Source organism: Pseudomonas marginalis (assembly GCF_001645105.1).
Taxonomy (GTDB): domain Bacteria; phylum Pseudomonadota; class Gammaproteobacteria; order Pseudomonadales; family Pseudomonadaceae; genus Aquipseudomonas; species Aquipseudomonas petroselini.
Genome location: NZ_LKEG01000048.1, coordinates 1 through 50,772 on the forward strand (window position 1 = coordinate 1; position 50,772 = coordinate 50,772).

The following is a 50,772-nucleotide window of genomic DNA, read 5'->3' on the forward strand; positions in this document are numbered from 1 at the left end:
CATCTTTCGGTACCCCTGAATGAAATTTCAGGGGATTTTACTAAAGACCTTGAAAGGGATGGCCGTAAGGGCGGAACCCATAGCAGCCGTGACATAAATAACGGATATGTACTCGTGCTGATCCCGCATCCTGGTCAGCTATCAGGCCGCCGACGGGAGCAAGCTCCCTCGCCACAGGGCCAGCGTCGTACCCGGAATGAGTCGACTGACACAACGCCATCGGGAGCAAACCCCCGTCCCACATTGGCTATGTATTGCCTGGAATCACATACATTCCTGCGCCGCCTGCTCCAACCGCGACGGCTTGATCGCCGACGCCAGCGGCTTGCGCTCATACAGGAACACCTTGCCGCCCTCCTGGGACTTATAGACTTCCAGCACATCATCGGCAGCAATCTTGCTGGTCAACACCACCTTGGCGTGGCGCGAGTTCTGCGTCACGGTCGAGCTGATCCCATGTTTTTCCAGCTTGGGCAGCACGCACTGCACATAGGCTTCAGGCCCCTTGCTGGTTTGCAGGGTCAGGGTCGGGGCGTTGGGAGCGGACACACAACCAGCCAGCAACAAGGAAGCAAAGGCCAAGGCCGGGGCGAAAAAAGAGCGCATGAAAAATTCCTGACAATAAAAATAAAGGTTCACATCAAGCCGCCCACTATCCAGCGCGAAGCAGCGCCTTGAGCGACACATCGAACTGCTTCAAGGCATCGAGCTGCACATCCCGCTGCTGCTCGATCTGTGCGGCAATTTCCGGTGCAGCCTTGTCGTGTACCCACACCGACGGCACCTGCTTACGCACCGAGCCTTCGGCCTTGGCGATGTATTGCAGGTTCGCGTCGTAGAACCGCGCAATAAACCGCGCCTCGACCTGGTCGTTACGCGGGGTCAGCAGTTGGTTATGGGTGTCGAGCATCACCACCACATCGGGGTGAGCCTGCACCAAGGCATCCAGGCTGTCGTAGACCGTCACCGACAAAAAAGTGCCTTGCAGCGAACTCATCAACCAGTCGATGGCCAGTTCCGGGTCGGAGCTGTTGACGAACGCCTGGCGGATGCGTGCGTCGAGGGCATCCTTGGCGCCATTCAAGGCCATGTCGTGGTAGCGTTCAAGGTAGCTGAGGTTGTCGCGGGTGTTATCGCTCAACAACACACCCACCGACTGCGCGTGCTGCAGGGATTCTACGCTAGCACTGAGGGGGAGCAAATGGCCCGAACGCAGATCATCGGCAATTGCCGCGTTGTTGATCGCGACCGTGCCAAGCATCAACATCATTAACACAAGCTGAATAAACGTCCTCATCGCGCATTTCCTTGAACAGCGTTTCGATGGGGTGATTTTTCCGCTTTTCCTGCAAAAACAGAACTTGCGATCCGTGATGGTGACTATTATCTGAACCGATAGTGCACCCATAAAACCTATAAGGACCACGCTATGAAGCCTCACCAGAAAACCTTCGACCGCATCCGCGAAGCCGTCCTACCGGAGTTTCGCGAGCGCGTCGCCGATTACCTGGTCGACTATGAAGACGTGCTGCAGGATGAGGCCGCTGGCGCTGATCAAATCAACGCCAGCGCCCAGCAATTACGCGGCTACCTGCGTGGCCTGAACACCACGCGGGTGCTGGGCATGGCCGACTGGGAGGACCTGGACCGCCGCGTCGTGCACATCACTGAACAGGCTACAGCGCAGGGCGTTGTTGATTGACCCACGCCTGTACCGACGGCCGCTGCCACTGACGCTGCGCGTACTCCACCAGCTCGGCAGGCACGCGGTCGCCGTTGAGGATCAGGCGATTGAGCATCACCGCCAGGTCCACGTCCGCGATGGACCACTCACCGAACAGGTAAGGCGGATTATTCGCCAGCAGCGCTTGCGCCGCACTGATCAACTTGGCGGCCGCCGCTTCAGCCTCGGCGCTCAGTGGAGGCATCTTCTGCCCGTAGAACACCACCAGGGTCGAGCGCTCCTGCCGAATCGGCAACAAGTCGCTGCGCAGCCACGCCTGCACCTGGCGCGCCCTCGCCCGCTGCTTGGGGTCGGCCGGGTACACCGGGGTCTCGGGATAAACCTGTTCCAGGTACTCGGTGATTGCTGAAGACTCGGAGAGCGCAAAGTCGCTTTCTACCAACGTGGGGACGCGCTGAGTCAGGGACAGGTGGGCGAAATCGGCCGCGTGCTGTTGCGCGGCATCCAGGTCCAGGGTGAGCGTGTCGAACGCCAGGCCTTTTTCCCGCAGGGCGACAAACACCGACATGGCGTAGGGGCTGGTGTACAGATGATCAACATACAGACGCAACGGACGCTGGCTCATGACGAATCTCCTTGAAGGGAGCACCACGCTACGAGATGTGCCGCCAGAAAGACAATGCGCTGTTTTTATGGGGGCATTCCTCGGCGGAATACCGGGCTAGCCCGCAAACCCGCCCTTGTTCAGGAAAACGCGCTCTTCGTCTGAGGTCGCCCGAGCCAGCACCTCATTACGATGGGGAAAACGCCCGAACCGCTGGATGATCTCGGCATGTTCCTTGGCCCAATGGTAGGTAGTGGCGCCCAGTGGCTGGTTGAGAACCAGAGAGCGCTGCTGATCCGCCGGGTCTTCCGAATGTTCGAAGGGCAGGTAGCAGAATGCACCCAATGCGAACCAGCGTTTAGGGCCGGCGTTTTTCCAGAAGTCGATGACGGAGTGCGGGGTGTCATTGCTCATTGTCGCTACCTACTCTCAATCAAATGCCTCGACGGTAGCAGAAATCCGGTTCAATTGTGGTGAGCGGGCTTGCCCCGCTCACCACAACAAGCCCGCCAGCCAGAGACAAGCGTGGTTACCGATCAGAAGTCCACTGTTGCCGAGAGCTTTACGGTGCGCGGCTCGCCCTGGGTCAGGTAGTTATTGGCCGTCGACGCCGACGCCCAATAGGCCTTGTTCGCCACGTTCTCGACGTTGGCGCGCAGGGTGATGTACTTGTCGTCGGCCTTGAAGCCATACCGGGCGCCGAGGTCGACGCGGGTCCAGGCCGGGATGCTCAGGGTGTTGGTGGCGTTGACGTATTCGCCCCCGGTGCGCAGCATCCGCGCGTTGACGGCGGCGCCCTGGAGGCCGGGAATGTCCCAGTCGGCGCCCACATTGTATTGGAAGCGCGGCACGCCGGCAGCGCGGTTACCGTCGCTGAGGCCGTTGGAGGTGTTCTTCAATTCGGTGTTCATCCAGGTCGCGCCGGCGAGCAGGCGCAGGCCGTCAACCGGTTCGCCGAAAACGTTCAGCTCCACGCCTTTGTTGATCTGCTCACCGTCGACACTGAAGGTGTCCAGGCTATTGCCGGGCAGGCGCGACGTGGAGCTGTTCGGCTGCTCGATGCGGTACACGCCCAAGGTGGCGCCAACGCTGTCCCAATCCAGCTTCACCCCGGCTTCCGTCTGTTTGCTGCGGTTAGGCGCAAAGACCTCGCCGGGGTTGGTGACGTTGCTCAATGGCGCCGTCGGGCCCTGGGCCAGCCCTTCGATGCGGTTGGCATAGAACGACACATGCTCCCACGGTTTGACCACCAGGCCGTACACCGGCGTGGTGATGCTTTCGGCATAGTTGGCGTTGCGCGCTCCCGTGGTGGTGTTCCATGCATCCACCTCGAGGGTCTGGCGCCGAACGCCCAGGGTCAGCAGCACGCGATCATCGATAAAGCCCAGGGTGTCGGACACCGCTGCGCTCTTGATGCGGTTCTTGCCGACGACACGCGGGTCATGGATATCGCTGCCGAAGTAAGTAACGCTCGGACGCGGAATCTGGGTCGGGTTGTACAGATTGCCCGGTCGGCGGTTGGCCTGCAGGATCGCCTCGAAGGCCGAACGCTGCTCGCCCCAGATCCCCGACAAACCGACGTTCATCTGATGGCTCACCGGGCCAGTGTTGAAATGCCCGTTCAACCCGGCCATGGCGCTCTTGTTGTCTTCATCGTGAGGCGAGTACAAAAAGCCCACACGCCCGCTGCCATCATTGCCCACGTACAGCGACGAATACTGGCCATTCTCCCGCGTGTGCTTGGCGCCGCCGCCCACATAGGCGGTCCAGCTTTCATTCAAATCGTATTCGGCATTGAACATGCCGTAGGTGTCTTCCAGCTCCGACCAGCTCCAGTCCTGGGCGTAATTGTGCTTGGCCGACGGCGCCTTCGGCACTTGGGTGCCGTTGGGGTAGACCACCGAGCGACCGTTGTTGATGCGCTCTTTCTGGTAGCCGAAGTCGGTGGACACCCGCAGGCGATCGTCACGGTAATCCAGGGCGACGGCCACCAGTTGCGAGCTTTTGAATTCATCCTCAATGGCCGTGTCGCCGCCATGCCTGGCCAGGTTGACCCGCGCGCCGAAGCGGTTGTCTTCGCCAAACCGCTGGCCCAGGTCGAGGTGGCCGCCGCGCTGGCCATCGGTGGTGGTGTCGAGGGTCACGCTGCGGGTGGGCGCGTCTTCGGCGCGCTTGGGCACCAGGTTGACGCTGCCGCCGATGCCGCTGCCCGCCGGGGACACGCCATTGACGAACGCGTTGGGGCCTTTGAACAACTCCACCCGCTCCAACGCTTCCGTGGTGACGATCTGCCGGGGCAGCACACCGTACAGGCCGTTGAAGGCAATGTCATCGGTGCTCAGCGGCAGGCCGCGAATAGTGAACACCTGGGAAAAGTTGCCGAAGCCGGAAGACTGGCGCACCGACGCGTCATTGAGCAGCACATCGCCCACCGTGCGCGCCTGTTGGTCGGCGATGGTCTTGGCGGTGTAGCTGACCACGCTGAACGGCACGTCATTGATCGAACGAGTGCCCAACACCCCCAGGCGCGCCGAGCGTGCGACCTGACCGCCGGCATAGGTGTCCGCCTGCGCCCCGCCCTCCCCACTGATGGTGGTCGCACCCAGCTGCAACACATCGCCCGTGGCTTCGGGCACCACGGTGTAGCCGTGGGTGCCGGTGCTTTGCAGGGTATAACCGCTGCCTTGCAACAACTGCATGAAGCCCGCTTGCGCAGTGAAACGCCCCTGCAAACCGGCGCTTTGCTGGTCATTGAGCAGCGTGGAATCAAACGACAACGGCACCCCGGACAACGCCGCGAACTGCGCCAGTACGTTGCCCAACGGCCCCGGCGCAAGGGTGTAGCTGCGCACCGCACTGGTCGACGCCGCGTCGGCGGCCACGGCACTGTGCAACGGTGCGATGGCTGCCAGGGCAACGGCCAGGCTCAAGGCCTTCAAGGGGCGGATGGGGTGCGGTGTGAAGGTCATGGGGATTCCTGTCGGCGCGCTGCAAAGTTGAGGGTTCTCCCCTACACCGGGCGACAACGAAAAAGGTATCAGCGAAGGTCGACAATAATTTCAGCGAGGCTCGACGGTCACCCAGTAACCGGTCAGGTTGCTGACCTTGACCGGCAGCGTTTCCTGCAACAGACGCAGGCTGGCGTCGGTGTCTCGCAAGGGGAACGCCCCGGAGACGGTCAGCCCGGCCACGCTGTCGTGGCAGCGCAACACGCCGTGACGGTAGCGTCCCAGCTCATCGAGCAAGTCCGCCAAGCGCATCTGCTGGGCCAGCAGCATGCCGTTTTCCCAGGTGGTTGCGCTGATTTCCAGCGGCTGCACCGCTGCCACGCCGTCGCTGCCGAATGCGCTTTGCTCGCCGGCCTTGAGGATCAGCCCATGGCGGGCATGCTCCGGGAGCATTTCCACCGCGCCTTCAAGCACCGCCACGCGGCTGCTCTGCTCTGCCACTCGAACGCTGAAATGCGTGCCCAGGGCGCGGGCGGTGCCGTGGCGGGTTTGCACGATAAACGCGCGATGGCGGGGTGCGGGGTCCTTGGCGGTGGTGATCATCACTTCGCCTTGCAGCAACTCGATTCGTCGCACCTGATCGGTAAAGGCGATGTTCAACGAGCTGGCGGTGTTGATCAGCAGGCGCGTGCCGTCGGGCAAAGTGAGTTTGCGTTGCTCGCCGATGGCGGTGTGTTGGTCGGCGGTCCACGGCTGCCACGGCTTTTGCCGATAAGCCAGCCAGGTCGCCGGCCCCGCCAGCAGCAACAGCCCGAGGGCCTGGCGACGGCCGAGCGATTGCTTACGGCCGATGCGCTTGAGGGTGTCGCCGGCAATCGCGCCCGGCACACTGTTGAAGTCGCCCAGGATCGCCTCCGCCCGTTGCCAGGCCTGGGCGTGCTGGGCGCTGCGGCCTTGCCATTGGGCGATGGCGCGGCGGTCTTCGTCGGTGGCGCTGCCGGACTGCAACTGCACCATCCAGTCGGCGGCTTCGCCAAGGATCAGCGGGTCGATGGACGGGTTCATGCCACGCTCAGGCATGCCAGGAACGCATCGCGCATGTAGCGTTTGACCGAGACCAGCGACACCTTCAGTTCCTCGGCGATCTGCGCGTACGTCAGGCCATCGATCTGCGACATCAGGAAGGCCTGGCGGGTCTTGTCCGGCAAATCGCGCAGCATGGCTTCGATGCGGTACAGCGCCTCAAGAATCAGCCAGCGGGTTTCCGGCGACGGCACCTCCTGCTCCGGCAGGTGGGCAATGGTTTCCAGATAAGCGCGCTCGACTTCCTGGCGGCGCCAGCTGTCGATCATCAAGCCCTTGGCGATGTGGGTGAGCAACGCACGCGGCTCGCTGCCGAAACCCGCACTGTGCTGCCGGGTGAGCAGCCGCATGAAGGTGTCGTGGGCCAGGTCGGCCGCATCGCTGGCGTTGCCCAACTTGCGGTCGAGCCAGCGGTATAACCATCCGTGGTGTTCGCAGTACAGCGCCTCGACAGGCAGATTGAGCGAAGACGACATGCAGATCACCGGGGACCAGAGAGTAATTAAGAATTGATCGCATTCTAATCTGCGCAACGAAACGCGGCAACGCGCAAATTAATGTTATAGGATAACGCCCCTTTTCCGTCCCGCCCTGTGATCACGCCCATGACCGACGCTGTTCCCCTGCGCAAACGCCTGCTTTCCATCGACGCCCTGCGCGGCCTGGTGATCCTGTTCATGCTGCTGGACCACGTGCGCGAAACCTTCCTGCTGCACCGCCAGGTCAGCGACCCGATGATCATCGATACCACCGAGCCGGTGCTGTTTGTCAGCCGCACCCTCGCCCACCTGTGCGCGCCGGTGTTTGTGCTGCTCACGGGGTTGTCGGCGTGGCTCTACGGCCAGAAATACCAGGGCCGCCGCGATGTGTCGGCATTCCTGTTCAAGCGCGGGTTGTTCCTGGTGGTGCTGGAATTTACCTTGGTCAACTTCGCCTGGACCTTCCAACTGCCGCCCAGCGTGATCTATATGCAGGTGATCTGGGCGATTGGCGTAAGCATGCTCGCGCTGGCCGCGCTGGTGTGGTTGCCGCGCCCGCTGTTGATCGGGTTGGCTTTGGTGATCATTGGCGGGCATAACCTGTTGGATGGCGTGCACTTCGAGCCGGGTTCGGCCTTGCAGATTCCGTGGACGATCCTGCATGAGCGCAGTTGGATTGAGGTCGGCGATTCGCTGCGACTGCGCACTACCTACCCGGTGCTGCCGTGGATTGGCGTGATTGCGCTGGGTTACGGCCTGGGCCCGTGGTTTGCCAATGGCACGCAGCCGGTGCTGCGCCAACGCTATTTGTTGCTCGGCGGTGTGGGGGCGTTGGTGGGATTCGTGCTGTTGCGGACGGCCAACGGGTATGGCGAGAAGCCTTGGCAGGCGTATGACAGTGGCGTGCAGACGCTGATGAGCTTTTTCAACGTCACCAAGTACCCGCCTTCGCTGTTGTTCCTGGCGCTGACGTTGGGGATCGGTTTGTTGCTGTTGCTGGCGTTTGAACGCGCGGGACAAAAACGTTGGATTGGCATCTTGGCCACGTTCGGCGCGGCGCCGATGTTCTTCTACCTGCTGCACTTGTATGTGTTGAAAGTCCTTTACGTCGCCTGCGTGGCGCTGTTTGGCCTCAATCACGGCAACTACTTCGGCTTCGACAGTATGGGCGGCATCTGGCTGGTGGCGCTGCTGTTACCGCTGGCACTCTATCCACCGGTGCGCTGGTTTGCGGCGCTCAAGGCACGCCGCCGCGACCTGGCCTGGCTCAAATACCTCTGACCCGGCACCGTCCAACTGTGGGAGGGGGCGTGCCCTCTCCCACCGTTCTAGAAGGCGTTAAGCCAGTTCAGCCCGCAGTTGACGCGCTGCCGTCACCATGTGAATCAACGCCGCTTCCGTCTCCGGCCAGCCACGGGTCTTCAACCCGCAATCCGGGTTCACCCACAACCGCTCAGCCGGAATCCGCTTGGCCGCCTTGCGCAGCAGGTTGGCCATCTCCGAGGCATCCGGCACACGTGGCGAGTGGATATCGTAGACGCCCGGGCCGATGTCGTTCGGGTACGCAAAGGCTTCGAACGCGTCCAGCAACTCCATGTCCGAGCGTGAGGTCTCGATGGTGATCACGTCGGCGTCCATTGCCGCGATCGACTCGATCACGTCGTTGAACTCGCTGTAGCACATGTGGGTGTGGATCTGGGTTTCATCGCGTACGCCCGAGGCGCACAGGCGGAACACTTCGGTGGCCCAGTCCAGGTAGTGCTGCCACTGTGCCTGGCGCAACGGCAGGCCTTCACGGAACGCAGCTTCGTCGATCTGCACGATCTTGATGCCGGCGGCTTCCAGGTCCACCACTTCGTCACGAATCGCCAGGGCCAGTTGGCGGGCCTGCACTTCACGGCTCACGTCTTCGCGAGGGAACGACCACATCAGCATGGTCACGGGACCGGTGAGCATGCCCTTCACGACCTTGCTGGTCAGGCCTTGGGCGTAACGGATCCACTCCACGGTCATCGCGTTCGGGCGGCTCAGGTCACCGAAAATCACCGCCGGTTTCACGCAGCGCGAACCGTAGCTCTGCACCCAACCGAAGCGGGTGAACGCGTAGCCGTCCAACTGCTCGGCGAAGTATTCGACCATGTCGTTTCGTTCCGCTTCCCCGTGTACCAGCACGTCCAGGCCGAGGTTTTCCTGCACTTCAACCGCGTGCTTGATCTCGCTGTGCATCGCTTCGACGTACTCGGCTTCGCTCAACTTGCCGGCCTTATACGACTGGCGCGCCAGACGGATCGACGCAGTCTGCGGGAACGAACCGATGGTGGTGGTCGGGAACAGCGGCAGGTTGAGGCCGGCACGTTGCTGCTCGATACGCTGGGCAAACAGCGATTGGCGCTGGCTGTCCTTGGCGGTGATCGCCGCCACACGGGCCTGCACGGCCGGCTTGTGGATACGCGGTGAAGCAGCGCGCGCAGCCTGCACGGCGCGGCTTTCGGCCAGGGCAGCGAGTACGTTGGGCGCCTCGGGCGCGCTGACTGCTTGGGCCAATACCGCCACTTCGGCGCACTTCTGTACGGCAAATGCCAGCCAGCGCTTGAGCTCGGCATCCAGTTTATCTTCACGGCCCAGGTCGACCGGGCTGTGCAGCAAGGAGCAGGACGGCGCCACCCACAGGCGATCCCCTAGTTTTTCATGCGCATGCTGCAAGGTGGCCAGGGCCTTTTCCAGGTCGCAGCGCCAGACGTTACGGCCGTTGACCACGCCCAGAGACAGCACCTTATAAGCCGGCAAGCGGTCGAGAATGGTCGGGTACTGGTCCGGGGCACGCACCAAGTCGATGTGCAGACCATCGACCGGCAGGTTGGCGGCCAGACCGAGGTTTTCTTCAAGGCCGCCAAAGTAGGTGGCCACCAGCTTTTTCAGCGGGTCGCGCTGGATCAGGTTGTAGGCGCGCTCAAACGCGTTTTTCCACGCTTGCGGCAGATCGAGCACCAGGATGGGCTCGTCGATCTGCACCCATTCCACCCCCAGATCAGCCAGGCGCTGGAAGATCTGGCCATACAACGGCAGCAGGCGCTCCAACAGGTCAAGCTTGTCGAAGTCGCCGCCCTTGGCCTTGCCCAACCACAGGTAAGTCAATGGACCGATGACGACGGGCTTGACGTTGTGACCCAGTTCGCGGGCTTCCTGCACTTCTTCGAACAGTTGCTCCCAACCCAGGTGGAACTGCTGGTCAGCGCTGAATTCAGGCACCAGGTAGTGGTAGTTGGTGTCGAACCACTTGGTCATTTCCTGGGCGTGGGCGCCGCCGCAGCAGCTGTCGCTGACGCCACGGGCCATGCCGAACAGGGTGTGGAGGGTGGCTTTGCCATCGGCTGGGCGGAAACGCTCGGGGATCACGCCGAACATCAGCGAGTGCGCCAGTACCTGGTCGTACCAGGCGAAATCACCGGCGGGCAGCAGTTCAATGCCGGCCTGTTTTTGCAGGTCCCAATGGGTCTTGCGCAGGTCACGGCCAACGGCACGCAGGCCGGCTTCATCCAGCTCGCCCTTCCAGAACGCTTCCTGCGCTTTTTTCAGTTCACGGTCGCGTCCAATACGCGGGAATCCGAGGGAATGAGCGACTGCCATGACTTACAACTCCAATGTCGATATTGATGGCAGCCATTGTCGGCAGGCACTAATCATGAGGCAAACTCATTTAATTTAAGATGATCACAAGATCTATTCATGTTTACAGCCAGGGATACGCCATCGTTCGCTGGCCGCACCCCATCCAATACGCATACCATGGGTCAAAACACTCAACCGAATGAGCCCTCATGATCAAAGCCAGCCTGCGCAGTCACCTGACCCTCTGGTTCGCCGGCTTATCATTACTCACGTTGTTGAGCGTGGGCTTCTATGTGGGCCATATCGCCACTGAACAGGTGAAGCAGGCCAGCGGCAATACGCTGTTGAGCACCGCCCGTTCCACGGCGGCGCTGCTGGCCGTGCAACTGCGCGAGCGGCAACTGGAGGTGTCGTTGCTGAGCAAGGCCCCGCTGTTTCGCCAGGGCAACCTGGACGCGCCGGATATCCTCACGCTGATGGAACTGCGCACCCAATCGCGCGCCGAGTATGCGTGGATGGGGGTGGCCGACGCCGAGGGCAAGGTGCACCAGGCGGTCAACGGGTTGCTGGTCAATCAGTCGGTGCAGCAACGGCCGTGGTTCCAGGCGGGGATGCGCGGCGAGTACGCCGGCGATCCCCATGAAGCCGTGCTGCTGGCCAAGCTGTTGCCGGGGGCCACGAATGGCGAGCCATTGCGCTTTATCGATTTCGCCGCGCCGATCCGCAACGCACAAGGTGAAACCATCGGCGTACTGGGCGCCCATGCGCATTGGCGGTGGGTCACGCAAATCGTCGACTCCGCCGTGATGCAGAAGGACGCCCTGCCCGACCTTGAAGCCCTGATTGTCGACTTCGACGGCAAAGTGCTCTACCCGCAAGTGCTGGCCGGTGAGCCGATGCCGCAGGCCAACCTGGGCAAACCGTCCGGCTGGTCCACCGGCAACGGCTACGTCACCGCCTCGGTGGCGGTACCCAGCCCGTCGAATGCTAAAGTGAGCTGGTACATCGTGGTGCGCCAACCCCTGGATGTCGCGCTGCAACCGGCGCGCGTGCTGCTGTACAAGCTGTTGCTGCTGGGCGTGATCGCAGCCTTGGTGTTCGGGCTCGTCGCCTATTACTTGGCGTCCACCCTCAGCCGTCCGATCGAACGCCTGGTGCGGTCCGCCAAACAGGTGCAAGACAATCAACCCGGCGCAGCTTTCCCCCAGGAACACCCCGTGCTGGAAATCGCCCAATTGGGCCGTTCGCTCACCGGCATGACCCAGTCCCTGCTGTCCAAGGAACGTCAGTTGCAGGACGCCAATGCCTCCCTGGAAGCCACCGTCGCGCAACGCACCGCCGACCTGACCCAAGCCAATGCCGAGCTGCTCAAGCTCGCCACCCACGATGCATTGACCGGCGTCTACAACCGTCGCCGCTTCGATGAAAAACTCGCCGAAAACAGCCTGCTGTTCCAACGCACCGGCCGCACCTTCGCCCTGCTGCTGATCGACGCCGACTACTTCAAGCGCGTCAACGACAGCTACGGCCACGCCATCGGCGACGACGTGCTGTGCCAATTGGCCGCCCTGATTAAAAACACCACCCGCGCCACCGACTTCGTCGCGCGCTACGGTGGTGAGGAGTTCGCGGTGCTGCTGCCCGAAGTCGAAGAACCCGACAGCCCCGACGTGGTCGCCGAGAAAATCCGCGTAGCCGTGGAGGCGGCGGTGTTCCCAACCGTCGGCCATGTGACCGTGAGTATCGGCGTAGGGGTGGCCGAGCCGTCGGACCGCGACACCTCGGCGCTGCTCAAGCGGGCGGATATGCAATTGTATGAGGCTAAAGCGGCGGGCAGGAATCGCGTGGCCTGACACTGCTGTGAAGAGACCGCTTGCTGTGGCGAGGGAGCTTGCTCCCGCTGGAGTGCGAAGCGCTCCCGCTTTTTCAGGTCTGCTGCGCAGCCCAACGGGAGCCAGCTCCCTCGCCACAGGGTTAGGGTTGAAGTGCCGTTACAGCAACGGAATCGAATAACTCACAAACACCCGATTCTGATCCTGGTCGCGCGCCACTTCACTGCGCGACACGCCGTTGCGCCAGCCAAACCCGACGTTCTTGAACGTGCCGCTCTGCACCACGTAATCCAGTGAGATATCGCGCTCCCACTCGCTGGCATCGTTGCCGCTGGCGGTGAGGATGTGGTCACCCTTCAAGTACATCAGCGAGGCCTTCAAGCCGGGCACGCCCAGTGACGCGAAGTCGTAGGCGTACTGCGCAAACGCCGTACGCTCGCCCGCCTGGATAAAGGTCTGCACGGTGCGGTCGGTGTAGAGGTACAGGCTGGCGCCGCCCTCCCCTTTGTTCACCAGGCCACCCTGGTTGAGTTGGGCGAAGTTACTGTCATCCGAGACTTGCTGGTAACCGGCGGTAATCGCGTGCGGCCCCAGGGAGTAGATGAACGCGGCGCTCCAGGTGTTGTTGTCGATTTCACCGTTGCCGTTTTTGGTAAACCCACTGATTTTGTAGCCTTCGGCACGGCCGGCGGCGCTGCTGTTTTTGCCATCGGAGGTGGTCTTGAAGTAGCGCAGGTCGGTTTTCAATGAGCCGTAATCACCGAGCGGCAGTACATGGATCAACCCAGCGAAGTGCTGCTGGTAATAATCCTCGAGGTTGGCGTAGTAGTACTGGACCATCAGGTCCTTGGTCACTTGGTAATCGGCGCCTGCATAGTTGAACGTGTTGCTTTCCTGGGTACCGCCCGCTGCCGCCAGGCCGCTGCGATCACTGGAGCCGCGGCCGGTGGTGTGTTGCAGTTGGCCGCCGGTCAGGGTCAGGTTATCGATGTCTTTGCTGGTGATTTGCCCGCCTTCGAAAGACTGTGGCAACAGGCGACCGTCGTTGCTCACCAGGATCGGCAGGTTCGGACGCAGGTAGCCGTAGCGCAGTTCGCTCTTGGCGAAACGCGCCTTGGCCGTTGCGCCGCCACGGGCCCAGTTGTCGACGGCCTTGCCGTCGTCGTTGGGGATCATCGAGCTGCCCACATGGCGGCCGGCGCCGCTGTCGAGGGTCACGCCGAGCATGCCGATGGCGTCCAGGCCGAACCCCACGGTGCCATCGGTAAAGCCCGATTGATAGTTGAGGATAAACGCCTGGCCCCACTCTTCGGTCTTCGAAGGAGCGGCGGCGCCGTCACGGTTGTCGTTGTTGAAGTAGAAGTTACGCATGCTCAAGTTGGCTTTGCTGTCCCCCAAAAAATCAGCCGAAGCCAAGGGGCTCAAGGCAATGCCCAGGCCGCCGGTCAATACGCTTAACACATTCAAAGTGGCTTTCATCACAACCTCAGTCAATTAACCCATGAGCGTCATAAAACGGATACGGCCCCGGGTAGTCCCCGAATACGCCGTTGTGGCTGATCAAACCTTGTTGCGCCTCCCAGCGATGCAACAAATAGCCCGCCGGCTCCAGGTTGAAATGCGCGGGCGCCGCTTCTTGCAAATCCAGCACGATCTGGTGAGAAGTGCCGGGGCACACACAACTCACACTGCCGCCGAAACGCCGCTGCATCGGCCGGTGCAGGTGCCCGCACAACAGGCGCTCCACTTGCGGATGGCGCGCAACGACCTGCTCGAGGGCGGCGGCGTTGATGAAAGGTTCACGGTCCATATGGCCGATGCCGCTGATAAACGGCGGGTGATGCAGGATCAACAGCGTTGGCGCCTGCGGGCGCAGCGCCAACTGCTCGTCGAGCCACTGCAGTTGGCTGTCGAGTAACTGGCCGCCGTGACCTCCCGGGATGGTCGAGTCGAGGCCGATCAGGCGCAGCGGGTGGTCGTCTACCACCCAGTCCAATGGGCCATCCGCCGACAAAGGCAAATACGCGTGATCACGGAACGCCTCCAGCAGCGGACCGCGTGTGTCGTGGTTGCCGGGCACCAGGTAGCAGGGCATCTGCAGGCGGGCGAGTTCAGGGTGCAGCACGGCGTATTCATCGGCGCGGCCGAAATCCACCAGGTCACCGCTGATCACCACGATATCGGGGCGCGGGTGACTGGCGTTCAGGTGGTCGACGGCACGGCGCAGCGCGCCCAGGGTGTCGACAACGCCATAGGTGAGGCGTTGGCCGGCTTTAAGGTGCAGGTCGCTGATCTGCGCGACGAGGAACGGACGATTCACAATAGATTCTCAAGCATTCAGGGTGAACAACATGTGCGGCGCAATCGCCAAGGCAATCGGCGCGCCGACGGTGTAGAGCTGGTTGTCGCTGCTGTCGACCAGCAGCGGTTGCGGGCCGCCCACGTCCACGAGCAGGCGGCTTTGCGCGCCCTGAAAAAACTGCGCCAGCAGATGGCCGTGCAGGTGCCCTTCTCCTTCCATCACCCGCAAGTGTTCAGGGCGGCAGTAGATCGTGCTGGGCAGGTCCGCTCCGTGCCACGGCAACTCGCCGCCGCAGACTTTCAAGCCATGCGCTGAAGACTCGATCACCGCGAAGGCATTGAGGTTGCCGACAAACCCCGCGACGAAGGCGTTGGCCGGTTTCTGGTAGATGTCCCGTGGGCTGGCCAGTTGGGCGACACGCCCGTGTTCCATCACCAGGATGCGGTCGCCCAGGGCCATGGCTTCACCCTGGTCGTGGGTGACGAACACCGAGGTGATGCCGAGCCCGCGCAGCAGTTCGTTCAGTTCGCTGCGCAGCCGTTCGCGCAATTGCGCATCGAGGGCCGCCAGCGGTTCATCCAGCAATAACACCTTGGGGCGCGGCGCCAAGGCACGGGCCAGGGCCACACGCTGACGCTGGCCGCCGGAGAGCTCGTGGATGCTGCGCTTGCCGTGATGCTGCAAGCCCACCAGTTCCAGCAATTCGTCGCAGCGCTTGTTGCGTTCAGGCACCGACATGCCGCGAATCTTCAAGCCGTAAACTATATTCCCCGCCACATCCAGGTTGGGAAACAGCGCGTAGTTCTGGAACACCATGCCCACGTCGCGGCGTTCGATCGGCAGGCGGGTCACGTCCTGATCGCCAAAAAACACCTGGCCCACATCCGGGCGTTCCAGGCCGGCGATCAGGCGCAAGGTCGTGGTTTTGCCACAGCCTGACGGGCCAAGGATCGCCAGGGTTTCGCCGCCTTCGACGGTCAGGTTCAAGTCATGCACGGCCACGGTGCCGTCGGCGAACGCCTTGCGACAGCCTTGCAGGCGGATAGTGATAGCGGTCATCGACGCTCTCCACGGGACAAACGGGCACTGATGGCCTGCAGCGCGATCAGCAGCGGCACGATCATCAGCAAAAAGATAAGGGTGTAGGCGCTGGCGATTTCCAGGCGCGCCGAGGCGTAGCTGTCGGCCAGGCCCACGGGCAAGGTCTTGGTCATCGGCGTATGGAGCATCCAGGTCAGGTTGAACTCACCCAGGGACAAGGTGACCACCATCAGCACACCGGCCAGGATCCCCGCCCGGCAGTTGGGCACCACCACGCTGAAGAAACGCTTGATCGGACCGGCGCCCAGGCTGGCCGCCGCCTCCTCCAGCACCGGCAATTGCTGGCGCTGCATCACCGCCATCACCGGGCGTACCAGGAACGGCAAGGTGAACAACACGTGGCCGACCAGAATGAACACCCAGCTGCTACGGAAGCCGCCGAACTGGCCGTAGGTGAGCAGCAAGGCCAGCGCACTGGCCAGTCCGGGCATGGCCACCGGCAGCACCATCAGTTCTTCAAAGGCGCGGCTGAAGCGGTTGTTCATACGCACCAATGCGTAGGCCGCCGGTACGCCAATCACGCAGACGCACACGGCACAGGCCAGCGCCAGTTGCAGCGACAGCCACACGGTGGGCGAATAGGCCTGCCACACCTGGATCAACCAATCGAAGGTCAAGCCGCTGGACAGGCCCACAAAGAAATTGCGCGTCAGCCCGGCCAGCAGCGACATGAGCACCGGCACCAACATGAAGGCACACACCAGCAGTGTAAACAGCAGTTGCATCACAAACAGCGATGAGCGTTTCACAGCACAGTCCCCGCGTTTTTCACCAGGCGGCGCGTGAGCAGCAACACGGCCCAGGTCACCGCGCCGAGCACCACCGACAGCGCGGCAGCCACGGCAAAGTTGGCGTAGTTGGTAAACACGTTGTAGATCGCCACCGGGGTGACATTCAGCCGCGTGCCCAAGGTAAAGGCGGTGCCAAAGGCGCCCATGGACGTGGCAAAACAGATCGCCCCGCACGACGCCAGCGCCGGCGCCAGGCCCGGCACAATCACATCGCACACCACCCGCCAATGCCCGGCGCCCAGCGAATGCGCGGCTTCTTCCAGGCTGCGGTCGAGGCTTTCGCAGGCGGCCATCACCGTGAGGATCACCCGTGGAATCGAGAAATACAGGTACCCCACGAACAACCCCGCCAGCGAGTAGGCAAAGATCCAGCGCTCACCCGCCAGTTGCAGGCCCAGGGCGGCAAACAGGCCCTGGCGCCCCGCCAGCAGAATCACCAGGAAGCCCACTACCACGCCGGGAAACGCCAGCGGAAACGTCAGCAATGCCACCAGCGCCGAGCGCCCGAAGAACTGCTGGCGGGCGAGAAACACGCCGCTGATGCCGCCGATCACCAACGCAACCAGCGTCACCACCACCGCCAGCACCAGGGTTTGCCCAAGGCTGCCCAGGTACTGCGCACTGCTGAGCACCTGCCAGTAACCACTGCCGTTGCTGTCACGGCTTTCGGCACCGAGCAGCACCAAGTGCGCGAGCGGCAACAGCCAGAACGCGAGCAGCACCGCAAACGCCGGGGCCAGTGCCCAGGCGGCATGTCTTGCCGATGCTGCCACTTACTTGACCTCGTTCAGGTAACGGGCGGCGAAGGCTTCCTGCACAGCGGCCATTTTTTCGTAGTCCACCACCCCGGCGCGCGCGTAATCGCTGTCGGACAGGAACTGCGCGGCGACGTCGGCCGGCATTTTCATCGGGCGCACAGGGCGCAGGTACGCCTTGGCCCACAGTGCCTGGCCTTCGTCCGACAGCACGAAGTCGAGGACTTTTTCGGCATTGGCGCGGTGCGGCGCGTTGGCGACCAGGCTCATCACGTAAGGCACGCTGATGCTGCCTTCCTTGGGGATCACGAAGGCGACGTTGGCCTTGTCTTTGTAGCGCGCGCGGTAGGCGTTGAAGTCGTAGTCCACCAGGATCGGCAACTCACCGGACAGCACCCGTGCATACGCGGTTTGCTTGGGCACGATGGGCGCGTTCTTCGCCAGTTTCTGGAAGTAGTCGATGGCCGGGGCAAAGTTGTCGAGGTCGCCGCCCATGGCGCGGTTGATCGCCACTGCCGACACGTAGCCGACGAAGGCGCTGGACGGGTCGAGGTAACCGACCATGCCTTTGTACTCTGGCTTGAGCAGGTCGGCCCAGCTTTGCGGCACCGGCAAACCACCGAGTGCATCAACGTTGACCATGATGCCCAAGGTGCCGGAATGGATCGCGAACCAGTGGCCGGCAGGGTCTTTGAGGCCCGCCGGAATCTGCTCCCAGGCCTTGGGTTTGTAGGTGTCGACCACCTGGGCTTTTTGTGCCTGCAGACCGAAGGTCACGCCGTAGTAAACGACGTCGGCGACCGGTGCGGCTTTCTCCGCCACCAACTGCGCCAGGGACTGGCCGGAGTTCTTGTTGTCCAGCGGCACCTGCACGCCGGTGCTGGCGGCGATGGCCTTGAGCTGAGTGCCCCAGTCGGCCCAGTCCGGCGGGCAGTTGTAGCAAATCGCGGTGTCGGCGGCCTGGGCCAGGCTGGCCGTACCGCACAGCAGCAGGGCTGCCAGGGTTTTACTGAGTGCGCGCATCAAGGGTCTCCTCATGGGGTTGGGTACTGTCGCCTGGTCGAATGTGGCAAGGCAGGCAATGGGAAATCGGGGCGTTGCCGGCGATCTGCGCCAGCAACTGGTCAATCACGGTGCTGGCGAGCAGCGCAATGGGCTGCACCACGCTGCACAGGGTCGGGTGCATCTGGGTGCCGAGGCTGATGCCGTCGAACCCCATCACCGAGAGTTGTTCGGGTACGTTCCAGGCGTTGCGGCGCAACTCAGCGATCAGGCTGATTGCCAGGAAATCGTTGGAGCACACCAAAGCGGTGGGGGCTTCGGCCCCGTGGAGGAAAGGTTCGATAGCAGCGAATTCGGCCTGGGTGTGGGCCGGCATTTCGATCACCGGGCGGCTCTTGAGGCCGTATTCCTTCATCGCATCGCAGTAACCGGCGTAACGCAGGCGGGCACGGTCCGATTGCAAAGCGGGGCCAGCGACCATGCTGATGCGCCGGTGTCCGGCGTCCAGCAGATACCGTGTTGCCATGGCCATGCCGGCGCGGTTGTCGACCGACACGGCGCTGTAGTTGGGGTTGCTAGGTTGGTGGTAGGCCAGCACGAACGGCGTCTGTTCGGTGTTCAGGCTGCTGAGCACGCTATTGCTCTCGGCATCGGTGACCGTCAGCACCAGGCCGTCGACGCGCTGGCGCAGCAGCTCTTCCACCACAATGCACTCGCGTTCACTGCTGTAGTCGGTGGTTGCCAGCAACAGGCTGTAGCCGCGCGACCGTGCAGCGCGCTCCATGGCCTGGAACTGCTCGGCAAACACCGGGTTGAGCAGGTTAGGCACCACCACGCCGATCAATTGGGTGGTTTGCAGGCGCAATTGGCGGCCCAGCAGGTTCGGCCGGAAGCCCAACTCACGGGCGGCGGCGAACACCTGCTCGCGGGTGGTCGGGCGCACTTGGTCGGGGGAGGCAAAGGTGCGGGCGGCGGTGGCGCGGGATACGCCAGCCAGGCGCGCAACGTCTTTCAGGTCAGTCATTGTCACTCGCTTGAGATCGATCTCATTGGCGAGGACAGTAGCGGGGGAATGTGGCAGTTCGGTGCCGAGAACATGACGATTTGATGTCAGCCAAGGACTGCTGCCATGCACCTGTGGTGAGCGGGCTTGCCCCGCGCTGGGTGGCGAAGCCACCCCAATAAGGACGCCGCGGAGCTCCAGAAAAATCGTGGTGCCTGGATTTAGGGCGGCTTCGCCCCCCAGCGCGGGGCAAGCCCGCTCACTACAAAAAAACGGTGTCGGCCCCTGAACAGTCATACTCCGGCGCTACGCTCGTAAACCAAGGGCAGCAAAATCCGCCCACTAACCTTTCGATTCGATCCAAGTGCGGGCACAATGCGTGTCCTTTTTTGGCAGGCACCGCCGCAGGCTCTCAAAAATGATCAAAACGCCGTACTACCTCATCGATAAACAGAAGCTTCTGGTCAACATGCAGAAGATTGCTTACGTGCGCGAGCAGTCCGGCGCCAAGGCCCTGCTGGCGCTCAAGTGCTTTGCCACCTGGTCGGTGTTCGACCTGATGCAGCAATACATGGACGGCACCACCTCGTCGTCGCTGTATGAGCTCAAGCTCGGCCGCCAGAAGTTCGAAGGCGAGGCGCACGCCTACAGCGTCGCCTGGGCCGACGATGAAATCGAAGAGATGCTGGATAACTGCGACAAGATCATCTTCAACTCCATCAGCCAGCTGCAGCGCTTTGCCGAGCGCTCCGAAGGCAAGACCCGCGGCCTGCGCGTCAACCCGCAGGTGAGCAGTTCCGACTACTTGCTGGCCGACCCGGCGCGTCCGTTCAGCCGTCTGGGCGAATGGGACCCGGTGAAGATCGAAGGCGTGATCGAGCAGATCTCCGGCTTCATGTTCCACAACAACTGCGAGAACGGCGATTTCAGCCTGTTCGACAACATGCTCGGCACCATCGAAGAACGCTTCGGCGCGCTGCTGCACAAGGTCGAGTGGGTCAGCCTCGGCGGTGGCATCCACTTCACCGGTGAAGACTATGCCGTGGACGCGTTCTGCGCGCGCTTGAAGGCGTTCTCCGAAAAGTACGGCGTGCAGGTCTACTTGGAACCCGGCGAAGCGGCGATCACCAACAGCGCCTCCCTGGAAGTCACCGTGCTCGACACCCTCTACAACGGCAAGAACCTCGCCGTGGTCGACAGTTCCATCGAAGCCCACCTGCTGGACCTGCTGATCTATCGCCTCAACGCCAAGCTGGCGCCAAGCGATGGCGAACACACCGTCATGGTGTGCGGCAAATCCTGCCTGGCCGGGGACATCTTCGGCGAGTATCAATTTGATCGTCCGCTGGCCATCGGCGATCGGCTGTCGTTCATCGACACCGCAGGCTACACCATGGTCAAGAAAAACTGGTTCAACGGCCTGAAAATGCCGTCCATCGTAGTGAAACAACTCGACGGTACAGTCGAAGTGGTTCGTGAATTTGGTTACGACGACTACCTGTCCAGCCTTTCGTAAGCTGGCGGATAAAGGAGAGATAAAGCAATTGAAAAAGAACGTTCTTATCATTGGTGCAGGAGGTGTCGCCAAGGTGGTGGCCCACAAGTGCGCGCAGCACAACGACGAACTCGGTCGTATTGCTATCGCGTCGCGCAACATCTCCAAATGCCAGGCCATCATCGACAGCGTCAAGGCCAAGGGTAGCCTCAAGGTTCCCGCCGATATCCAAGCCTTCGCGCTGAACGCCCTGGACGTGGAAGCGACCAAGGCCCTGATCCGCGAGACCGAATCGCAGATCGTCATCAACGTCGGCTCCGCGTTCCTCAACATGTCGGTCCTGCGGGCCTGCATCGACACGGGCGTTGCGTACCTCGACACCGCCATCCACGAAGAGCCGGGCAAGGTCTGCGAGACCCCGCCGTGGTACGGCAACTACGAGTGGAACCACCTGGAAGAGTGCAAACAGAAGAACATCACCGCCATCCTTGGCGTGGGCTTCGACCCGGGTGTCGTCAACGCGTATGCCGCGCTGGCGCAGCAACAGCATTTCGACCGCATTGATTCGATCGACATCCTCGACGTCAATGCCGGCTCCCATGGCAAATACTTCGCCACCAACTTCGACCCGGAAATCAACTTCCGCGAGTTCACCGGACAGGTGTGGAGCTGGCAGAACAGCCAGTGGACCAGCAACACCATGTTCGAAGTCAAACGCACCGACGACCTGCCGGTCGTCGGTTCGCAGAACCTTTACCTCACCGGCCACGATGAAGTGCACTCGCTGTCGAAAAACCTCGACGTGCCCAACGTGCGTTTCTGGATGAGCTTCGGCGAACACTACATCAACGTGTTTACCGTGCTGAAGAACCTCGGCCTGCTCTCCGAAAAGCCGGTCACCACCGCCGAAGGCCTGGAAGTCGTGCCGCTGAAACTGGTCAAGGCCGTACTGCCCGACCCGTCTTCGCTCGCGCCGGGCTACACCGGCAAGACCTGCATCGGCGACCTGGTCAAAGGCACCAAGAACGGCCAACCCCACGAGATGTTCATCTACAACGTGGCGTGCCATGAAGAAGCCTTTGCCGAGACCGACAGCCAAGGCATCTCCTACACCGCAGGCGTTCCACCCGTAGCCGCTGCGCTGCTGGTAGCGCGCGGTGAGTGGGATGTGAAGCACATGGCCAACGTCGAGGAATTGCCCGCTGAGCCGTTCCTGAAAGCGCTGGACGTGATGGGCTTGCCGACTCGGATTAAAGACGAGCACGGTGATCGGGCTTGGGATGCAATTGCCTGAATAGGCGATCGCTGACCGAACAAAAATGTGGGAGGGGGCTTGCCCCCGAGAGCGGTAGATCAGTCACAGCTGTATTGACTGACACACTGCAATCGGGGGCAAGCCCCCTCCCACATTTGGTTTTAGGGTGTCTGTTATTCCAAGTTCCGGGCCGAGTTGCTCAGCGCTCTCGAACATTGTAAAAGCGCCGGCGCACCCAGGGTCATGTCGCCCAGCAACTTCTCGATCGCGAGCTGTTGGATCGGTTGAAATACGTCCCTGTAGTGAGCGAGCTTGCTCGCGCTGGGCTGCGCAGCAGCCCCCAAACCCGACAACCGAGCCGCATCAGGTATACCGCGCAAACCGTCCTGGGGCCGCTTCGCGGCCCAACGGGAGCAAGCTCCCTCGCCACAGGGGATCGCATTTAGCCATGAGTTCCAGGACTTTTCCCACAAGGGTTTCAGGTTGTCGCTCGGAACTTCGCTCACTAACCTCTGCTCCGTCGCTGCCAATTCAGCGGCCGGATTTGACCGTCCGACTTCAAAGAGCAACTGCGCCTACACCGATCTTCGGCGTTTTTTTACGCCTGATGTATTGTGTCGCGGCAGCTGTACGCGGGATACCTTCGGGTATGCCGGTTTTGCTTCTTTGGCCGGTCGGTCAACCCGCGTATAGCTGCCACCCTAATTCGGTTGACTGCGAATCGTGGCAGCTCCATTTACAAAGGAGCTTCACCATGATCAAAGACAGTCCAAATCCCCCAGAAACACTCTTCACCGTCCGCGCCGACTTAGACACGGAAACCTTGCTGGCCAACGCCTCCCAAGACCTCGCCGCCATCAACGACATCGCGGCCCACCTGGCATTTGAAGTAAACGGCGCCCAACGCAACATTGCGCTGGGCATCTGCCGCATGCTGGAAGGGGTGCAACTATTGGTCGACAAGGCGCTGAATACGGCTTACCCAGTAGCCTGAATCATCAAAGACGATCGTTCCCATAAACGGGAACGATCTCAAAACACCGACCACCCAATCCGCTCACTCAACAACTCCAACGCCTTCATCCCCGCCAAAGAATTCCCCGCCGCGTTCAACTCCGGCGACCACACGCACACCGTAAACTGCCCCGGCACCACGGCAACGATCCCGCCACCTACTCCGCTCTTGCCCGGCAAGCCGACGCGGTAAGCAAAATTCCCTGCCTCGTCATACAGCCCGCTGGTGGCCATGATCGAGTTGACTTGCCGGGTCTGTCGGGCGGTCAGAATCTGTTCGCCGCTGTGGGCACTCGTGCCCTCGTTTGCCAGGAAGCTGAACGCCTTGGCCAGATCCACGCAGCTCATTTGCAGCGCGCAGTAGTTGAAGTAGCTGTGCAGCACGGCATCCACGTCGTTGTGGAAGTTGCCGAAGGATTTCATCAGGTAGGCCATGGCGGCGTTGCGCGCACCATGCTGGGCTTCGGATTCGGCGACGACGCTGTTGACCAGGATGTGTGGGTTGCCCGACAGGCGCCGCACGAAGTCGCGCATCGACAGGATCGGCACGGCGAAGCGCGACTGGTTGATGTCGCAGATCACCAGCGCACCCGCATTGATGAACGGATTGCGCGGGCGCCCGCGTTCGAATTCCAACTGCACCATGGAGTTGAACGGCTGCCCTGACGGCTCGTGGCCCAAGCGCTCCCAGATGGTTTCGCCGCCGTGGTCGATGGCCTGCACCAGGCTGAACACCTTGGAGATGCTCTGCACCGAAAACAGCGTATCGGCATCACCGGCGCGGTAGGCCGAGCCGTCGTTGCCGTACACGGCGATACCGAGTTGGTTGGCCGGTACATCGGCCAGCGCGGGGATGTAATCGGCGACTTTGCCGAGGCCGATCAGTGGACGCACTTCGTCGAGAATCGACGAGAGCATCGCCTGCATGTCTTGTCCGGTCATTGTTTCTTTGAATCAGTGATAAGCGGGGCGCGGAGGATACCTGAAACACGCAGGTCAGGTAGCGCACTACAGAACGTGAAGCCCACCCTCGTCTCGATAATACATTAGGGACTCGTACTGAAACGACATCAAGAAACAGGCGTCACACCTCGCAGTCAGTTGCTCCACCAGTTCCCTGACGTCAGCCAATGGATCGGCGTCCTCCGGCGCAGGCCCCTTGATGCGCAGATAACAACGAATGGCGACCGGAAACGCCAGATCACTGGGGCGCTGGGCACGAATTTCAGGATCATCCACTTCATAGCAGCCGCTCAGGAAAAGACCTGAATAAAAGCGCGCCTCCACCGACTGTTCATTCTGTTCCAGCTCAGCAACACCCACCGCACTCACGGCGTCTGCCAGCTGTGCCAAAGACATTCGCCGATCAGCCTCAAGGTGAATATCAAGCCCCATGGAGCGTAGCCTCCAACTTTGTGTACAGGCGTGAACCCTCACTCGCGTCAGCGTTTGCATTGAGAAACACCAGATCCTCGCTCCCCCCAGAGGGCGACGAAATACCCACCACAAAATCACGTGCTGTTACGCCAGCCAAGGCTTTGGTGAACAGGACCAGTTGGTCAATTAGAGATCGACTAACGTGGGGTAAAGGAAGATTGAGCCCGATAAACCAATCGCTCAGATCATCAGGCGCCATGTCGGGTGTACGTTCGTGCTGGTGATTCACAAGAACGGCGCGATACTGCGCCCAATCGCTGACCAACGCGCGAAAGGCGTCGACCAATACGGGTTCGACGGTTTGGTTATCAGATCCGTCGACGTAACAATAGAGCGTGTGCATGATGTGCATCCTGGCTGCGTACGGGCGATTCTAATGCAAACGCGGCGTAGACCTGCCTGCCCTATGGAATTCAATGCGCGCGAAAGCCCCACACAATCTCTACCACACGCTCGGCAATCACCAGGTAAACCAGGATCAACAGCAATTGCAGTGCCAGGTGATAACGTAGCTTGGCGAGCCGGCGGATCCCGTCGCTGACGTTCAAGAGCATCAGCAGCGTCGACAGAATGATCAGACCCCAGCCGGCCACACTGGAGGCGAAAACCCCGATGAACAAATCACGCTGCCCAAGCAATGTGTTGGTCCCCGCCGCAAACAGCAGCGCGCACACCAGCAGGTTTTTCACATTGTCGAAAATCTGCGTGCTCAGATCGTTTTCCAACAACGCCTTATATCGTTTCCATAACGTGCGCATGGCAAGTACCGGCTAGGGATCGCTCGTCAATCAAAGTAGTCCAGATGCCCATACACTGCACCGTTGCGCTTACTCCACGAGGATTTTGCATGAAGTTGATGATCAGCCTGGCCGCCCTGCTGTTGATATCGGCGTGTTCCACCACCTCCCACACAGCTCCGCCCGCCCCGGATGCCCCTGCGTCTGAATGCCTGGCCGGCGGCGGCAGCATGAAGCAAGTCGGCAAACTGCAGAGCTGGAAGTGCATCACGCCCTACAAGGACGCGGGCAAGGCGTGTACCGATTCGAGCCAGTGTGAAGGCGAATGCCGGACCAGCGTGACCACATCCTCCGAAAATCGGCCGGTAACAGGCGCGTGCCAGGCGGATAACGGCCGCTTTGGTTGCTCCGCCACTGTCGAGAAAGGCCAGCTGGGCCGGGCGATGTGCGTGGACTGAAGAGCGCCACATTTTTGCGGACTGTAGGCCGCGTTAAAAATGCGCCACATCCGACACCCGATCATCCAGCACATCCCGCGCCAGCGCCCAGGCGCGGTCTTTGGATTCCACCACCAGCAACGGGTAGCCCCACGCCTTGCCAAACATCACGGCAAACGGCTTGAGCGCCAGCCGCTGCGCAGCGCTGGGCTCGACCTGGATCATGCCCCTGACGTACGTGCGCAGGGCCGGCCTGTTTTTCTTCATCCAGATCGACGCCTGTTTGCGCTCTTCGTGGGAGTGTTCGTGACTGTTTTCATCTTCGGCCTTTTCATGCAGCAGCACGAAGGCTTGCTGGCGGGCCAGCAGGCCTTCGAAGACCACGAATGCATCGTCGGGCCCGCCTTCGTTTGGCGCATCAAAGACGATTTTCACCACTGGGAATGTTGAACTGTCGAGTCGCATGGCAGAGCCCTTTAATGAGAGTTGATCTCATCATAGGGATCTACCTGCTGGACGGCATTGCACAGAATAGCCAGAATGTTTCGCAATTCAGCCAAGCTGTGAAACCGCCATGACGCGCCACCGCCTTGATCAATTCGACCCCTCCAGGGCCAAGGACGCCGACATGATCCCGCGCGCCGTGGTGGCCGTGGGCGCCACCAGCACGTCCCAGACCTGGGAGCATGCACCGCATGTCCATCGCAAGGGCCAGTTGATGTACACCCTGCGCGGGGTGATTCATTGCCAGATCGAGGCCGGTATCTGGATTGTGCCGCCCCAGTGCGCGCTGTGGATCCCCGGCGGCCTTTCACATGCGGCGCGGGGGGCCGGCGAAGCCGAGGTGTATTGCCTGCTGATCGACCCGCACGCCGCTGGCGCCCTGCCCCCGCAATGCTGCACGCTGGCGGTGTCCGGCCTGTTGCATGAGTTGATTACTAAGGCGGTGAGTTTTGAGCATTGGTACGAAGAGGACGGCGCTCAGGGCCGGTTGATCAGCACGCTGCTGGACGAGTTGGCCCAGGCGCCCATCGAAGACTTGCACCTGCCAATGCCCCAGGACCCACGGTTGCGGCGCCTGGCCGACAGCCTGCTGGCCAACCCCGGCGACAAGGCCACCCTCGGCCAGTGGGCCGTGCGCATCGGCATGAGCGAGCGCAGCATGACGCGCCTGCTGCTGGAAGAGTTCGGCCTGAGTTTCGGCCGCTGGCGCCGGCAGTTGCATGTGATCCTGTCATTGCAACGCCTGGCCAGGGGTGAAAGCGTGCAGCGGGTCGCCCTGGACTTGGGTTATGAGAACGCCAGCGGCTTTATCACCATGTTCCGCAAGGCAATGGGCCAACCGCCCGCGCGCTACCTGGCGGATCGCGCCGGGGCCTCCAGTGCGAACGCGGCCGCGACCATTGCGTTGCACGCGCTCCAGGCGCCGGCTCAACGCTGAACCGGGATCCGGATGTCACCGTCCCGGCACTGGGTCTTCACGCTCCTGGGGCAACCGGCAAAGCGCAATTCCTTGCTCAGGCATATCCGTACTTCAGACAACACCTTGCCTTTGCAGATCACCGCCACACTGTGGTCGCCCATGGCGGGGTTGCTCTCGCGGAACAGCTGTTCGATGTCCCGGGCTTGCAAATAATTGGGCACATTGAACGGCTGCAGTTGCGGTGGGATCTGCACGGCGCCCAACGCCGCATCAGTGGCCTCCAGGTAGCGCGAGGCCTCCAGGCCACTGCAGGTGCCGTGCTTGGCCCATTCATGCTTGAGCAGCGAGCGCGTGGGAAACATCAGCGCGCCCTTGGCCATGTCTTCGGCCGAGAGCTGCGATTGAGGCTCGCACGACGCCGGCCACCCGCCCCGAGCGTATTGCGGCCACAGTCCGTGCAACACGAAGCCGTAGCCTTTGCCCGAACACTGCTCGTTGTCCGGGTGCGTCAGGCAGAACGTCGGCGACCATGACAGCGACAGCACATAAAAATCAAAATCCCCCGCCGGCCGCTGCTCCCGTGGCGCCGCCATTGCACTTGTGGCAATGGCCAGCCACAACACCATCCAGTATTTCATCCCCGTGTTCCCTTAGAAAAATGAATCACTACCCTATTGCAACTACCCAGGATGATGGGGGTTACGTTGTAGCACCTTGTCGAGGATCCGATCGGTCTTCAACGCCTCGATCGCCTGTGAAGGGTGTTCGGCTTCCCCGCGGATATGGGCGTTCATGGCCAACACGTGGTGCCACTGGATATGCGCGTGGCAAGGCACGTCCAGCACCTCGTCGACCTCGCCTTCCAGGCGCAGCGGCTGGTCCTCGAATACTGCAAAGGTAATGCGCCCCTTGCTGCCAATCAGCTCGACCCGGTCTTCACGACGGTCGGCGACAAAGTTCCAGCAGCCCATGCCCAGCGCGCCGGACGCAAATGTCCAACAGGCCGTCACGGCATCCTCGGCGGCATACTGCCCGGCCTGTCGCGCGGTGAAGCCCGAGACCTCGACAATATCCCCGGCCAGGTACTGGAACAGGTCAAACCCATGGCTGGCCAGGTCGGCAAAGTAACCGCCGCCGGCAATCAGCGGGTCGGTGCGCCAATTGGCGGCGTCGGCGTCATCGGCGCCCGGTGGCTTGCACAGGGTCCAGGTCAGGTGGCGCAGTTGGCCGATGCGCCCCTCTTGCAGCCACTGGCGCACTTGTTGGAAACGCGGCAGCGAACGGCGGTAGTACGAAACAAACAGGTGCAGGCCGGCACGCTCGAAGGTGCGCTGCATCAATGCGCTTTGCTCGGCATTCAATGCCATCGGTTTTTCGACACAGCAATGCTTGCCCGCTGCGGCCACCATCAGGCTGTATTCAAGGTGGCTGTCGGGTGGCGTGGCGATGTACACCGCGTCCACCTCGGGATCGTCGATCAGGGCCTGGGCGTCGGTATAGAAGCGGGCAATGCCATGGCGCGCCGCATAATCGCGCACGGCTTCCTCGCGGCGCCCCATGACGGCCACCAGCGCCGAACCTGGCGCTTTGTAGAAGGCGGGTCCACTCTTCAATTCAGTGACACTGCCACAGCCGATCATGCCCCAGCGTACGGTGTTCATCGGTTTCCCTCGTGCGTTTTCGTCAATCGGGCAGTATCCACATCCCCACACGTCAGCGCCATAACCACTCAGCATGACAATTGCATTACACTTTTATGACAATCATCTCACTGCGGGGGCACAGACGATGAAAATCAGGGCTACGGTCATTTGCGAACACGAGGGGCATATCCTCTTCGTGCGCAAGGCCAGATCGAAATGGGCGTTGCCGGGCGGCAAGGTTGAACGCAACGAGCGCCCGGTCGGCGCTGCCGAGCGCGAGCTGGAAGAAGAAACCGGATTGAACGTGGACGGCTTGCTGTACTTGCAGGAACTCAAGGCCCGCGACACCCTGCACCATGTGTTCGAGGCCTCGGTGGTGAACATCGAAGACGCGCGGCCTCGCAACGAAATCGTCGACTGCCAGTGGCATGCCTATGGCGCGATGGATGAACTGGACACCACCGACGCCACCCGGCATATCGTCAGATCCTTTCTGCGTCGCCTGTAGTTCAGCGCTCTGTCCGGCGTATTACTCAACCCCAGGCTGCAGCAGCAACGCCACCAACGCACTCCACCCCGTCTGATGGGACGCGCCCAACCCGCGCCCGGTTTCCCCATGAAAATATTCATGGAACAACACCAGGTCACGGCTGGCCGGGTCCGCCTCCAGCTGCGCATACCCCGCCATCGACGGTCGCGAACCGTTTTCATCCCTGAGAAACAACCGCGTCAGCCGCTGACTGAGGCTGTCGGCCACTTCCTCCAGGGAGGACAGATAACCGCTGCCGGTCGGGTACTCCACCGAAAAGTTATCCGCGTAGTAGCGGTGAAATTCCCGCAACGACTCGATCAGCATGTAGTTCACCGGCATCCACAGCGGCCCGCGCCAGTTGGAGTTGCCGCCATACAGCCGCGAGTCGGATTCGCCGGGTTGATAGCGTGCACTGAGGGTGTTGCCGTTCATTTGCAGCGCCAGGGGTTGCTCGGCGAACGCCTTGGACAAGGAGCGCACGCCAAACGTCGACAAAAACTCGCTGTCATCGAGCATGCGCCGCAGCAGGTCCTTGGTGCGCTCACCGCGCAACAGCGCCAGTAACAGGCGGTTGCCCTGCCCTGGCTCATTCCAGCGCGAGACCAGCTTGGCCAGGTCGGGCCGGTGCTTCATGAACCCGAGCAGGCGTTCGCGCAAGCCTTCCAACCCCTCATGCTCGCGCTGCTCCAGCACCAGCACGGCAAACAGGGGCATCAGCCCGACGATAGAGCGCAGACGCACCGGCTCGTTCTGGCCGTCGGGCCGGTGCAGCACATCGTAGAAGAACAGGTCCTGCTCATCCCACAGGCCTTCGGCGCTCTCGTCGACGCGGTTGATGGCGCCCGCGATGTACAGGAAATGCTCAAAGAACTTAACGGCGATGTCGACGTACACCCCATTGCGCTTGGCCAGCTCCAGGCCGATACGCATCAAGTCCAGCGCATAGGCCGCGACCCACGCCGTGCCGTCGGCCTGATCCAGCTGGTACCCCGGCGGCAGCCCGGCCGAGCGGTCGAACAAGGCGATATTGTCCAACCCCAGGAAACCGCCCTGGAACAGGTTGCGCCCTTCGGCATCCTTGCGGTTGACCCACCAGGAAAAATTCAGCAGCAGCTTGTGGAAAATCCGCTCAAGGAAATCCATGTCGCCTACGCCGTTCAACGCCTTGTCCTGCTGGTACACCCGCCAACTGGCCCAGGCGTGGACCGGCGGGTTAGCGTCGTCGAAGCGCCATTCATAGGCCGGCAATTGCCCGTTGGGGTGCATGAAGCGGTCTTTCACCAGCAGTAACAGTTGCTGCTTGGCGTACCCCGGATCAATCAGCGCCATGGCCACCGCCTGGAAGCCCTGGTCCCACGAGGCATACCACGGGTATTCCCAGGTGTCAGGCATGGAGAGGATGTCGAAGTTCGACAGGTGCCGCCAATGAGTATTGCGGATATGCAGGCGCTCAGGCGGCGGCGCAGGTTGCGCCGGGTCGCCGTCGAGCCATTGGTTCACATCGAAATAGTACAGCTGCTTGGACCACAGCAAGCCAGCCAATGCCTGGCGCTGCACATTGCGCGCATCGTCGTCGTGGATGCCGTGTTGCAAGGCGGCGTAGAAATCATCCGCCTCTTGACGGCGTTGTTCGAACAGCTTGCGGGCGTTGACCGGCGGCGCGTTAACGGGGGCAAACCGCAGGTAGAGGGTTTTACTCTCAAGGCCTGCCAATTCGAGGATGAAGCGCGCCGCGACTTTGGTGCCGCTGTCACGCCGAATCGCCGATTGAACACCCTCGACCACGTAATCATTGATCCCGTCCTTGAACGGCCCCGTCGCCGGCTGGCCATCCAGGCGGGGAACGTTGGTTTCGTTCTCGCAGAACAACCACTCCACCCCCTCCTGGCCCCAGGCGCTGAGATGCCGATCCGGCCGTTCAGGATGGCGCGCCAGCACCTGCTCCCCGTCCATCTTCAACTGCGGCTTGGGCGCATCAAAGGTCCAGCTCCAGTCATTGCGCGCCCACAACTGCGGCATCACCTGCAAGCGGGTCGACTGCTCGGAACGGTTGTGCAGCGTGATACGCATGAAGAGGTCGTCGGGCTGATGTTTGGCGTACTCGACGCTGACATCGCAGTAGCGGTTGTCTTCGAACACGCCGGTGTCGAGGATCTCGTACTCGGCATCCTCCAGGCCACGGCGGGCGTTTTCGCGGATCAGGTCATCGTAGGGAAAGGCTGCATGGGGGTATTTGTAGAGCATGCGCATGTAGGCATGGCTCGGCACCCCATCGACGAAAAAGTACAGTTCCTTGACGTCTTCACCGTGGTTGCCCTCGGCGTTATTGAGGCCGAACAGGCGCTCCTTGATGATCGCATCGCGCTCGTTCCACAGGGCCAGGCCCAGGCACCAACGTTGCGCCTTGTCGCTGAAACCGGCGAGGCCATCCTCGCCCCATCGGTAGGCGCGGCTGCGTGCGTGTTCGTGGGGGAAGTAAGTCCAGGCATCGCCATCGGCGCTGTAGTCTTCGCGCACCGTGCCCCATTGGCGTTCACTCAAGTAAGGGCCCCACTCGCGCCAACGCTCGGCATCCTGCTGCGCCAGGCGCTGGCCTTCGAGGGTTGCAAGTATTCGGTTGTCGGGTGTGGCCGTCATCGGGTCCTCCATCGCCTACCAGGTGAGAGGCAGTGTAGAACCCAATGACGCCCGGATGCACATGAAGACTTAGAAGATGGCGTAGGTGTAGTTGAAGATCAGGCGAGTCTGATCCTGGTCGGGGGTGCCGGTGTTTTTGCCGTGATAGGTGCCGGTGCGCAAGGTGGTACCGAAGCCTTTCAGAGGACCGGCTTGCACCACGTAGTCCAGACGGAAGTCGGCTTCGTTTTCTTTCTGGTCAGGGCCGCCGGCAACCTTCGACTTGATGTCCGAACCGTCGAGGTACGCCACGGAAGCCTTCAGGCCAGGCACGTAGGCCTTGAAGTCATACGAGTACTGACCAAAGTTGACCTGCTCGCCCGCGCGGGAGAACTGGCCCACCACGGCGTCGGTAAACAGGTAGAAGTCGCTGCCGCCGGCGCCTTGTGCGTGCGGGTCGGCCAGGCTGCCCTGATTGACCCACACAAAGCCGCCGTCGTCGCCCACGCCAATGTGGCCGAGCATCAAGCTACTGCCGCCCAGTTGGTAAGTGAAGGCCGCACTGTAGGTTTTGTTGTCCACTTCGTTGGCATGCTTGGCAAAGCCACCGTTGTTGTTGAACTGGTAGCCGCTCTCGCCGTTCTTGCCGTCGCTGGTGCTGTCGAAGTAACGCAGGTCGGTCTTGAACGACTGGTCATTGCCCAGTGGCAGCACGTGGACCAGGCCGACGTAGTTCTGTTTGTAGAAGTCTTGCAGTTGGGCGTAGTAGTACTGCAACGTCAGGTTTTTCGCGATGGCGTTGTCGGAAGAACCAAACGGTTTGTAGTCCACACCGCCGAATTTGAAGCTGTCGCTGTCGCGGGTACCGCCTGCCACGCTCAAGCCTGTGGAGTTACTGGAGGCACGGCCTTCGGCGCGGTTCAACTCACCGCCGGTGAAGGTGACATTGGGAATGTCATTCGAGGTAAGGATGCCACCGTCAAAGGTCTGCGGTGCCACGCGGCTGTCGTTGGAAACCAGGATCGGCAGAACCGGCGCCAAACCACCACCGACGTGCAACTCGGTCTGGGAAACACGGAACTTCACGTTGCCCGCCGCGCGGCCGAAGGAATCGGCAGGCTCGGTGCCGTTGTTCTTGGTCGGGAAAAAGCTGTTGCCGTTGCCCGCCAGGCCTGCGCCCGCCGTGTGACCATCGCCGCCGTCCAGGCGCAGCGCGCCGAAGGCCATGACGTCGAAGCCCAGGCCAATGGTGCCCTGGGTAAAGCCGGATTTGTAGTCAAAACGCAGCGCAGTTGCCGCTTCGCGCAGGTCGTTGTTGGTCCCCGAGCGGTTATCCGCGCTGTAGTACATGCTCCGTGAGCTGACAGACGCATGGCTGTCTTCAAGGAAACCGCTGTGACCATTGCCGGTGCCCAGGGCACCGAGCCCGAAATCATCAGCGAATGCGTGTTGTGCAAGAACGGCGGCGGTGATCGACAGCGCCAGTGTAGAAATTTTCATTAACGACGGCCCCTAAACATTTTTTTATGTGTGCGGTGTGCATAACGGCGTTTTCATCCTTGCAAACGTGACGATTCTTTCATGCCGGCCGGGGCGGACTCCGTGAAGAATTAGTTAGGAAAACCGCGCGGAAATGAAATTTTCCGCGGGCTGGTTTTTGTCATATTCACGTCATCTCATTCATTTGCAGAATGAAGTCCTGAGGAATCTTCGTTTGCAAGCAAGCCTTGCGCTCAACAAAATCCAGGCAAAGGCCACCTTCACCGTCATCGCCATCAGGAATTTTTCTATGCCCACCACCGCACCTGTCTGCCCCGATGAGATCCGCAAGGGCTTTTCCAAGGCCATGTCCGACATGTACCGAGATGAAGTTCCACTGTATGGCGCGCTGATGGAGTTGGTGGCCGAGACCAATACCCGCGTGCTCGACACCGAACCGGGCCTGGCGCAACACCTGCAACGCACCGGCGAAATCCAGCGCCTGGACAGGGAACGCCACGGCGCGATCCGACTGGGCACCGCCGCCGAGCTGGCGACCATCAGCCGCCTGTTCGCAGTGATGGGCATGCAGCCGGTGGGCTATTACGACCTGACCCCGGCCGGCGTGCCGGTGCACTCCACCGCCTTTCGCGCCGTGCACGAACAGGCGCTGCAAACCAGCCCGTTTCGGGTGTTCACGTCCTTGCTGCGCCTGGAACTGATCGAAAACCCCGACCTGCGTGCGTTCGCCGAAACGGCCCTGGCCAAGCGCTCGATCTTTACCCCAAGAGCCTTGGCGCTGATCGAACAAGCAGAAAAGGACGGCGGCCTCAATGCCGTGGACGCGGATGAATTCATCCACCAGGCCCTGGAAACCTTCCGCTGGCACCACACCGCCACCGTCACGGGCGCGCAGTACCAGCAACTGAGCGACCAGCACCGCCTGATCGCCGACGTAGTAGCGTTCAAAGGCCCGCACATCAACCACCTGACCCCGCGCACCCTGGACATCGACCAGGTCCAGGCCGCCATGCCTGGCAAAGGCATCACACCCAAGGCCGTGATCGAAGGCCCACCCCGCCGCCGCTGCCCGATCCTGCTGCGCCAGACCAGCTTCAAGGCCCTCGACGAACCCATCGCCTTCACCGACGCCCAAGGCAGCCACAGCGCACGCTTTGGCGAGATCGAACAGCGCGGTGTGGCCCTTACGCCCAAAGGCCGCGCGCTGTACGACCAACTGCTGAACGCCGCGCGCGACGAGCTGGGCGCTTTCCCCAATGAAGGCAACGCCGCACGTTACGTCGAATTGATGGAACAGCACTTCCAGGCCTTCCCGGACAACCACGCCCAGATGCGTGATCAGGGCCTGGCCTACTTCCGCTACCTCACCACCGAGCAAGGTGTGGCGGCGCGCGGCAGCGCCGAGCAACCGCGTACCCTGGAAGCACTGATCGCAGCGGGCCACATCGATGTGGAGCCGTTGGTGTACGAGGATTTTCTGCCGGTGAGTGCAGCGGGGATCTTTCAGTCGAACCTGGGGGATGCAACGCAGAGTCACTACGCGGCCAATTCGAACCAAACCGAGTTTGAACAGGCGCTCGGCCGCCGGACGATTGATGAATTGAAGCTGTATGAGGAAACGCAGCAGCGCTCTATCGATGAATGCACCCAGGCACTGCTGGCCTGAATGAAGTGCCCACCCGGCTCAACAGCGCAGTCCTTGCGCCGCAACAGTCCCCAGAGCCGGGTGGGCGGTGGGCATCATAGGCAGTGAAGAGAAGCCTGTCCTTCAGACAATTCTGAACAAATGTTCGCGCCCCCTGTAGGAACGCGGGCTATCCCCTACCCAACTTCGACACAATGTCGTCTTTGATCAACAACCGTTTCTTCTTCAGCTTCTCCACCTCTTCATCGCCGGCGCTTGCTGATTCTGCCTTCAGCACCTCCTTGTCAGCGTCGTCGTATTGAGTGAGCAGCGAGTCCAGGCGTTTGTCATTTGCCCTGCGTTCGTGAACGACTTCCTTGCTGAACCCCAAGTCCTGATACAGGTCGTGTTTCACTGGCATGGCGTACCTCCGCAAGTTGATCAATGGCTTACGCCCTAGAAGCTAGACCATTGCGAGGGGTCTTGTCATGTTCAAGGTCAATACATCCCCGTTCGTCGCCACACAGGCGATGGGATCAAACCTTTGGCGCACTGTGCCCTCCACTGTAGATCGCCACCCGAGGGAGACCGGTTCATGAAGCAAGCTGCCACCGCCGTCGACACCCAATGCATCAACACAATCCGCACCCTGGCCATGGATGCCGTACAAAAAGCCAATTCCGGCCATCCCGGTACGCCCATGGGCCTGGCCCCCGTGGGCTATACGCTGTGGAGTCGCTTCCTGCGCTATCACCCCCAACACCCCGACTGGCCCAGCCGCGACCGTTTTGTATTGTCGGTCGGTCATGCATCGATGTTGCTGTATTCGTTGCTGCACCTGGCAGGCGTGGTGGAGTTGGATGCTGATGGCGAGCGCACCGGCCAGGCCGCTGTCAGCCTGGACGATATCAAGCAGTTTCGGCAGGCGGGTTCGAAAACCCCCGGCCACCCCGAGTACCGCATGACCACCGGAGTGGAGACCACCACCGGCCCGCTCGGCCAGGGCTGTGCCAACAGCGTCGGCATGGCCATTGCCGAGCGCTGGCTGGCCAAGCGGTTCAACCGTGAAGAAAAAACCCTGTTCGACTACAACGTCTACACCCTGTGCGGCGACGGCGACATGATGGAAGGCATCAGCGGCGAAGCGGCGTCGATGGCCGGGCATTTGAAGTTGGACAAGCTGTGCTGGATCTATGACAACAACACCATCAGCATCGAAGGCCACACCGAGCTTGCGTTCAGCGAAGACGTGATCAAACGTTTCCAGGCGTATGGCTGGCACACCCTGCACGTGACCGATGCCAACGACTTGCAAGCCTTGGGCAATGCCTTGGAGGCCTTCCATTGCAACCGTGGCGCACCGACCCTGATCGTGGTCGACAGCGTGATCGGCTATGGCTCACCGCACAAACACAACACGGCCGCCGCCCATGGCGAGCCTTTGGGCGAGGATGAAATCCGCCTGACCAAGGCCGCGTATGGCTGGCCCGAGGACTCCAGCTTCCTGGTGCCCGATGACGCCCGCACGCACTTACGTGATGCGCTGCTGGATCGCAGTGAGCCGCTGTATGAAAAGTGGAGCGAGCACCTGGCGCAGCTTGAGCAGTACGAGCCGGAACTGGCCGATGAATTGCGCCGTATGCGGGCCGGGGAAATGCCCGAACACTGGCGCAAACACCTGCCCAGCTTTGACGCCGACGCCAAGGGCATCGCCAGCCGTGCCGCTGGCGGCAAGGTGCTGAACGCGTTTGCCGAGCAAATCCCGTGGTTGCTGGGCGGCTCGGCGGATTTGTCGCCTTCGACCAAGACTAACCTCACGTTCGAGGGTGCCGGGCGCTTCAGCGCTGACGACTACACGGGGCGCAACCTGCACTTCGGCATCCGTGAACACGCCATGGGCGCCATTGCCAATGGCATGGCGTTGTCCTACCTGCGCCCGTACACCTCGACCTTCCTGGTGTTCAGCGACTACATGAAGCCGCCGATCCGCCTGGCGGCGATCATGGAGTTGCCGGTGGTGTTTGTCTTCACCCACGACTCGATCGGTGTGGGTGAAGATGGGCCGACGCATCAACCTATCGAACATCTGACCCAACTGCGTGCCACGCCGGGGTTGCTGACCCTGCGCCCAGGCGATGCCAATGAAACGCTGGCGTTGTGGACAGTAGCACTGGCGCAAACCCATCGGCCGAGTTGTGTGGTGTTGTCGCGTCAGCCATTGCCTACGCTGGATCGTAGGAAGTATGCCGCCGCATCGGGTGCTGCCAAGGGTGCCTATGTGCTCGCAGGTGCCGATCATCCTGAGGTCCTGCTGCTGGCGACGGGCAGTGAAGTCAGCCTCGCGGTGGACGCTTACGAACAACTGAAAAGCGAAGGGATTGCCGCGCAAGTGGTCTCGATGCCCAGCTGGGAACTGTTTGAAGAACAGGACCAAGCCTACCGCGACAGCGTGTTGCCGCCAGCGGTGAAAGCACGGGTGGTGGTGGAACAGGCAGGCCCATTGGGCTGGGACCGCTACGTCGGACAAACCGGAGCCAAGGTGGTCATGAACAGCTTCGGCGCATCGGCACCGTTGGCCAAGCTGCAGGAGCAGTTTGGGTTCACCGTGGACAACGTGGTGAAGCAGGCCAAGGCACAAATCCACCTGACTCAACAGTGATCAATCTGTGGGAGGGGGCTTGCTCCCGATGGCAGTGGTTCAGGCACTTAGGAGTTGACTGACACACCGCTATCGGGAGCAAGCCCCCTCCCACATATGAGCTGCTTTGATTGCTAGATCAGTTCTCGGGCCAGGAATGCTGCGGTGCGGCTGGTCTTGCTTTTAGCAACCTTCTGCGGCGTACCGCTGGCAACCACCTTGCCGCCCAAATCCCCCGCGCCCGGTCCGATATCGATCACCCAGTCACTCTGCGCCACTACGCGCATTTCATGTTCCACGACAACCACCGTATGCCCGGCGTCCACCAGGTGATTCAACTGGCTGAGCAAGCGGTCGACATCCCGTGGGTGCAGCCCGGTGGTGGGTTCATCCAACACATACAGCGTGGCGCCTCGGGCATTGCGTTGCAGCTCGGTGGCGAGTTTGATGCGCTGCGCTTCGCCGCCGGACAGTTCGGTCGCCGGTTGCCCCAGGCGCAGGTACCCCAAGCCGATATCGCGCAGCACCTGCAATGAACGCAATACGCCGGGCTGTTCGGCGAACACCTCCACGGCCTGCTCCACCGTCAGCCCCAGCACCTGGGCGATGCTCAAGCCTTGCCATTTTATCGCCAGGGTCTCGGGGTTGTAACGCGCGCCATGGCAAGTCGGGCATGGCGCGTACACGCTGGGCATGAACAGCAATTCAACACTGACAAACCCCTCGCCCTCGCAGTTCGGGCAACGGCCCTTGGCAACGTTGAAGGAGAACTGCCCGGCATCGTAGTGGCGCTTTTTCGCGGCAGGTGTGGCGGCAAACAGTTTGCGCACGTTGTCGAACAAGCCGGTGTAGGTCGCCAGGTTGGAGCGCGGCGTGCGGCCGATAGGTTTCTGGTCGACCTGCACCAGGCGGCGGATGTGCTCCAGCCCCGCGCTGATACGCCCACCAATGGTTTGCGGGGCGTCATCTTCCAGGCTGGGCTCTTCGTCGTTGTCCAACACACGTCCCAGCCCGCTGCCCACCAGCTCCAGCAGTGCCTGGCTGACCAGGCTGGACTTGCCCGACCCGGAAATCCCGGTGACTGCCGTGAAGCAGCCGAGCGGGAAATCGACGTTCAAGCCGTCGAGGTTATTGCGCGTCACACCTTCCAGTTTCAGCCAGCCCGTGGGCTCGCGACGCACCGGATTCGCCACGCGCTTTTCAGCGAACAGGTACTCACGGGTCTGCGACGCCTCCACCTGCGCCAGCCCCGCCGGCGGACCGCTGTACAGGACTTGCCCGCCGTGTTCGCCGGCGGCCGGGCCGACGTCGATCAGCCAGTCGGCGCGGCGCATGGTTTCCAGGTCATGCTCCACCACAAACAGCGAATTACCCGCCGCTTTCAACCGATCGAGCGCCGTGAACAACGCTTCGCCATCCGCCGGATGCAAACCCGCCGACGGCTCATCCAGCACATAAATTACACCAAACAACTGCGAGCCCAATTGGGTCGCCAGGCGCAAGCGCTGCAACTCACCGGATGACAAGGTCGGCGTACTGCGTTCCAGGGACAAATAGCCCAAGCCCAACTCGGTCAAAGTGCTGACCCGCTCGAGCAGGTCCTGGGCGATACGCTGCGCGGCCAGGCGCTTTTCCACCGACAGTTTCATTTTGTCCTGCCCCGCCGCCACCGGACGCAACAATTCAGCCAATTGCGCCAGCGACAATTGCGACAGCTCACCAATGTCGACCCCGGCAAACTTCACCGACAGCGCCGCCTTGGTCAGCCGCTTGCCGTCGCACAGCGGGCAGGCGCTGCCTTGCATGAACTGCGAGACGCGCTTTTTCATCAGCGCACTTTGCGTGTGGGTGAAGGTGTGCAGGATATAGCGCCGCGCCCCACTGAAGGTGCCCTGGTAGCTGGGCTCGAGTTTGCGTTTCAACGCCTCGCGGGTTTGCTCGGGCGTAAAACCGGCGTACACCGGGACCGTGGGGGTTTCTTCAGTGAACAGGATCCAGTCGCGCTGCTTTTTCGGCAGCTCGCGCCAAGGAATGTCCACGTCATAGCCCAGGGTCACGAGGATGTCGCGCAGGTTCTGGCCTTGCCACGCCAGCGGCCAGGACGCCACTGCGCGCTGGCGGATGGTCAACGACGGATCGGGCACCATCAGCGCCTCGGTCACTTCATAGACACGGCCCAGGCCATGGCATTGTGGGCACGCACCTTGGGGCAGGTTCGGCGAAAAATCCTCGGCATACAGCATCGCTTGACCCGGCGGGTAACTGCCGGCGCGGGAGTACAGCATGCGGATCAAGCTCGACAAGGTGGTCACGCTGCCCACCGACGAGCGCGCACTCGGCGTGCCGCGCTGCTGTTGCAGGGCCACGGCGGGCGGCAGGCCTTCGATGCTGTCGACATCCGGCACCCCGACCTGGTCGATCAGCCGACGCGCATAAGGCGCCACCGATTCGAAATACCGCCGCTGGGCCTCGGCGTACACCGTGGAAAAAGCCAGGGACGACTTGCCCGAGCCCGACACCCCGGTGAAGACCACCAAGGCATCGCGGGGAATATCCACATCGACGTTTTGCAGGTTATGTTCGCGGGCACCACGCACGCGGACGAAGCCGTGCTGCTGGGCAGTGATCGGGGGGAGAGTGCGCTGTGAAGTCATGAACAACCTTGTCTGACGCTGAGCACGCTGCGTATCCGTTGCGCCAGGGCTTCGGGGCTATAGGGCTTGCTCAACAGGTGAATATCGGGGCTCAGCAGGTGATTGCTGGAGAGAATGTCGCGGGTGTGGCCGGAGGTGAACAGCACCGCGACTGGCGGCGTCTGCGCACGAGCCCAGGCGGCCAGGTCGGTGCTCTTGATGCGGCCGGGCATCACCACGTCGGTGAAGATCAGCTCGGGTTGCACGCCGGCTTGCAGCATGTGCATCGCACGGTCACCGTCTTCGGCCGTGAGCACGGTGTAACCCGATTGTTCCAGCAACTCCACGACCGTCGCGCGCACGTCTTCATTGTCTTCAACCACCAGGATGGTCTCGTGGCCATTGGCATGCGACACCGGCTCGGCGTGGGCTTCCTCAGCTTCTTCACCGAGGCTGCGCGGGAAATACATTTGCACCACCGTGCCCTTGCCCTCCTCGCTCCACACCTCGACATGCCCGCCGCTTTGGCGCACGAAGCCAAACACCATGCTCAGGCCCAGGCCTGTACCGTGGCCATTGCGCTTGGTGGTGAAGAACGGCTCGAATACCCGTGCCAAGATCGCCGGCGGCATTCCTACGCCGATATCGGTCACAGCCAGGCGCACATACTCACCGGGCTTGATACTTTTACCGGCACAATCGCCGGGATTGAGGATGATGTTCTCGCCGGTGATACGAATCACGCCCTCGCCTTTCATGGCATCCCGGGCGTTGATGGCCAGGTTGAGCAGTGCGTTTTCCAGCTGGTTGCGGTCAACGTTGATGCACCAGGAGTCCTGGGGCAATTGCACGTCGATATGGATGGTTTCCCCCAGCGCCCGTTGCAGCAGTTCGCCGAGGCCCGCGTAGATGCGTTGCGGGTTGTACACCGCCGGTGACAAGGGTTGGCGACGTGCGAAGGCGAGCAATTGTGACGACAGCTTGGCACCACGCTCCACCGCCGCAATGGCCGCCGCAACACGACGCTGCACGTGGGGGTTGTCCGGTTCATGGCGCGACAGCAGGTGCAGGTTGCCGGCGATGACTTGCAGCAGGTTATTGAAGTCGTGCGCCACGCCGCCGGTGAGGCCGCCGATGGCTTCGAGTTTTTGCGATTGGCGCAGTTGGTCTTCGGCAGCAGAGCGCGCCTGCACTTCGTCGGCGACCCGCTGTTCCAGGTTGTGCGTCAATTCCTGGCGCACACGCTCGGATTTTACGTGCTCGGTGGTCTCAGTCACGATTACCAGGACGCCGGCAGGTTGCTGGTTGTCATCAGCCACCGGACTGTAGGAAAGATCCATCCAGACTTCTTCCGGTTGGCCGTTACGTGACAACTCCAAGGGAAAGTCACGGTACGACAACGTGCCACCGGCAAGGCATGTGTCCAGCACATGCCGATTGAAATCGGCCACTTCCGGCCAGCCCAGTTCCACCGGTTTGCCCAGCAGATACGGGTGGCGACCACCAGCAAACACCGAGTAACTGTCGTTGTAGATCATGTACCCCACCGAGCCCCAGAGCATCACCATGGGCATGGGTGAGGCCAGCAGCATCTGCACCGTGCTGCTCAGGCTGCAAGGCCACTTGTCAATCGGGCCCAACTCGGTGGTCGACCAATCGAAGGCGCGGATTCGCTGGGCCATTTCACCGCCCCAGCCTTCGCAGCCGTGGGTATTGGATAAAAATTGCATGTTGGGCTCTTGGCGACGTTAGCGTTGTTGGGGAGCGCTGTTCCACTGATAAAACGTTGGAGCCTGGCCGCAATGAATCGTTTCATTTGCGTATAGCTTATACGTGGCAACCGCTGCAAGGCCTCTTCAGTGGAAGTCACGACTGCGCACAGGGATCCCTTCCAACAGCGGCGTCAGGTCGGTCAAGCGCCCGGCGATCAGGTGTCGCACTTCGCCCACCGCCTCCCAGCGCCCATCCACTTTCAGCAGCCGCGAACCCACCAGCGCTTGGCGTTGACGCTCGGCAAGATCACGCCAGACCACCACATTGAGGTTGCCGAATTCATCTTCCAGGGTCACGAAGGTCACCCCGCTGGCGGTACCGGGGCGTTGCCGTCCGGTCACCAACCCGGCGGTGCTGACGTTGCGCCCATGCTCGACCAGCATCAGTTCCTGCGAGCTACGGCAGCGCCGTTTGCGCAGCTCGGTGCGCAACAACGCCAATGGGTGTGGGCCCAAGGTCGTGCCGACAGTGGCGTAGTCGGCCTGCAGGTCCTCGCCCACCGTCGGCGCCGGCAGTGCCACCACAGCCTCATCGGGGCTTGGCAGGCCGGCGAACAGCCCGAGTTGCTTGTGCACCCCCGCCACCTCCCAGCGCGCCTTGTGCCGGTTGTCGGCCAGGGCGCGCAAGGCACCGGCATCCGCCAACAATGCCTGGGTGCGCGCATCCAGCCCGGCGCGCGCGTCCAGGTCGGCGATGTCGCTGAACACCCCGCGTTGGCGCGCCGTTTCGATACGCCGGCCCTCCTCTTCGCGTAACCCCGCGATCATGCGCAAGCCCATGCGAATCGCCGGCTGCGCGCCGTCGATGGGCTCCAGGCTGCAATCCCAGTCACTGGCCTGCACATCCACCGGCCGAATCTGCAAACGATGGCGCCGCGCATCCTGCAGGATCTGGTCCGGGCTGTAGAAACCCATGGGCCAGCTGTTGATCAGCGCACAGGCAAACGCCGCCGGCTCATGGCATTTGAGCCAGCAACTGGCGTAGGTCAGCAAGGCGAAACTGGCTGCGTGGGATTCGGGGAAACCATAGCTGCCAAAGCCCTTGATCTGCTCGAAGATCTGCGCGGCAAACTCTTCGCTGTAGCCGTTTTTCAGCATGCCGGTGCGCAGGCGCTCCTGGTGCGGTTCCAGGCCACCGTGGCGCTTCCAGGCCGCCATGGAGCGGCGCAGCTGGTCGGCCTCGCCGGGGCCGTAGTCGGCAGCGACCATGGCGATCTGCATCACCTGCTCCTGAAACAGTGGGATGCCCAGCGTGCGCTTCAACACCACCTCCAGCTCCGGTGACGGATAGGTGGTTTCTTCTTCCTTGTTCCGACGCCGCAAATACGGGTGCACCATGCCGCCCTGGATCGGCCCCGGCCGCACGATGGCGACCTCGATCACCAGGTCATAGAACGTCTGCGGCCTGAGCCTGGGCAACATCGACATCTGCGCCCGCGACTCGATCTGGAACACGCCGATGGTGTCGGCCTTGCTGATCATCGCGTAGGTGGCGGGGTCTTCCTTGGGAAGGGACGCCAGGGAATAGTTCCGGTTGCGAAGGCCGCGCAGCAGATCGAAACAGCGGCGGATCGCGCTGAGCATGCCCAGGGCGAGGATATCCACCTTGAGCAGGCCAACGGCATCGAGGTCGTCCTTGTCCCACTGGATGATGGTGCGCTCGGCCATGGCGGCGTTTTCCACCGGTACCAGGGTGTCCAGCGGGTATTCGGAAATCACAAAGCCGCCGGGGTGCTGGGACAGGTGCCGGGGAAAGCCGATGAGTTGTTGGGTGAGCGTGAGCACGCGACGCAGGATCGGGCTTTGCGGGTCGAAGCCGCCCTCGCGCAAGCGCTCCAGGGGCGGCGCGTCATCACTCCAGCGCCCGCAGCAGTCGGCCAAGGCGTTGATCTGGTCCGGCGGCAAGCCCAGGGCCTTGGCCACATCCCGCACCGCGCCGGCCGCGTGGTAACTGCTGACCACCGCCGTCAGCGCCGCGCGGGTGCGGCCGTAACGCTGGAACACGTACTGCAGCACTTCTTCGCGGCGCTCGTGTTCGAAGTCCACGTCGATGTCCGGCGGTTCATTGCGCTCCTTGGACAGGAAGCGTTCGAACAGCATGCTCGTCAGGCTCGGGTCGATCTCGGTGATCCCGAGGGCAAAACACACCGCCGAGTTGGCCGCCGAGCCCCGGCCCTGGCACAGGATCGAACGGCTGCGGGCGAAGCGCACGATGTCGTGCACGGTGAGGAAGTAGCTTTCGTAGCCCAGCTCGCTGATCAGCGCCAGCTCTTTGTGGATCTGCTGCAAGGTGTGGGCGTCGACACCCTGCGGCCAACGCTGGGCGATGCCTGCTTCGGTCACGGCGCGCAGCCAGGATTCGGCGTCGTGGCCCTCGGGCACCAGTTCGCGTGGATAGTGGTAACGCAACTGGCTCAAATCGAACGTGCAGCGGCGGGCGATGGCCTGGGTTTCGTCGAGCAAGGCGTGCGGGTACAGCGCGGCCAGGGCGTCGAGGCTGCGCAGATGCCGCTCGCCATTGGGGTGCAGGCGCGTGCCGGCCTCGGCCACCGGCACGTGATGACGGATGGCGGTCATGGTGTCCTGCAGGGCGCGGCGCCCACGCGCATGCATGTGCACATCACCGCAGGCCACGGCCGGAATGCGCAGGCTGGCGGCCAGGTTCAGGCGTTGTTCCAGGCGGTGCGCATCGTCCTGGCCGCAATGCAGGTGCACCGCCAGCCACAGCCGCTCGGCGAAGGTGCGGCGCAGCCATTGGATCGAGGCCTGGGTGTCGCTGTCTTCAGCCACCCACAGCGCCAAGAGGCCGGGCAGCGGTTGATCGAAGTCCTCCAGCAACAGGCGATAGTTGCCTTTTTCCGCGCGCCGTCGGGCCAGGGTGATCAAGCGACACAGGTGCTGGTAGCCGCTGAGGTCTTCCACCAGCAGCACCAGTTTCGGGCCGTTCTCGATGCGCACCTCGCTGCCGATAATCAGCGGCAGCTCCACGGCCTTCGCCGCCTGCCACGCACGCACGATGCCCGCCAAGGTGCACTCATCGGTGATCGCCAGGGCACTGTAGCCTTGGCGTTTGGCCCGTTCGAACAATTCCAGCGCACTGGACGCGCCGCGCTGGAAGCTGAAGTTGGACAGGCAGTGCAGCTCGGCGTAGCTCATGCAAACCAGCCTTGCAGCCACAGCCCATCGTTCTGCCCCACGGTGCGGTAGGCCCAGCCTTGCTGGCCAGCGCGGGTCTGGATCAGGTAGTAGTCGCGGCGCACATCGGCGCCGTCCCACCAGCCGGACTCGATGCGTTCCGGGCCCATCAGGATATGCACACCGTGCTCGGCCAGCAGTGTGGGCGTGCTCAGCAGCCAACCCGGACGGTGCACGTTGTTCAGGGGCGGGCACGGGTGTTTATCCGTCGCTGCTTGCCAGGCGTATTCGGGGCGGTGGTCGGCGTGAAAACGCAGGCCTTGCACCGCCTCATCGCCCAAACGGGCACGCAGGCGTTCGCGCAATTGCGCCCACGGCAACGTCTGCTGCGGACGGTCGTCGAACAGGTCCTGGCGCTGCGGCACAAACACCGGCAAGTCCTGGGCCACCAGGCGAACACCGCGCACCGGCGAGGTGACTTGGACGTGCTCCAGACGCCCACGGGCCAATTCAAACAGCATCGCCGGTTCGCGCTCGGCGCTGAGCAGGCCGACCTTGATCACCGTGTCGGTTGCCTGGGCGTGTTCCAAGTGCAGGTCGAAGCGTTGCACGCCACTGTCACGGCCACACAGGAAGGCGGACAGATCGCCAGTCAGACGTCTTAGCGGAAACAGCAGCGCCTGGTGGGATTGCACATCGAAATTCAGCTCGATGCGCACATCGAACCGGTCGGGCGGCTGGTAAAACGCCAAGGCCAATGGGCGCTGCCCGCTCAATGCATCCAGGTGCTTGAGCAGGCTGGCATCAAAGCGGCGTGCCAAGGTGTGCCGGGGCAGCGCCTGCACCTGGGCCAGGGTGCGCAGCCCCATGCGCGACAAGGCCGTGGCGGCCTGCGGGTCAAGACCGGCGCGGTCAATGGGCAGCGGCCCCAGGGCCTGCATCAAGCCGTCATCCTGCACCGCCAGGCCATCCTCGATATTCGCCAGCGCCCGCGCGGCGGCGGGGTTGGGCGCAGCGACGATGCGGTGACGAAAGCCCAGTTCAGCCAGCTCCTTGCGCAAACGCGCTTCGAACTGCGGCCACGGCCCGAACAGACCCAGGCTCGACTCGATTTCGAACAACAAGGCCCGTGGATAATACAGGCTGACCTGGGAGCTGAACTGGTAGGCCCAGGCGGCGAGGAATTGTTGGTGGCGTTCGATCTCGGCGGGGTCATATTCGGCGCTGGCAAAGGTCTTGGTCAGGGCCTGCGCCGCCGTCAGGGATTGACCGGGACGCAAGCCCAAGGCGCGGGCAGCGTCATTGACGGTTTGCAGGACGCGGCGCTGTGGCGTGCCGGCCAGCAGGACCAGGGGTTGGTCCGGCTCGGGGTGCACACGCTGCACCCCGTCCAGCGCCAATTGCGGGAAGACAATACACACCCAGCGCATGGCAACCTCAGTGCCCCGCCAGCGCAATCGGCGCCGGATGGGCCAGCCCGCCCCGGCACTTGAGCACCCGCACTTGCGCGGGTTTCGCCTCGACGGCCAGGCGCAAGGCGGCGGGCGATGCATTGATCGCCTCACTCAAGGCGCGCCAGGCAAACGCCAGGGTCTGCCCGGTTTCCGCCGCAACTTGCAGGCGCCGCAGCGCCCGGTCATCGGCCTTGCGCGGCCAGCACAACACCGCGCCGCAACTGCCGGAGCGCAGGCACTGCTCGACGGCCCACAAGGCATCGCGCTCCTCGGCCTGGATCACTGAGAGCAGGCGCAAATCCACCCCGGCGTTCTGCCAGGCGTGGGGGTACGGCGTGTACGGCGGCGCTACCAGCACAATGCGCTCGCCTGCCTTTGATAAGCGCGCCAGGGTCGGCAGCACCAACTGCAACTCACCCACGCCGTCCTTTGCCATGAGGATTTCACTCAACGCCGCTTCCGGCCAGCCGCCCGAGGGCAGCACCGCGTCCAGCGCCGCCAGCCCAGTGGGATAGACACTGGCCGGGGGCGCGGCGGGCCGGCCTTTCCACACGCGACCGCCATTGAACAGCGTGTCCAGTGCAACGACGGCGCCCATCAACCTTGCCTCACCAAACCGCAAAACACGCCTTCGATGGCCAGGTCCTGATCGGGCCCCACCACGATGGGTTGATACGCGGGGTTGCGCGGCAGCAGGCGCACGCTGTCGCCGCTGCGTTCGAAACGCTTGATGGTCACTTCGCCGTCCAGGCGCGCCACCACAATCTGCCCATTCAAGGCCTCGGCACTGCGGCGTACGCCCACCAGGTCGCCGTCAAGAATGCCGTCTTCGATCATCGAGTCACCTTGTACCCGCAGCAGGTAATCCGGGGTTTTCGCAAAGGTAGACGGGTCCAGTTGCAGGCGGCTGTGCACTTCAGCATCGGCGCCGATGGGCAAGCCTGCGGCCACTCGACCGAGCACCGGCACATCCAGCCATTCCGGGCGTGCCGGTTGGTTGAGCAGCCGAATGCCTCGGGCCTGGTTGGGGTTGACCTCGATAAAACCGGCTTCGGTCAGCGCCAGCACATGCTTGCGCGCCACGCTGCGCGAGGCAAAGCCGAACGCCTCGGCGATCTCGGCGAGGCTGGGGGGCTGGCCTTGCTGCGCGATGCGGTCGCGGATAAAGGTCAGGATGGCGGTACGGCGGGGGGTCAGAGTCGTCATGGAGTACATTTGTACTCCTGTAGGAAATTTCTGACAATAGCCACCAGTCGCTTGGGAGCCGACGAGCGTTATCGAAACGTCCCACATAACCGCCGGATAAGCTCTACTCCCCTCCCCTGAAAAGGTCCGCAAAGTCCCTCGCCTGACTACACAGTGCGAGGGATTGCAGATGGCGTTATTGGTTTGGGCCCCGGTTGATGGGGCGGCCTCATGATCGAATTGACCAGCCAAACCATTGGTTTTTTGGTACTGGCCGCCCTGGATTCAAAGACGCGAGACGTCGACTCCGTGATCAGCGACTTCAAGCGCTGCCTCAATCACTACGACGCCTGGGCGGAGAGCTTTTTCAGCTTTTCGGCGCTGGATATCGAGCAAGTCTTCAAGGTTGGACATGACGTGGCGCTGGTCGCGCCGATCAACCACTCCCTGTTTCCCAGCACCACCACCGCAACCTGCCAGGCCAACGGCACGTTGACCCTGGTGCATATGTTCCAGAGCGCTCGATTCGTGCCCATTGGCAATACGCCAGTGATGCTGCAACGCATCGACCCCAAGGGTGGCCCGCTGGGCGACCCCCTCCATAAGACCATCGGCCCCAGCGGCATTCTCGAAATCACGGAATGTGATCGCAACGAGCAGTACCGAGTCAGTTTCTACCCCAACGTGTCCACAGCGCATTTCAAGGCGTTGTACGCCTCTTACCAGTCGGTTATCGAATCGCTGGAAGGCTGGCTGCGCAGTGAATGGGGCACCACCTTCGAACCGTTGTGGAAGGGCTATTCCGAGGCCAACGTTCTCAAGCGCTACCTCTCACTGCATCAAGGCTACGCACGCGGGTTTGGTAAGGCGCTGTACTCACTCTGGGACAACATTCAGCAGATGCTGCAGTGGTTTTTGGACCCATTGGGGCATGCCGAAAAACTGCTGCATTACCTGTCCCAGGATGAATTTGAAAAGCTGTTGAAGCTCGGTACCGAAAGCCTTGCAAAGGGCTTGATGGTGCTGAGCGATGAGCCGCTGTTGTTCGTCTATCTGTCGGCAATGGTCAGTTGGATGCGGATGTTGCCGCCGCCCTACATGAACGAGTTGCTGGGGGAAATCAGCGCCGAAGTATTGATCAATGTGGTGCTGTGTCTCGCTACCGCCGGGATGGGGGTGGCGGTGCGCATCGGTACGAAGGTGCTGGGCAGCATCAAGTCTCAGCATGCGCGCAGATGGTTGGAGCACATGGCTGGGCAGTTCGGGAAGTTTCGTGCGGATGATCACACGCAGGTGGCTAAGCCGATATTGCTCAGTAGCCAGGCAACGACGATCAAGACGATTCCGGATGTGCCGTTGAAGGCTGGGGATCAAGTGGTTGCCAACCCGGTGCCGGTGGTTCGGGACAAGCCCAAGCAGCGGACGGTGTTGGTGCGGCAGGAGCCTGTGGATGACGCTCCTGCTGTTGCTAAGAACCCGGCTGGAGAGGCGGCCGCGCCTTCGGACAAGACCGCCACTAACGGTTGCCCGGTGTCGATGGTCACCGGCGAAGAACTGCTGACGCTGACCGATGGGGCATTGGACGGGGTGTTGCCGTTTGAGTGGACGCGGTTGTACCGCAACAGTGCGGTGGAAGTGGATTGTGGGTTGGGGTTTGGTTGGAGTCACTCGCTGGCGCATCGGCTGAGTGTTTCCGGTGATTCGGTGGTGTGGACAGATCATGAAAATCGGTCGACTACCCTGCCCTTGCCTACGGTTTCTCGGCCTGCGATTACCAATAGTTTGGCTGAAGCGGCGATTTATCTGGGTGCTGTCCCCGATGAGTTGGTGCTGGCGCAGGCGTCACGTTTCTACCACTTTCGCGACGGTGTGCTGACGGCGATCAGCGATGCGTATGACAACCGGTTGCGCATTTCCCGCAATTATCTGGGGCAGATTGAGCGGCTGGATAACGGTGTCGGGCGCTCGCTGTTTTTGCGCTATGCATCGGGTCGGATCGTGGCGGTGGACTACCAAATTCAACGCATCGTCGATGAGGGTCCGTATGTTTGGGTGACGGAGCAGACCGTTGTTTCCTACGCGTATGACGGCGCTGGGCGACTGATTTCGGCGACTAACGCTGTCGGCGAAAGCGAGGTTTATCGGTACGACGAACAGCACGTCATTCTTGAGCGTGGTTTGGCCGGTGGGGCGAGTTTCTACTGGGAGTGGGAANAGGCAAGGCGGCGAGATGTGTCCGGCATTGGGCCAGCTTTTCGCAGATGGACACGCGATATGCCTGGGATGACAACGGGCAGGTCACGGTGTTTAACGCCGACGGCAGCCAGGAAGTCTATGTCCATGATCAGCGGGCGCGGCTGGTGCAGCGGGTCGATCCGGACGGTGCCGAGCACTTCAAGTCCTACGATGAAAAAGGCCGGCTGACGGTTGAGCAGGACCCGCTGGGAGCGGTGACGGCGTATCAGTACGACGAAGCCGGACGCTTGGTGGCGTTGTTTCCGGGAGANACCTACGAGTATGACAATGGGTTCGTACGGGTTGTGCGGCGTGGTGAAGCGGTTTGGAAGTATGAGCGCAATGATCAGGGCGATGTCATTCGCAGGACCGATCCTGACGGCAACGCTACTGACTACAGCTACAACAAATATGGGCAGTTGGTTGGGGTTTGGTATCCGGATCACAGCTGTCAGAAGTTGGTTTGGAATGAGCGTGGGCAGTTGCTTGAAGAGCAGTTGCCGAATGGTGNCCTTGGGCGGCAGGTGGCGCGTGAGGATGAACATGGGGCGCTGACCCAGTATCAATGGGACAGTGTTGGGCGGTTAATTGGCGTTGTGCTACCGGGCGGTGCGCTCAGGGAATACAGCTACAACCCTTACGGAAAAATCACTTCCGAACGCGATGAACTGGGGAACGTCACCCGCTACGAATACGCCGATGGCCTGCACCTGATCAGCCGTCGCCTCAACGCCGATGGCAGCCAGGTCAACTACCGCTACGACAACGTGCGTTTGTTGCTGACCGAAATCGAAAACGAGGTTGGCGAGACCTA

At 61.9% G+C, this 50,772-nt stretch carries 42 protein-coding genes and 1 pseudogene; 12 read left to right on the plus strand and 31 right to left on the minus strand.

What is annotated here, in order from left to right; translation table 11 throughout:
* Positions 1-264 precede the first annotated feature (264 nt).
* Together AO064_RS20910 and AO064_RS20915 are read right to left on the minus strand one after the other, a co-directional pair.
* On the minus strand, positions 265-606 hold the full coding sequence (locus AO064_RS20910; protein ID WP_064054526.1) for a hypothetical protein: 342 nt from the start codon (positions 604-606) through the stop codon (positions 265-267).
* A gap of 46 nt (positions 607-652) precedes the next feature.
* The gene (locus AO064_RS20915) at positions 653-1,297 is read right to left on the minus strand and encodes a hypothetical protein (RefSeq protein WP_064054527.1); all 645 of its coding nucleotides are present in this window, start codon (positions 1,295-1,297) and stop codon (positions 653-655) included.
* 132 nt (positions 1,298-1,429) lie between these two features.
* Here AO064_RS20915 and AO064_RS20920 point away from each other — a divergent pair, with 132 nt between their 5' ends.
* Positions 1,430-1,702, plus strand: a complete 273-nt coding sequence (locus AO064_RS20920) for a hypothetical protein (protein ID WP_012724711.1) — start codon at positions 1,430-1,432, stop codon at positions 1,700-1,702.
* Here the strand turns inward: AO064_RS20920 and yfcF are convergent.
* From yfcF to AO064_RS20945, 5 genes and pseudogenes are all read right to left on the minus strand, one after another.
* Positions 1,677-2,309 carry a glutathione transferase gene (yfcF, locus tag AO064_RS20925; RefSeq protein ID WP_064054528.1) on the minus strand — a complete coding sequence of 211 codons (633 nt, stop codon included), beginning with the start codon at positions 2,307-2,309 and terminating at the stop codon, positions 1,677-1,679. The two genes, AO064_RS20920 and yfcF, sit on opposite strands and share 26 nt — an antisense overlap.
* 96 nt (positions 2,310-2,405) lie before the next feature.
* Positions 2,406-2,633: pseudogene (locus AO064_RS20930) on the minus strand (DUF924 family protein); the annotation flags it as partial.
* Positions 2,634-2,824: 191 nt separating this feature from the next.
* A complete protein-coding gene (locus AO064_RS20935; protein ID WP_064054530.1) occupies positions 2,825-5,257 on the minus strand; it encodes a TonB-dependent receptor in 2,433 nt (810 codons plus the stop codon).
* 90 nt (positions 5,258-5,347) lie between these two features.
* Positions 5,348-6,301, minus strand: a complete 954-nt coding sequence (locus AO064_RS20940) for a FecR domain-containing protein (protein WP_064054531.1) — start codon at positions 6,299-6,301, stop codon at positions 5,348-5,350.
* Positions 6,298-6,795 (minus strand): sigma-70 family RNA polymerase sigma factor, encoded by a 498-nt coding sequence (locus AO064_RS20945; RefSeq protein WP_043205471.1) that lies wholly within the window; start codon positions 6,793-6,795, stop codon positions 6,298-6,300. The genes AO064_RS20940 and AO064_RS20945 overlap by 4 nt, the downstream gene beginning before the upstream one ends.
* 129 nt (positions 6,796-6,924) lie before the next feature.
* Here AO064_RS20945 and AO064_RS20950 point away from each other — a divergent pair, with 129 nt between their 5' ends.
* The gene (locus AO064_RS20950) at positions 6,925-8,079 is read left to right on the plus strand and encodes an acetyltransferase domain-containing protein (protein WP_064054532.1); all 1,155 of its coding nucleotides are present in this window, start codon (positions 6,925-6,927) and stop codon (positions 8,077-8,079) included.
* Positions 8,080-8,136: 57 nt separating this feature from the next.
* On the opposite strand, the gene metE is transcribed toward AO064_RS20950, so the two are convergent.
* Positions 8,137-10,425, minus strand: a complete 2,289-nt coding sequence (metE, locus tag AO064_RS20955; RefSeq protein ID WP_064054533.1) for a 5-methyltetrahydropteroyltriglutamate--homocysteine S-methyltransferase — start codon at positions 10,423-10,425, stop codon at positions 8,137-8,139.
* Between the two features lie 191 nt (positions 10,426-10,616).
* Here metE and AO064_RS20960 point away from each other — a divergent pair, with 191 nt between their 5' ends.
* A complete protein-coding gene (locus AO064_RS20960; RefSeq protein ID WP_064054534.1) occupies positions 10,617-12,260 on the plus strand; it encodes a sensor domain-containing diguanylate cyclase in 1,644 nt (547 codons plus the stop codon).
* A 138-nt stretch (positions 12,261-12,398) separates the two neighbouring features.
* Here AO064_RS20960 and AO064_RS20965 read toward each other — a convergent pair whose 3' ends face one another.
* Genes AO064_RS20965 through AO064_RS20995 form a run of 7 tightly spaced genes read right to left on the minus strand, consistent with a single transcriptional unit; the run spans position 12,399 to position 19,214 of the window.
* On the minus strand, positions 12,399-13,718 hold the full coding sequence (locus tag AO064_RS20965; protein WP_064054535.1) for an OprD family porin: 1,320 nt from the start codon (positions 13,716-13,718) through the stop codon (positions 12,399-12,401).
* Between the two features lie 7 nt (positions 13,719-13,725).
* Positions 13,726-14,559, minus strand: coding sequence for a phosphodiesterase (locus AO064_RS20970; RefSeq protein WP_064054536.1), 834 nt, complete (start codon positions 14,557-14,559; stop codon positions 13,726-13,728).
* Between the two features lie 9 nt (positions 14,560-14,568).
* On the minus strand, positions 14,569-15,600 hold the full coding sequence (locus AO064_RS20975) for an ABC transporter ATP-binding protein (RefSeq protein WP_064054537.1): 1,032 nt from the start codon (positions 15,598-15,600) through the stop codon (positions 14,569-14,571).
* A complete protein-coding gene (locus AO064_RS20980) occupies positions 15,597-16,391 on the minus strand; it encodes an ABC transporter permease (RefSeq protein ID WP_046034739.1) in 795 nt (264 codons plus the stop codon). Before AO064_RS20980 ends, AO064_RS20975 begins: the two co-directional genes overlap by 4 nt.
* Positions 16,388-17,206 (minus strand): ABC transporter permease, encoded by an 819-nt coding sequence (locus tag AO064_RS20985; protein WP_012724724.1) that lies wholly within the window; start codon positions 17,204-17,206, stop codon positions 16,388-16,390. The genes AO064_RS20980 and AO064_RS20985 overlap by 4 nt, the downstream gene beginning before the upstream one ends.
* Entirely contained in the window at positions 17,207-18,211 is a 1,005-nt protein-coding gene (locus AO064_RS20990) for an ABC transporter substrate-binding protein (RefSeq protein ID WP_064054538.1), read from the minus strand.
* Entirely contained in the window at positions 18,195-19,214 is a 1,020-nt protein-coding gene (locus tag AO064_RS20995) for a LacI family DNA-binding transcriptional regulator (protein ID WP_064054539.1), read from the minus strand. The genes AO064_RS20990 and AO064_RS20995 overlap by 17 nt, the downstream gene beginning before the upstream one ends.
* A gap of 397 nt (positions 19,215-19,611) precedes the next feature.
* On the opposite strand from AO064_RS20995, the gene AO064_RS21000 reads away from it, so the two are divergent.
* From AO064_RS21000 to AO064_RS21015, 3 genes are all read left to right on the plus strand, one after another.
* Positions 19,612-20,709 (plus strand): carboxynorspermidine decarboxylase, encoded by a 1,098-nt coding sequence (locus AO064_RS21000; RefSeq protein ID WP_012724727.1) that lies wholly within the window; start codon positions 19,612-19,614, stop codon positions 20,707-20,709.
* A gap of 28 nt (positions 20,710-20,737) precedes the next feature.
* Entirely contained in the window at positions 20,738-21,982 is a 1,245-nt protein-coding gene (locus tag AO064_RS21005; protein WP_012724728.1) for a saccharopine dehydrogenase family protein, read from the plus strand.
* A 715-nt stretch (positions 21,983-22,697) separates the two neighbouring features.
* Positions 22,698-22,937, plus strand: a complete 240-nt coding sequence (locus tag AO064_RS21015) for a DUF6124 family protein (protein WP_064054541.1) — start codon at positions 22,698-22,700, stop codon at positions 22,935-22,937.
* 38 nt (positions 22,938-22,975) lie between these two features.
* On the opposite strand, the gene glsB is transcribed toward AO064_RS21015, so the two are convergent.
* From glsB to AO064_RS21035, 4 genes are all read right to left on the minus strand, one after another.
* Entirely contained in the window at positions 22,976-23,884 is a 909-nt protein-coding gene (gene glsB, locus AO064_RS21020; protein ID WP_012724735.1) for a glutaminase B, read from the minus strand.
* A gap of 81 nt (positions 23,885-23,965) precedes the next feature.
* Positions 23,966-24,352, minus strand: a complete 387-nt coding sequence (locus AO064_RS21025; RefSeq protein WP_064054542.1) for a hypothetical protein — start codon at positions 24,350-24,352, stop codon at positions 23,966-23,968.
* A complete protein-coding gene (locus AO064_RS21030) occupies positions 24,342-24,737 on the minus strand; it encodes a hypothetical protein (RefSeq protein WP_052958860.1) in 396 nt (131 codons plus the stop codon). Before AO064_RS21030 ends, AO064_RS21025 begins: the two co-directional genes overlap by 11 nt.
* A gap of 70 nt (positions 24,738-24,807) precedes the next feature.
* Positions 24,808-25,152: a hypothetical protein gene (locus tag AO064_RS21035; RefSeq protein ID WP_046034730.1), complete on the minus strand. Its 345-nt coding sequence runs from the start codon at positions 25,150-25,152 to the stop codon at positions 24,808-24,810.
* Positions 25,153-25,241: 89 nt separating this feature from the next.
* On the opposite strand from AO064_RS21035, the gene AO064_RS21040 reads away from it, so the two are divergent.
* A complete protein-coding gene (locus AO064_RS21040) occupies positions 25,242-25,589 on the plus strand; it encodes a hypothetical protein (protein ID WP_064054543.1) in 348 nt (115 codons plus the stop codon).
* A gap of 33 nt (positions 25,590-25,622) precedes the next feature.
* Here AO064_RS21040 and AO064_RS21045 read toward each other — a convergent pair whose 3' ends face one another.
* Positions 25,623-26,033, minus strand: a complete 411-nt coding sequence (locus tag AO064_RS21045; RefSeq protein ID WP_012724738.1) for a hypothetical protein — start codon at positions 26,031-26,033, stop codon at positions 25,623-25,625.
* Between the two features lie 109 nt (positions 26,034-26,142).
* On the opposite strand from AO064_RS21045, the gene AO064_RS21050 reads away from it, so the two are divergent.
* Positions 26,143-27,009 carry an AraC family transcriptional regulator gene (locus AO064_RS21050; protein WP_046034727.1) on the plus strand — a complete coding sequence of 289 codons (867 nt, stop codon included), beginning with the start codon at positions 26,143-26,145 and terminating at the stop codon, positions 27,007-27,009.
* Here the strand turns inward: AO064_RS21050 and AO064_RS21055 are convergent.
* Together AO064_RS21055 and AO064_RS21060 are read right to left on the minus strand one after the other, a co-directional pair.
* Positions 27,000-27,629, minus strand: a complete 630-nt coding sequence (locus AO064_RS21055; protein ID WP_012724740.1) for a ribonuclease T2 family protein — start codon at positions 27,627-27,629, stop codon at positions 27,000-27,002. The genes AO064_RS21050 and AO064_RS21055 overlap by 10 nt on opposite strands.
* Before the next feature lie 42 nt (positions 27,630-27,671).
* Complete coding sequence (locus AO064_RS21060) at positions 27,672-28,652, minus strand: Gfo/Idh/MocA family protein (protein ID WP_046034726.1); 981 nt, start codon at positions 28,650-28,652, stop codon at positions 27,672-27,674.
* A 127-nt stretch (positions 28,653-28,779) separates the two neighbouring features.
* On the opposite strand from AO064_RS21060, the gene AO064_RS21065 reads away from it, so the two are divergent.
* Positions 28,780-29,142, plus strand: a complete 363-nt coding sequence (locus tag AO064_RS21065) for an NUDIX hydrolase (RefSeq protein ID WP_064054544.1) — start codon at positions 28,780-28,782, stop codon at positions 29,140-29,142.
* A gap of 21 nt (positions 29,143-29,163) precedes the next feature.
* Here the strand turns inward: AO064_RS21065 and AO064_RS21070 are convergent, their stop codons facing one another.
* Positions 29,164-31,803, minus strand: a complete 2,640-nt coding sequence (locus AO064_RS21070; RefSeq protein WP_064054545.1) for an MGH1-like glycoside hydrolase domain-containing protein — start codon at positions 31,801-31,803, stop codon at positions 29,164-29,166.
* 69 nt (positions 31,804-31,872) lie between these two features.
* Positions 31,873-33,282: an OprD family outer membrane porin gene (locus AO064_RS21075; RefSeq protein ID WP_012724744.1), complete on the minus strand. Its 1,410-nt coding sequence runs from the start codon at positions 33,280-33,282 to the stop codon at positions 31,873-31,875.
* Between the two features lie 289 nt (positions 33,283-33,571).
* On the opposite strand from AO064_RS21075, the gene hglS reads away from it, so the two are divergent.
* Positions 33,572-34,948: a 2-oxoadipate dioxygenase/decarboxylase HglS gene (gene hglS, locus AO064_RS21080; protein WP_064054576.1), complete on the plus strand. Its 1,377-nt coding sequence runs from the start codon at positions 33,572-33,574 to the stop codon at positions 34,946-34,948.
* A gap of 148 nt (positions 34,949-35,096) precedes the next feature.
* Here hglS and AO064_RS21085 read toward each other — a convergent pair whose 3' ends face one another.
* Positions 35,097-35,327 carry a DUF465 domain-containing protein gene (locus AO064_RS21085; RefSeq protein WP_064054546.1) on the minus strand — a complete coding sequence of 77 codons (231 nt, stop codon included), beginning with the start codon at positions 35,325-35,327 and terminating at the stop codon, positions 35,097-35,099.
* A gap of 174 nt (positions 35,328-35,501) precedes the next feature.
* Between AO064_RS21085 and tkt the strand changes: the two genes are divergently transcribed.
* Positions 35,502-37,565 (plus strand): transketolase, encoded by a 2,064-nt coding sequence (gene tkt, locus AO064_RS21090; protein ID WP_064054547.1) that lies wholly within the window; start codon positions 35,502-35,504, stop codon positions 37,563-37,565.
* Positions 37,566-37,678: 113 nt separating this feature from the next.
* Here tkt and uvrA read toward each other — a convergent pair whose 3' ends face one another.
* The 6 genes from uvrA to lexA all read right to left on the minus strand — a co-directional run bounded on the left by uvrA (position 37,679) and on the right by lexA (position 47,753).
* The gene (gene uvrA, locus AO064_RS21095; RefSeq protein ID WP_064054548.1) at positions 37,679-40,198 is read right to left on the minus strand and encodes an excinuclease ABC subunit UvrA; all 2,520 of its coding nucleotides are present in this window, start codon (positions 40,196-40,198) and stop codon (positions 37,679-37,681) included.
* Positions 40,195-41,907: an ATP-binding protein gene (locus AO064_RS21100; RefSeq protein WP_064054549.1), complete on the minus strand. Its 1,713-nt coding sequence runs from the start codon at positions 41,905-41,907 to the stop codon at positions 40,195-40,197. The genes uvrA and AO064_RS21100 overlap by 4 nt, the downstream gene beginning before the upstream one ends.
* A 126-nt stretch (positions 41,908-42,033) precedes the next feature.
* Positions 42,034-45,126: an error-prone DNA polymerase gene (locus AO064_RS21105; RefSeq protein WP_208602916.1), complete on the minus strand. Its 3,093-nt coding sequence runs from the start codon at positions 45,124-45,126 to the stop codon at positions 42,034-42,036.
* Complete coding sequence (locus tag AO064_RS21110) at positions 45,102-46,514, minus strand: Y-family DNA polymerase (protein WP_064054551.1); 1,413 nt, start codon at positions 46,512-46,514, stop codon at positions 45,102-45,104. Before AO064_RS21110 ends, AO064_RS21105 begins: the two co-directional genes overlap by 25 nt.
* Positions 46,515-46,521: 7 nt before the next feature.
* Positions 46,522-47,136 (minus strand): translesion DNA synthesis-associated protein ImuA, encoded by a 615-nt coding sequence (gene imuA, locus AO064_RS21115; RefSeq protein ID WP_012724752.1) that lies wholly within the window; start codon positions 47,134-47,136, stop codon positions 46,522-46,524.
* Positions 47,136-47,753 (minus strand): transcriptional repressor LexA, encoded by a 618-nt coding sequence (lexA, locus tag AO064_RS21120; protein WP_034106295.1) that lies wholly within the window; start codon positions 47,751-47,753, stop codon positions 47,136-47,138. The genes imuA and lexA overlap by 1 nt, the downstream gene beginning before the upstream one ends.
* 1,506 nt (positions 47,754-49,259) lie before the next feature.
* Here lexA and AO064_RS31875 point away from each other — a divergent pair.
* Positions 49,260-50,147 carry an RHS repeat domain-containing protein gene (locus tag AO064_RS31875; RefSeq protein ID WP_425262149.1) on the plus strand — a complete coding sequence of 296 codons (888 nt, stop codon included), beginning with the start codon at positions 49,260-49,262 and terminating at the stop codon, positions 50,145-50,147.
* Positions 50,148-50,772: the final 625 nt, after the last annotated feature.

Excerpts from the sequence above, each read along its gene's own strand:
- AO064_RS20910 (WP_064054526.1), bottom strand. The coding sequence starts at position 606 with ATGCGCTCTTTTTTCGCCCCGGCCTTGGCCTTTGCTTCCTTGTTGCTG.
- AO064_RS20915 (WP_064054527.1), bottom strand. The coding sequence starts at position 1,297 with ATGAGGACGTTTATTCAGCTTGTGTTAATGATGTTGATGCTTGGCACG.
- AO064_RS20920 (WP_012724711.1), top strand. The coding sequence starts at position 1,430 with ATGAAGCCTCACCAGAAAACCTTCGACCGCATCCGCGAAGCCGTCCTA.
- yfcF (WP_064054528.1), bottom strand. The coding sequence starts at position 2,309 with ATGAGCCAGCGTCCGTTGCGTCTGTATGTTGATCATCTGTACACCAGC.
- AO064_RS20935 (WP_064054530.1), bottom strand. The coding sequence starts at position 5,257 with ATGACCTTCACACCGCACCCCATCCGCCCCTTGAAGGCCTTGAGCCTG.
- AO064_RS20940 (WP_064054531.1), bottom strand. The coding sequence starts at position 6,301 with ATGAACCCGTCCATCGACCCGCTGATCCTTGGCGAAGCCGCCGACTGG.
- AO064_RS20945 (WP_043205471.1), bottom strand. The coding sequence starts at position 6,795 with ATGTCGTCTTCGCTCAATCTGCCTGTCGAGGCGCTGTACTGCGAACAC.
- AO064_RS20950 (WP_064054532.1), top strand. The coding sequence starts at position 6,925 with ATGACCGACGCTGTTCCCCTGCGCAAACGCCTGCTTTCCATCGACGCC.
- metE (WP_064054533.1), bottom strand. The coding sequence starts at position 10,425 with ATGGCAGTCGCTCATTCCCTCGGATTCCCGCGTATTGGACGCGACCGT.
- AO064_RS20960 (WP_064054534.1), top strand. The coding sequence starts at position 10,617 with ATGATCAAAGCCAGCCTGCGCAGTCACCTGACCCTCTGGTTCGCCGGC.
- AO064_RS20965 (WP_064054535.1), bottom strand. The coding sequence starts at position 13,718 with ATGAAAGCCACTTTGAATGTGTTAAGCGTATTGACCGGCGGCCTGGGC.
- AO064_RS20975 (WP_064054537.1), bottom strand. The coding sequence starts at position 15,600 with ATGACCGCTATCACTATCCGCCTGCAAGGCTGTCGCAAGGCGTTCGCC.
- AO064_RS20990 (WP_064054538.1), bottom strand. The coding sequence starts at position 18,211 with ATGCGCGCACTCAGTAAAACCCTGGCAGCCCTGCTGCTGTGCGGTACG.
- AO064_RS20995 (WP_064054539.1), bottom strand. The coding sequence starts at position 19,214 with ATGACTGACCTGAAAGACGTTGCGCGCCTGGCTGGCGTATCCCGCGCC.
- AO064_RS21000 (WP_012724727.1), top strand. The coding sequence starts at position 19,612 with ATGATCAAAACGCCGTACTACCTCATCGATAAACAGAAGCTTCTGGTC.
- AO064_RS21015 (WP_064054541.1), top strand. The coding sequence starts at position 22,698 with ATGATCAAAGACAGTCCAAATCCCCCAGAAACACTCTTCACCGTCCGC.
- glsB (WP_012724735.1), bottom strand. The coding sequence starts at position 23,884 with ATGCAGGCGATGCTCTCGTCGATTCTCGACGAAGTGCGTCCACTGATC.
- AO064_RS21025 (WP_064054542.1), bottom strand. The coding sequence starts at position 24,352 with ATGGGGCTTGATATTCACCTTGAGGCTGATCGGCGAATGTCTTTGGCA.
- AO064_RS21030 (WP_052958860.1), bottom strand. The coding sequence starts at position 24,737 with ATGCACACGCTCTATTGTTACGTCGACGGATCTGATAACCAAACCGTC.
- AO064_RS21035 (WP_046034730.1), bottom strand. The coding sequence starts at position 25,152 with ATGCGCACGTTATGGAAACGATATAAGGCGTTGTTGGAAAACGATCTG.
- AO064_RS21040 (WP_064054543.1), top strand. The coding sequence starts at position 25,242 with ATGAAGTTGATGATCAGCCTGGCCGCCCTGCTGTTGATATCGGCGTGT.
- AO064_RS21045 (WP_012724738.1), bottom strand. The coding sequence starts at position 26,033 with ATGCGACTCGACAGTTCAACATTCCCAGTGGTGAAAATCGTCTTTGAT.
- AO064_RS21050 (WP_046034727.1), top strand. The coding sequence starts at position 26,143 with ATGACGCGCCACCGCCTTGATCAATTCGACCCCTCCAGGGCCAAGGAC.
- AO064_RS21055 (WP_012724740.1), bottom strand. The coding sequence starts at position 27,629 with ATGAAATACTGGATGGTGTTGTGGCTGGCCATTGCCACAAGTGCAATG.
- AO064_RS21060 (WP_046034726.1), bottom strand. The coding sequence starts at position 28,652 with ATGAACACCGTACGCTGGGGCATGATCGGCTGTGGCAGTGTCACTGAA.
- AO064_RS21065 (WP_064054544.1), top strand. The coding sequence starts at position 28,780 with ATGAAAATCAGGGCTACGGTCATTTGCGAACACGAGGGGCATATCCTC.
- AO064_RS21070 (WP_064054545.1), bottom strand. The coding sequence starts at position 31,803 with ATGACGGCCACACCCGACAACCGAATACTTGCAACCCTCGAAGGCCAG.
- AO064_RS21075 (WP_012724744.1), bottom strand. The coding sequence starts at position 33,282 with ATGAAAATTTCTACACTGGCGCTGTCGATCACCGCCGCCGTTCTTGCA.
- hglS (WP_064054576.1), top strand. The coding sequence starts at position 33,572 with ATGCCCACCACCGCACCTGTCTGCCCCGATGAGATCCGCAAGGGCTTT.
- AO064_RS21085 (WP_064054546.1), bottom strand. The coding sequence starts at position 35,327 with ATGCCAGTGAAACACGACCTGTATCAGGACTTGGGGTTCAGCAAGGAA.
- tkt (WP_064054547.1), top strand. The coding sequence starts at position 35,502 with ATGAAGCAAGCTGCCACCGCCGTCGACACCCAATGCATCAACACAATC.
- uvrA (WP_064054548.1), bottom strand. The coding sequence starts at position 40,198 with ATGACTTCACAGCGCACTCTCCCCCCGATCACTGCCCAGCAGCACGGC.
- AO064_RS21100 (WP_064054549.1), bottom strand. The coding sequence starts at position 41,907 with ATGCAATTTTTATCCAATACCCACGGCTGCGAAGGCTGGGGCGGTGAA.
- AO064_RS21110 (WP_064054551.1), bottom strand. The coding sequence starts at position 46,514 with ATGCGCTGGGTGTGTATTGTCTTCCCGCAATTGGCGCTGGACGGGGTG.
- imuA (WP_012724752.1), bottom strand. The coding sequence starts at position 47,136 with ATGGGCGCCGTCGTTGCACTGGACACGCTGTTCAATGGCGGTCGCGTG.
- lexA (WP_034106295.1), bottom strand. The coding sequence starts at position 47,753 with ATGTACTCCATGACGACTCTGACCCCCCGCCGTACCGCCATCCTGACC.